Origin of the sequence: Hymenobacter negativus (assembly GCF_016056375.1) — a bacterium.
Lineage (GTDB): Bacteria > Bacteroidota > Bacteroidia > Cytophagales > Hymenobacteraceae > Hymenobacter > Hymenobacter negativus_A.
On sequence record NZ_JAEDAE010000002.1, the window covers coordinates 514,196 to 571,866 of the forward strand.

Here is a 57,671-nt window from a genome sequence, read left to right on the forward strand (position 1 = left end):
GCCGTGCGGCGGATTTTATAGTCGTTATCCAGCTCGCCTTTTGAGAGGTTTTTGGGAATGTTGATGACAAGGTCGATTTTCTTTTCCTTCAAGTACGTTAGCACGTTGGGCTCCTGCATTTCGTCGGGCCAGAAGAGCAGGCTGCTGGGCACGCTGTTTTCGGCGAAGAAGCGGTGTGTGCCTTGGGTGGCGTAAATCTGGTAGCCTTTTTTCACGAGCAGTTCCACGGCCGAGAGCAAGGCCAGTTTCGACTTGATGGGGCCGCCGGAAATGAGCACCGATTTCTGCGGGATTTTGTAGCCTACGCTCAGCATCGATTTCAGCAGGGCTTCCTCGGCGGTGTCGCCCAGGCAGCCTACTTCGCCGGTGCTCACCATGTCCACGCGCATCACCGGGTCGGCGCCGGGCAGGCGGGTGAAGGAGAACTGCGGGGCCTTCACACCCACAAAGGGCAGGTCGTATACCCGCTCGCTTTCGTCGCGCTCCACGTGCTTGCCCAGCAGGATTTGCGTGGCCTTCTGGATGAGGTTGTTGCCCGAGATTTTTGACACGAAGGGGTAGCTGCGCGAGGCGCGTACGTTGCACTCAATCACGCGGATAACGCCGTTTTTTTCCAGGAACTGGATGTTGAACGGGCCGCTGATTTCATAGCGCTTGGCAATCTTCTCGGCAATGATTTTCAGCTTGCGGATGGTACCCACGTACACCCGTTGGGGCGGGTAGTACATGGTGGCGTCGCCGGAGTGCACGCCGGCAAATTCCACGTGCTCGGAAATGGCGTAGCTCACGATTTCGCCGTGGTCGGCCACCGCGTCCAGCTCAATTTCCTTGGCTTCCTGGATGAATTCCGACACCACCACCGGGTATTCGGCGCTCACTTCCTTGGCGGCTTTCAGGAATTCTTCCAGTTCGAAGTTGTTGGAAACCACATTCATGGCCGCGCCCGACAGCACGTAGCTCGGCCGGATGAGCACCGGGAAGCCCACTTCCTGCACAAAGCCGTGCATGGCCTCAAGCGAGGTCAGCTCCTTCCAGCGCGGCTGGGCAATGCCCAGCTCGTCCATGATGCTGCTGAACTTGTGGCGGTTCTCTGCCTCGTCGATGCGGGCGGCCGAAGTGCCCAGAATGGGCGCGTTAGCTTCTTCGAGGCGGGTGGCGAGGTTGTTGGGAATCTGGCCGCCGGTGCTCAGAATCACGCCGCCGGGCTGCTCAAAATCCAGAATATCCATCACCCGCTCAAAGCTCAACTCCTCGAAATAGAGCCGGTCCGACACGTCGTAGTCGGTGCTTACGGTTTCGGGGTTGTAGTTGATAATGATGGTTTTGTAGCCCTCGGCTGCCGCCGTTTGCACGGCCTGCACGCCGCACCAGTCAAACTCCACCGACGAGCCGATGCGGTACACGCCCGAGCCCAGCACCACCACCGACTGCGCGGTTTCGCGCGTCAGGTCGTTTTCGGTGCCGTGGTAGGTGGTGTAGAGGTAGTTGGTTTTGGCCGGAAATTCGGCCGCCAGCGTGTCAATTTGCTTCACCACGGGCAGCACGCCCAGGGCCTTGCGGCGGGCGCGCACCCGCAGCTCGTCGGCCTTCACGTCGCCTTCGCCTAGCAGCTGCACGGCAATCTGCTGGTCGGAGAAACCGGCTTTCTTGGCGTCGCGCAGCAGCTTGGTTTCCAGGCCGTCCACGCCCGCGCTGCGGCCGGCGGCCAGCTGCTTGCCCAGCTCGAAAATGGTGTAGAGGCGCTGCAAAAACCAGTGGTCAATCTTGGTCAGCTCGTGCACCTGCTCCAGCGTGTAGCCGGCCTCGAAGGCGTTGTTGATGGCGAAGATGCGCTCCTCGTTCGGCTCGCTCAGGAGCTGGTCGATGGCGGTGTTTTCCAGCTCCTCGTCGGGCTTGTTGGCCACGAAGCCGCGCTTGCCAGTGTCCAGCATCCGCAGACCTTTCTGGATGGCTTCCTCGAAGGATTTGCCGATGGCCATGACCTCGCCCACGCTCTTCATGGCGCTGCCAATCTGGCGGTTAACGCCCGAGAACTTGCCCAAATCCCAGCGCGGCAGCTTCACCACCACGTAGTCAAGAGCCGGCTCGAAGAAGGCCGAAGTCGTCTGCGTCACGCTGTTTTTCAGCTCGGCCAGCGAGTAGCCCAGGCTCAGCTTGGCGGCCACGAAGGCTAGCGGGTAGCCCGTGGCCTTGGAGGCCAGCGCCGAGGAGCGCGACAGGCGCGCGTTCACCTCAATCACGCGGTAATCCTCGGAAATGGGGTCCAGCGCGTACTGAATGTTGCACTCGCCCACGATGCCCAGGTGGCGGATGGTCTTGATGCCGATGCTGCGCAGCTTGTGGTACTCGCGGTTACTCAAGGTCTGCGATGGGGCCACCACGATGCTCTCGCCGGTGTGGATGCCGATGGGGTCGAAGTTCTCCATGTTGCAGACCGTGATGCAGTTATCATAAGCATCGCGCACCACTTCATACTCCACTTCCTTCCAGCCCTTCAGCGATTCTTCCACCAGAATCTGGTCGGACGTGGTGAAGGATTTCTGGGCCAGCGCCCGCAGCTCGTCCATGTTGTTGGCGAAGCCGCTGCCCAGCCCGCCCAGCGCAAACGCCGCCCGCACGATGATGGGAAAGCCGATTTTCTCGGCCGCCGCCAGCGCGTCTTCCATCGTCGTCACGGCCACGCTGCGGGCCGAGAGCACGCCTATCTGGTCGAGCTTCTCCTTGAAAATATCCCGGTCTTCGGTGTCGATGATGCTTTGCACGGGCGTGCCCAGCACCTTCACGTTGTACTTCTCAAACACGCCGGCGCGGTACAGGGCCACGGCGCAGTTCAGCGCGGTCTGGCCGCCAAAGGCCACCAGAATGCCATCGGGCTGCTCTTTTTTGATAACTTCCTCCACGAAGTAGGGCGTCACGGGCAGGAAGTACACGTCGTCGGCAATGTTGTCCGACGTTTGCACGGTGGCAATGTTGGGGTTGATGAGGATGGTGCGGATGCCTTCCTCCTTCAGCGCCTTAAGTGCCTGCGAGCCGGAATAATCGAACTCCCCGGCCTCGCCAATTTTCAGCGCGCCGGAACCAAGGATGAGAACTTTGTTGGGTTTGTTCATTCTAAAGGGTGTGTTCTTTTTAAGCTCTGGCGGAATAGAAAGCCCGTCATGCAGTGCAGAGCATCTTGCCCGCTTCGTTGAGGACGTCAGTTAAAATATTTAGGCCAGTCCTCGCAATATGTCTAGTCGATTGCTCGGAGCATTTGGAGCGAAGAAGGCAGGAATAGTATTCGCATTTCTTCTTGGGCGGCTCAGGAATTTAACATGCCATTCGGCCAGCCTTTGTTCCTTGATGTGAACGAATACGCCAGGCTCGTCCTCGTCAATGTATTCTTCTTGCAACACAAGTGCCATTGGTTGCTCTGTCCCGACATTGTTTTCTGCAAATTCGAGAGCCTCTTCATATGTCTCGAAGACATAATAGTAGTCATTGCCATCTTCCGTATCTGGTGCTCCTTTTTCTGGAAGACACCAGACTCGGTACTCTAATACCTCGTCCCAAACGTAGCCACCGCCACCTCCAACAACTGCTGGATAAGTACCGACTAAGCTTACATCTTTAACCGTTGGGTAATCAGACATTGATGGGTCTTTAATTCGTTAGAATGCCCAAGCAAAGCGGGCAAGATGCTTCGCTGCGCTCTGCATGACATTTTGGGCTATTTCGTCTGAACCTGACCGTTCTTATACTCCACCACCGCTTGCAAAAAGTCATCAAATAGAAACTCGGTATCCTGCGGGCCGCCGGCGGCTTCGGGGTGGAACTGGGTGGAGAAGAAGGGCTTGGTTTTGTGCTTGATGCCTTCGCAGGTGCCGTCGTTCAGGTTCTCGAACAGCATGGTCCACTCGGCGGGCAGGGTGGCGGTGTCCACCGCGAAGCCGTGGTTTTGGCTGGTGATGTAGCAGTGCTGGGTGCCGGTGAGCTTCACCGGCTGGTTGTGGCTGCGGTGGCCGTATTTCAGCTTGAAGGTGTCGCCGCCGCAGGCCAGGCCCATGAGCTGGCTGCCCAAGCAGATGCCGAAAATCGGCTTGTCCTGTTGCAGGGCTTTCTGGAGGTTTTGGATGGTGGCCTCACACATTTTGGGGTCGCCGGGGCCGTTGCTCAAGAACAGGCCATCGTAGTCGAGGGTCGTGAAATCGTAGTCCCAGGGCACGCGAATAAGCTCCACGTCGCGCTCCAGGAAGCAGCGGATGATGTTGGTTTTGGTGCCGCAGTCCACGAGCACGATTTTGTGCTGGCCGCTGCCGTAGTGCTGCACGCCGGGGGGGCTCACCTGGGCCACCAGGTTGTCGAGGTTGGGGTCGTGCAGGGGCACGTCGGTTTCGGCCACAATTTTGCCCAGCATGGCGCCTTTCTCGCGCAGCTTCTTGGTGAGCATGCGGGTATCGACGCCGAAAATGCCGGGGATGTTGTACTCCTTGAGCCAGTCGCCGAGGCTTTTGGCGGCGGCCCAGTGGCTGTGCTCTTCGGAGTAATAATTGACCACCAGCCCGGCAATGTGAATCTTGTCGGATTCGAAAATCTTCGAAATCGACTCGTACAATTCTTCGCCGGGCACGCCGTAGTTGCCCACCATGGGGTAGGTGAGCACCAGAATCTGGCCGGCGAAGGACGGGTCGGTGAGGTTTTCGGGGTAGCCGGTCATGGCCGTGCTGAACACCACTTCGCCCGCGGCGGAAGTGAACGCGCCGAAGGACTGGCCCTGAATTTCGGTGCCGTCTTCGAGGATGAGTTTTACCGGTTTCGTGTTTTCCAATCTAGTAGGAGTGTTAAAAAAAACGGCTGAATGCTAAGCGCTCCAGCCGTTTCCCTATTGTTGATATTTTACTGACCGTACGCTGTCGTCACGCAGCTTTATTAGTATCCGGCTACCATCGGTATCAGGTAGCGTATAGGCCATTACCAGCAAGGAATCGTCCTTTGATTTTTCCCAATAAGAGGAATCGGGCTTTGATAAAGTCTGCAAAACCTGTTGCCGCGTCATGCCTTCTTTCGCCTGGCTCATCCGGCTTATGCGATTAAACGTGTCGTAAGCCCCAGCGAAGTATTTCAAATAAAGCCCGTATCCGACCGACAAGCAGCAGCAGATGATGATGGCGATAGTTGAGGGTTTCATCGGGGCAACTGCCTAAATCGAATTCGACTTCACGCCACAAAGATGCGGCAGCGCGGCAAAAAAATTAGTCAAGGGCCGAGGCTTGTTGGATAATTTCTACTGATTTCTCCGTCAGCGCATACAGCGCCTGCAAGAACTGGTCGACTTCTACCTTGCTGATATTCAGCGGCGGCAGCAGCCGAAGCACGGTGGGGTCGGAGGCGTTGCCCACGAAAATGTGGTACTCGCTCAGCAGCCGGTCGCGCACGTCCTTGATGGGGAAGTCGTACTTGATGCCCACCATCAGGCCGCGGCCCCGGATTTCCTCGGCGCCGGCGTGGGCCAGCAGCTCGCGGCGCAGGTAGTCGCCCATCTCGGCGGCGTGGTCCAGCAGGTGTTCATCTTCGATGACTTCGAGCACGGCCAGGGCGGCAGCGCAGGCCAGGTGGTTGCCACCGAAGGTGGTGCCCAGCAGGCCGTAGGAAGCCTGCAGGTGAGGCGCAATCAGGATGCCGCCAATGGGGAAACCGTTGCCCATGCCCTTAGCCACCGAGATGATGTCGGGCCGGATGCCGGCGTGCTGGTGGGCGAAAAACTTGCCGCTGCGGCCGTAACCGCTCTGCACCTCGTCGGCAATCAGCAACGCGCCGTATTGGCGGCACAGCGCCGCCAGGCCTTGCAGAAACTCATCCGACGGCATGATGATGCCGCCCACGCCCTGAATGGGCTCGATGATGACGGCGCACACGTCACCGCCTTGCAGCGCGGTTTCCACCGCCGCCAAGTCGTATTCCAGGAAGCTGATGGCGTGGCCCGCGTTGAATGGAGCCACGATTTTGGGGTTATCAGTGGCCGCCACCGCGCCGCTGGTGCGCCCGTGAAACGCGCCCTTGAAGGCCACCACGCGCGTTTTGCCGGTGTGGAAGGAGGCTAGCTTCAGCGCGTTCTCGTTGGCCTCGGCGCCCGAGTTGCACAGAAACAGCGCGTAGTCGTCGTAGCCTGACACTTGGCCCAGCTTCTGCGCCAGCTGCGCCTGAATCGGAATCTGCACCGAGTTGGAGTAGAAACCGATGTTTTGCAGTTGCTCGGTGAGGCGCTGCACGTAGTGAGGGTGGCTATGGCCGATGGAAATAACGGCGTGGCCGCCGTAGAAATCCAGGTATTCCTGGCCCTGGTCGTCCCACAGTTTGGCGCCCAGCGCCTTCACGGGCGTGATGTTGACGAGGGGGTAAACGTTGAAAAGCTTCATAGTTTATTTTAGGTTTCGTGCAAATAGCTTTTAACTACCTTTCCATCTTTTACTTCCAGAACCAACTCGTCAGGGTCGAGGTCCATAACAATTGTGGGCCTGTCGCCGATATCATATCGAATGGTATGGTCAATGTTATCCCATTCACGATATGGCTTGCCAAGCAGGTCAATTGCCTGAGCTCTAGTCAGACCTATTAGCCTCTGTGAATCGACTAGGTCATCTGCCATCTTATATCGTTGCTCAACGTTAGATGACCAGTCAATTTTATCAAAGCTGTAATGTGGATAATAAGATAAGAAAAGAATGAACCAAGCAAAAACGTCTGCTAGAGCAAATGGAACTAGAGTTATTAATCCTAGTATCCACAAGACTCTTTTATTATTTCTCGATTTTCGTATTCCTCTTATTGATAAAACAATCGTGTAAGCTAGCAGTGATGATAGCGCGATAAACACCAATATTATAAGGTTATATGATGTCATCATAGCTATTTGCATCATTTAAAATGTTCCTGCCTTCAAATTCAGCCCCGTCGTTTCCGGCAGCCCGAACAGCAGGTTCATATTCTGCACTGCTTGGCCTGACGCGCCTTTCACCAGATTATCAATCACCGAGGTAATTAATAGCTGTTTACCCTGCTTCTGCACGTGCAGCAGGCATTTGTTGGTGTTCACCACCTGCTTGAGGTGAATTTCCTTGTCCGAAACCGTGGTGAATGGTGCATCGGCGTAAAACTGCCGGTACAGCGCCCGCGCCTCGTCCTGCGTCAACTCCGACGGCGTGTAGACGCTGGCGAAAATGCCCCGCGAGAAATTGCCGCGGTAAGGGATGAAGTGCATCTCGGCGTCCTGTTGCGGCTGCAGCTGCGCCAGGCTCTCGCCGATTTCGCCGAGGTGCTGGTGCGTGAAGGGCTTGTAGATGGACACGTTGTTGGTACGCCACGAGAAATGCACCGTTTCCGACAAGCTCTGCCCCGCGCCGGTTGAGCCGGTGATGGCCGACACGTGGACGTCGTGGGTGAGGCGGCCGGCCTGGGCCAGTGGCAGCAGCGCCAGTTGAATGGCCGTGGCGAAGCAGCCCGGGTTGGCAATGCTCTGGGCCTGCTGGATTCGGCTTTTGTTCAGCTCCGGCAGGCCGTACACGAACTCGCGGCACTCAAACTCGGCGTCCGCGTGCAGGCGGAAGTCGTTGCTTAGGTCGATGACGTGCGTGGTGTTAGGCAGGGCATTTTTGTGCAGCCACGCCTTAGAGTTGCCGTGGCCCAGGCACAGAAATACTACATCCTCGTCGCCGGCCAATTCGGAGGCAAACACCAAATCGGTTTCGCCCACCAGGTCGTCGTGCACTTGGTACACGGGGTTGCCCGCGTTCGAAGTGCTGACAATGCCGCCCAATTCCACAAATTCGTGGTGCAGCAGAATGCGGATGAGCTCACCGGCCGTGTAGCCGGCGCCGCCCACAATGCCGGCCTTAATTTTCATCGTGCAGGCTGTTGCTAATCTTCAGTTGGTTGCCAAAAATCTTGATGAAACCCTTCGCGTCGCGTGAGTCCCAGGCGTTGTTTTCCTCCCCGTAGGTGGCCACTTTCGACTGCATCATGTCGTATTTCGACTCCACGCCGAGCAGGTCGAACTGATAGGGCTTAAGCTGCACGAAAACCTTGCCCGACACGTGGTTTTGCGACGACGTGAGGAAGGCCTCCATGTCGCGCATCACCGGGTCGAGGTACTGCGCCTCGTGCAGCAGCGTGCCGTACCAGTTGGCGATGTAGTCCTTGTGCAGCAGCTGCCAGCGGGTGCTGGTGTGCTTCTCCAGCAGGTGGTGCGCTTTGATGAGAATGAGCGGCGCGGGCGCCTCAAATCCCACCCGGCCCTTGATGCCCAGAATAGTATCGCCCACGTGAAGGTCGCGGCCCACGGCGAAGGCCGCACCCAGCTCGTTCAGCTTCTGAATCAGGGCCACCGGCTCCAGCGTTTCGCCATTCAGCGCCACGGGCTCGCCTTTTTCGAAGGTAATTTCCACGCGCTCCGAATCGTGGCGCTGCAGCTGCGAGGGGTAGGCGCTTTCGGGCAGGGCCTCGTGCGAGGTCAGCGTTTCAACGCCGCCCACGCTGGTGCCCCAGATGCCTTTATTAATCGAATATTTCGCCTTCTCCCAGCTCATCTCGAAGCCCTGTTTTTGCAGGTATTCAATCTCGGCCTGACGCGACAGTTTCAGGTCGCGGATAGGGGTGAGGATTTCCGTTTTGGGCGCAATCACCGCAAATGCCACGTCGAAGCGCACTTGGTCGTTGCCGGCGCCGGTGCTGCCGTGCACAATATAGTCGGCCTCATTGGCCCGCGCATACTCAGCAATGGCCAGCGACTGAAACATGCGCTCAGCACTCACGCTCAGCGGGTAAGTATCGTTCTTCAATACGTTGCCAAACAGCAGGTAGCGCAGGCAGTCCTGGTAGAAGCGCGTGGTCACGTCGATGACTTCGTGCTTCACTGAGCCCAGCTCGTAGGCGCGCTTCTCGATGGCAGCCAGCTCTTCGGCCGTGAAACCGCCCGAGTTGACAATGACGGTGTGTACTTCCAAATCAAGCTCGCGCGACAGATACACGGCGCAAAACGAGGTGTCGAGGCCGCCGCTATAGGCGAGAATGGCTTTTTTCTTCATTATTGTGCAGAATCGGTTTCAGAGGGAGTGGGAGCGGGGTCGGTGCCGATGGGCAGCGGCGGCGTGATGTGGCTGGCAAAGTCGGGAACCTGCACCTGCACCAGCTGCTTCTCGGGCGTGTCGTAGAGCATGCCGGTGCAGAGGCACATTTTGCGCTCGTTCTCCATCAGGATGCCGTAGTTTTTGCAGCTTTTGCAGCCCTTCCAGAAGTCTTCGCTGGTAGTCAGCTCCGAGAAGGTGACGGGCTCGTAGCCGAGGTCGGTGTTGATTTTCATCACGGCCAGGCTGGTCGTGATGCCGAAAATCTTGGCCTGCGGGTATTTGGTGCGCGACAGCTCGAACACTGCCTGCTTGATGGCCCGGCCCACGCCACCCTTGCGGATTTCGGCGTTCACAATCAGGCCCGAATTGACTACAAAGGTCTTGTCGTCAAACGTTTCGATGTAGCAAAAACCGGCCAGCTCATCGTCCACAAAGGCGATGATGCCGTCGCCGCTGGCCATCTTTTTGGCCACGTAGTCCGGCTCGCGCTTGGCGATGCCGGTACCCCGCGTTTTGGCCGACTCGACGTACCATTGGCATAATTGTTCAGCGTACTGTGCGTCCGCCTCCGTTGCAACCCGTATTGTCATTGTTGATTTAGAAGAACTTAGGGATAGATACGCGGCTTCTGCCCATTCGCTGTGTACGGATGTTAAGGGGAGAAAGCCCAAACCTGTCTGTAAGTTGAGCGGATACTGGCCCGGCTCAAAGGGCTGGCCAAGGGGCCAACATGCGGCTGCTGAAGCCGCTAGGGTCGTCGCACCAGGGCGCACGTCATTTCGCGCACGTCGGCCACCACCGGCTGGAAGGCCGGAGCGGGTAATAAAGACGTGGAAACGAGGAGGGTCATGGCGGAAATCAAAGTCGATTCGGCGCTCTAACGAAGCCGCGAACCAAGAGGTTCAATTCTGCCGCAAAGGTAGAAGTTGCTACTTTTGCCCACAACATTTCCCGCATTATTTTTGGATGAAGCGCCGCCGGCCCCCGGCTAGGTGCCAGCAGGTGAAGCCGTGATGAAGCCCGAATTACACGTATTTAAAATTGGCGGTGGCATAATTGACAACGAATCCGATTTGATGGAATTCGTGCGGCTATTTGCCGAAATAAATGGCCCGAAAATTCTCGTGCACGGCGGTGGCAAAGGCGCCAGCGAGCTGATGAAAAGCCTGGGCATTGCGCCCCGGATGGTCAACGGCCGCCGCATTACCGACGCCGCCACGCTGGATTTGGTGACCATGTTTTACGCCGGCAAAACCAACAAGCAAATTGTGGTTGCCTTGCAGGCCCGCGGCGTCAATGCGCTGGGCCTCAGTGGGGCCGATGGCAATGTGATTCGGGCCGTGAAGCGTCCGGTGCGCGAAATAGATTACGGCTTCGTGGGCGATTTAAGCGAGGCCAGCGTGAATGCCGACCTCATCCGGCAATTTCTGACGCTGGGTTTGACACCGGTATTCTGCCCGATTAACCACGACGGCCACGGTCAGTTATTAAATACCAACGCCGATACCATTGCGGCATCGGTGGCGAAGGCGTTGAGTAAGGAATACGCGGTGACATTGCATTTCTGTTTTGAAAAACGCGGCGTATTGGCTGATGTGAATGATGATGGTTCGGTAATATCCAAAATTAATTTGATGGATTACGCCGAATTAAAGGAAAGTGGAATAATTGCCGACGGTATGTTGCCTAAGTTGGAAAACGCATTTGACGCGTTGCAGTTCGGAGTTGATAAAGTAATTATTGAACACGCGCTGCACATCAACGATGTCATGAAAACAACATTATGCCTGACTTGATAAATCAATTGAGCGACGAAGCTGTTGAATTATTAATCCGGCTAATTCAAACTCCTTCTTTCTCCCGCGAAGAGGGCGGTACGGCTACGCTGATTCAGAATTTTTTCACGGCCCACGGTGTGATATCGAAGCGCCAACAGAATAACGTGTGGGCTATTTCAGCGCATTTCGACGCAAGCAAGCCAACGGTGCTGCTTAATTCGCATCACGATACGGTGAAAGCCGGCGCCGGGTGGCAATACGACCCGTTCGGGGCGGTGCTGGAAGGCGATAAATTGACCGGCTTGGGGAGCAACGATGCGGGCGCGTCGGCTGTGAGCTTGCTGGCAACGTTTCTATATTTTCAGAATAGAATAAATTCGTTCAATTTAATTTGCGCGATTACGGCGGAAGAGGAAATTTCGGGTGCGAACGGAATTCGAAGCGTGCTGCCAGAATTAGGAAAAATTGACCTGGGAATTGTGGGCGAGCCTACGGGCATGAACCTGGCTATTGCCGAAAAGGGCTTGATTGTGCTGGACTGCATTGCCCACGGCAAAACCGGCCACGCGGCGCGTGAGGAAGGTGAAAATGCGCTTTATAAGGCATTCGACGACATTCAGTGGTTGCGCAGCTTCCAGTTCCCGGAGGTTTCGCCACTATTGGGGCCGGTGAAAACGACGGTGACGCAGATTAGCGCCGGCACGCAGCACAACGTAGTGCCGGACAGATGCCAATTTGTGATTGACGTGAGGACGAATGAGCTGTATCAAAACCAGGAAATTGTTGATTTTTTGCGTTCGAAGCTGCAATCGGAAATTGTGCCGCGCTCTACCCATTTGAATTCTTCGCGTATTAGCGAAAGCCATCCACTAATTAGAAAAGGAGTGGCAATGGGCAAGACGGTTTATGGCTCGCCCACGCTGTCGGACCAGTCGATGATGCCGTTTGAGACGCTAAAAATGGGTCCGGGCGAAAGCGCCCGCTCGCATACGCCGGATGAGTTTATCCTGGTGAGTGAAATCCGGGCGGGTATTCAGGACTACATTGAGCTGCTGACTGATTTTAGATTTTAATTACCGGAATAAGCTATGAAAATTTGGGAAAAAGGATTTTCGGTCAACGATACCATCGAAAAATTTACTGTAGGCCACGACCGGGTGCTTGATATGTACCTTGCTCCGTTCGATATGCGGGCTTCGAAAGCCCAGGCCAATATGCTGGCCAAAGTGGGCCTGATTTCGGAAGTGGAACGGCAGCAACTGGTGGCCGGCCTTGATGAGTTGCTGGCGCAGGTGGCGGCGGGCACGTTTCAAATTGAGGATGACTTTGAGGACGTTCATTCCAAAATAGAGTCTTACCTGACAGAGAAATTCGGCGACGCGGGCAAGAAAATTCATACGGCCCGCTCACGGAATGACCAGGTTTTGACGGCGATTCAGCTTTTCTTAAAGGATTACACCGAGCGGATTTCGACCAGGATGCTGGCGCTGGTGGAGGTAATGCTGCAAAAGGCCGAAGCCCACAAAAACGACCTGCTACCGGGCTACACGCACTTTCAGGCGGCCATGCCGAGCAGCTTCGGGCTGTGGTTTTCGGCGTATGCCGAGCATTTGCTGCTGGATTTGGCGCTGTTTGAGGCGGCGCACCGGGTAGCCGACCAAAACCCGCTGGGCTCGGGCGCGGGCTTTGGCAGCAGCTTCCCGATTGACCGCGAAATGACGACTCAGGAAATGGGGTTTGGCAGCGTGGCGGTGAGCAGCGTGGGCGCGCAGATGCTGCGCGGCAAAACCGAGAAAACGCTGGCTTTCGCCATTGCGGGCGCGGCGGGCACGCTGGGCAAGCTGGCGTATGATTTGGTGATGTATAACAGCCAGGATTTGGGTTTTGTGACGCTGCCGAAGGAATTTACGACGGGTTCCAGCATCATGCCGCATAAGAAAAACCCCGACGTGTTTGAGCTGGTGCGTGGCCACGCCAACCGCCTGCAGGCGTTGCCCAACGACATTATTCTGGCCACCAGCAACCTGCCTAGCGGCTACCACCGCGATTTTCAGCTGCTGAAAGAATTGCTATTTGGCCCTATGATGCAGTTTGCCGATTTGCTGGATATCCTGTTGTTTGCGCTGCCCGAAATCAAGATTAAATCCGGCGTGATTGAGCAGGTAAAATATGACCCGATATTTTCGGTCGAAAATATCAATCAACTCATTATTGCCGGCGTGCCGTTTCGGGATGCCTACCAGCAGGTAGGGCGGGCCGTGGAAGACGGCAGTTACGTGCCGCACCGCGCATTTCAGACCACTCATCTAGGCAGTATTCACAACCTGGGGCTGGCCGAAATTGCGGCCAAGGTGCGGCAGTGGAAAGAGGGAAGTGAGCTGTTCAAGTAAGCCTGTAAAGATTTATGGATGAAGCACCTCCGGTATTTCCGGTATAATTGGTGAATTTCTGTGCAGCTCCGGTGCGAAGACGTGCTGGAGCTGTTGCTTTTAGGCCAGGTGACAACAGATTCTGCACAGAATTGGCATAATGGCGCACCATACTTTTGCAGATTATTGTGTTGATAATTCTGGTATGGTTGCTCGATTTATAGTGCGGGGGTTTAGTATCGGTTGGCTGGCCTTGTTGCTGCTGGCCGTGATGCCCACAACCTGCAGTGCCCAAACGCTGCGCGTGCAGGTGCGCGACTCATTGCGGCACGAGGTCCTGATTGGGGCTAGCGTGGTGGTGCCGGGCACCAGCATTGGGGCGGCTACCGATGCCACGGGCACCGCCGTATTGGCGCCGGCCCCGGCCGCCGGTACCCGGCTACGGATTACGGCTCTGGGCTACCGGCCGCGCTTGGTGGCAGCCCCGGCGGTGGGGGTAGGGCTGGCGCTGTTGCTCGCGCCGGGTGGGGTTGAAGTTGAAGAAGTGCTGGTGACGGCCACGCGCACCAACTCCCGCATCGAGGACCTACCCACGCGGGTGGAGGTGCTGGGAGCTGAGGAAATGGAGGAGGAAAGTAGCATCAAGCCGGCCAGCATTGCCAGTTTGTTTGGCGACATTGCGGGCACCCAGATTCAGCCCACTTCGCCCACCTCCGGCAACCTGGATTTGCGTTTGCAGGGCCTGCCGGGGCAGTACAGCCAGATTTTGCGTGACGGTGTGCCGCTCTATGGCGGCTTCGCGGGCTCGTTTGGGCTGCTTACGGTGCCGCCGCTCGATTTGCGGCAGGTCGAAGTTATTAAAGGCTCAAACTCGACGCTATATGGCGGTGGGGCTATTGCCGGCTTGGTGAACCTGGTGAGCAAAACGCCCACGCTGGGTACGCCGCAGTACGCCGTCAGCCTCAACCAGACTACGCTGCGCGAGACGGATTTGAACGGGTTTGCGGCCCGGCGCGGGCCGCGCTGGGGCTACTCGGCCTTTGTGGGGCTGGTTAATCAGAAGGAAAAGGACGTGGACGGCGACGGCTTTGTAGATGTGCCCCGTGTGCGTAGCCTCAACCTTCATCCGCGCCTGTTTTTCTACCCCAATGCCCACAGCCAGGTGGCGCTGGGCTACACTGGCACGCTGGAAAGCCGCCGGGCCGGCGACTTAGAAGTCCTTAAAAAGGGCTTCGACCCCGTGAGCGGACACGTTTTCTACGTCGACAACACCAGCCTGCGCAACACCGCCGACCTGCTCTACACCAACGACGAGCTGGCCGGCGGCCGCCTCACTGTCAAAGGCACCATCACGGACTTTGTGCGCGACGTGAACACCAATTCCGATGCCTTCACCGCCTACCAAACCACCTACTACACCGAGGCCAGCTACCTGCACGCGGCCGGTCCGCGCCACACTCTGGTAGTGGGCCTGAATGCGAACGGCGAACAGCTGGCGTCGTTCAACCGCAGTGCCACGCCGCTGCGCAGCCCTTACACCTACCACACGCTGGGCGCATTTGCGCAGGACGACTGGCGCCTGCTGCCGCGTCTGAGCCTGCAGGCCGGCCTGCGTCTCGACCACCACAACCAGTACGGCAATTTTCTGCTGCCGCGCCTGGCGCTGCTGTTCCGGGCCAGCGAGGCCGTGACGGCCCGCCTTAACGGCGGCCTGGGCTACCGCGCCCCGGTGCCCTACATCAACAGCCTCGACGAGCGGGACTACCCCCTCGTGAAGGCCCTGCAAGGCGTGAGTGCCGAAACCTCCTTCGGCCTGAACGGCGATGTGAACTACCAGCACACGTTTGATGGGTTCGACGAGCCGCTGGTGCTGAGCGTCAACCAATCATTCTTTTACACCCGCCTTAGCAACCCGCTGGTGCTGAATGGTCTTGGTTTCACCGGACCGTTTCAGGCCAACTATCTGACCTGGCAAAACGCGGCGGCGCCACTGTCGACACAAGGCCTCGAAACCTACGTGCGCCTGCGCGCCGACGAAACCGAGCTGTACTTGGGCTATGTTTTCACGGATGCCCGTCGGCAGTACGACGTGGCCAACCAGCACTTGCCGCTGGCTGCGCGCCACAAGTTTGCCGCCGTAGGATTGGTTGAGTTTACGGACAATTTTAGCGCGGGCCTCGAAGCCTCCTACATCGGCCGGCAGTACCGCTCCGATGGTAGCGCTACGCCCGGCTACCCGCTATTTGCTGCGCTGCTGCGCTACCGTTTAGACAACTTTACCCTGGCGCTAAACGGCGAAAATGTGCTTGATTACCGCCAGACCCGCCGGGAAAAGGTAGTGTTGGCTCCGCTGGATAATCCTGTTTTCCGCGAGCTGTGGGCGCCCGTGGAAGGCCGCGTCTTCAACGTGTCGCTGACGTGGCGCTGGGCAAAAACATAAAGGCCGCCCGCGCTCGAAAGCTCAGGCGGCCTCTTTTAACTTATTGATTGATGGCTACTGCGCGATGCGCTGGCTGAAGGAGCCGGCCGCCGTCAGCAGCCGCACAACGTACACGCCCGTGGGCAGCGAGCGCAGGTCCAGTACCCACTGGCCGGGTTGGGCCGCATCGTTAGCGCAGGGCACTTGCAACTGGCGTCCCAAGGCATCTAGTACCCGTACGGTGGCGGGGCCCTGCGCCAGGGTTTCGCTGGGCAGCGAAGTGCTGACCACCCATTCCTGGGCCGAGTGGCCAGGGTACACGGCGAACCCGCTGCCAAAACGGCCTACCTTCACGGCGCGCACCGGCGAGAAATCATACGTGCCGTCCAAATCTATCTGCCGCAGGCGGTAGTAGCTGGTTCCAGGCAGCGGTTGTTCATCTGTGGCGTGGTAGGTGGTCTGCTGCTGGGTGGTGCCGGCGGCCGCTACCGAACTCAGCTCACGGAATACTTTACCGTCCGACGAGCGTTCTACGACAAAAGCCCGGCTGTTTTTTTCCAACGCCGTCACCCAGTCCAGGCCCACTTTCTGGTCATCCAAAACCTGAACGTTAAAAAGCGTCAGCTCAACCGGGAGGGCTTTGCAGCGGATGCTGGGTGCTTCCGCATCGCAATTGGCCTCGTTGGTATTTGCCGCGGCCAGCGCCGCCCCGCACCCAGCAGAAGGAGTGCGCTGTACGCAGACCGATATGGCCGCGGCTGCGCAGTTGTTCAACAGGTGGGTAGTAGCACCATTGCCTCCGTACACGCACCCCGTCACTACCAGGGAGCCGGAGAACTGGTTGTTGCTGCCGCACAGCGTATTATTGGCGCCACCCACCGATAGGTCCAGATTGCCTCCTACGTTCAGGGAGCCGTCGGAAACAATGTTGGAACTGAGCAGCACCAGGTTGCAGCCGGTAGTGACCGAGGCCCCGGCCGCAATGCTAACAGTCGCTTTGTTAACGGTCATCTTGTCGACTCGAACGCTGCTCCCCGTGCCTACGAGTAGGTTGGTTGCTCTTAGCGAACTAGTGCCGTCGCCCAGAGTGAAAGCAGCATTCCCATCGATAGTGCCTCCATTGGACAAATTGAGCGATGCTCGGCTCGATACAATAATATTGCCGCCGGCCGCGACGGTCAGGGAGCCGCCACTGAGGATGGTTAGCACCCCATCATCTACCGAAATGCTTCCTCCGTTGCCTACCGAGTAGGCACTCGACAGCGTCACGTTATAGTTTCCAATAACGATTCTGTCGTTGCTGCCTGGGGTTGGTATTGCCGGGCAGCCAGAGCCTGTGTTTTGCGCTGCAAAGGTATTGGGGTCGGTCAGGGAGCCGTCATGAGTAACGCGGTACGTGCATTGCGCAGTTGCCTGTATCGGCATTCCCGAAAAAAACGCGCTGATAATCAATGCAATCAGTAATGACTTTTTCATGGCGCATGGGAGGAAGAGAGATGAGGTTTAAGACATTACTAAATTTAATGATATATGCGATAAATAAAAAATATAATTCGAAAAATGCAATTAAAGCGAAATTGCATATGTTTTTAGTCGGTTTATGTAATTATCATGATTGCTGTATATTTACAGACATGGCTTTGATAAGAAGATATTGATTTTCAATAAATTTTGATGATGCGGTTCAGGTAATAAGCACTTGTTATTGAGCCAAAGCTGCCAGCTCTTAATATGCCCTAAATGCACGATTAGCCCTATTGCGAGCAAATTCGAACTGGCTTATATAATGAAAATACTTTGTTTTATTATATTGCTAAATAGTTAAGCTTCATGCCGATGGCGGCGCTGCCTGCGTCGTCTGTTCGTTTTTTTCGCCTCAGCTCCATACCAGAACTACTGTTCCGGCCAGAATAAGCCCCGCGCCCAGCGCACCTTTCAGGCTGATGGTTTCGCCCAGAAACGCTACCGCCAGCAGCAATGCCAACGCCACGCTCAGCTTATCGACCGGGGCCACTTTGGCCACCGGCCCTAGCTTGAGGGCCCGGAAATAGCACAGCCACGACGCCCCCGTGGCCAGCCCCGACAGCACCAGAAAAAGCCAGGTGCGCCCCGTGAGGGCCGGCAGCCCGGCCGTGGCCCCGCGTGTGATAGCAATGCCCCAGGCCAGCAGCAAAATCACCACGGTGCGAATCGCAGTAGCTAAATCCGAGTCGACCCCCTTGATGCCGATTTTGGCAAAAATGGCGGTGAGGGCCGCAAACAGGGCCGAAAGCAGGGCGTAGGGAATCCAGGCAGCCATGAGTAGAAGAGGAGAAGGTGACGCAAATGGGGCAGAAAATAACCGCCCATTTCAGGGGTACGTAAGCCGATTTGCCCGCGCTGATGACCGGACTAAATTGCCGGCCGGTGAAGTCATTTCGCAGGTTTCGCTGTTACCTTTTCGACCCATCCCGAATCCTGTGCCTGAATCTGCCCCTGACTTCCGCCGACCCGACCTGCTGCGCCTCGACTACGACACTTACCGCGCCCTGCCGGCCATTGCCAATTCCGACCTCTCGCGCCTGCGCGATGCCCTCGACGGCCGCCCGCCCCGCCCCCAAACCAGCGCCAACGACGGCGCGCTGAGCTTCGGCACGGCCTTTCACACTGCTCTGCTGGAGCCTGCCGACTACGTGCCCGGCCAGCCCGGCCTCAACGATACCCTGGTGTGGTGGCTGGTGGAAGGCGTCAAGCTCAACACCCAACTGGCCGGGCTGCTGGAGCGTGGCACCCCCGAAGTGAGCGTGCTGTTCACCGAGCCTGCCACCGATACGCTCTGCAAGTTGCGGGCCGACCTCGTGGTGGCTCACCCGGAGGAGCCATTCACCATCATCGATTTCAAGACCACTAATGCCCGCGATGCCGACCATTTCCTCTGGCAATGCTCGGCCTATGACTACGACCGCCAAGCCGCCTTCTACACCGATGCTTTGCGCGCTGAGCGGTTCCTATTAGTAGGAGTGCAGAAAAACGAACCCTTTGGCGTGTTCACCATCGAAGTGAGCGAGCAGATGCTGGCCGAGGGCCGCCAGAAGTACCAGCGCCTGCTGCGCTTGCTAAAAGCCCCCGGCACCGCGCCCGCCTACCGCGCCGAAGCCGTGCAAGCCGCCGTGGATGCGCTGGGGCAACATTCAGACGACGAATAAAGCCTCATTAAGCCAATACAACAGAAATCCCCGCCTATACAGGCGGGGATTTTTTTATTGAAACCCGATGATTTTTAAACTTACTTACTAGTTAGTAAGTTTAAAAATTTTATATTTGTACTGCTTATGATAACACAGTCTCTGCCCACCGCCCTACCTCCCGATACGCGCACCCGCATCCTCGACCTGGCGGAAGGGCTGTTGCTAGAGCGAGGTTTCAATGCTTTCAGTTACCAGCACCTGGCCAAGGAGCTGGGGGTGAAGCCGGCCGCCATCCATTACCATTATCCGAGTAAGGACGACCTGGGGACGGCCATTGTGGCCCGGCAGCTGCGCCGCCTGCGCAAGTGGCGCGACCTGCCCCGCGTGGCCGACCTGCTGCCCGTTGCTCAGTTCGAAGCCCTGCTGGCGGTGTATGACACGCACCTCGGCCACGAGCGCCGCGTGTGCCTGTTTGGGGCGCTGGCCGCCGATTTTCGGACTCTGCCCGCGCCTATGCAGGCCGAGTTGCGCACCTTCAACCGCGAGCTGACCGAGTGGCTGGCCCAGGTGCTGGCCGTGGGCCGGGCCACAGGCACCCTGCGCTTCGTGGGCAGCCCGGCAGCCAAGGCGGCGCAGGTGCTCACTACGCTGACCGGGGCGCTGCAGGTAGCCCGCGTGCACGACGAAACGCCTTTTCAGGTGATAGTGGGCCAGTTGCGACTGGAGCTGCTGGCGTAACCGAGAGTCTTTTTTCGCGAATTGCGCACTCGCTTTTTCCATCCATCCACGGCTATTGCACAGGCCTCTGCCTGCACCAACCCAACCTGCCTCATGACCAATACCTATTCGCCCGCTTATCTTTTGTGCGCTGAAGAAACGCTTGCCGCGCCGCCGGCGGTGGCCATGCGCTACCCCGAGCCGGCCGGCCTGCGGTGGCTCCGCTGGCAGCTGGGCGCGCTGTGGGCATTGTCGCCGGCGTTGGGGTTCCGGCAGGCGTGGCGGGTATTTACCACGCCACGCAAGTTGCCCACCAAGGCCTGGGAAGCACCTGCGCTGGCCGATGCCCGCCGCCGCACCGTGGCCGCAGCAAGCGGCGCTATTGCCGTATATGAATGGGGGCCGGCCGCCGCGCCCGCCGTGTTGCTCGTGCACGGCTGGGAGCATCGGGCCAGCTTTTGGCGGGCCTGGATGGGGCCATTGCTGGCGGCGGGCTACCGCGTAGTAGCCCTGGACGGGCCCGCGCATGGGGCTTCGGCTGGCCGGCGCACCACGCTCACCGACTTTGGCGGGGCCGTGCAGGCAGTGGTGGATACCGTCGGGGAGGTGCGCGCCATTGTGGCGCACTCGTTTGGGGCGGCATCGGTGGCGGGGCTACCGGTGCGGCTGTCGGCGGGGGCGGCCTTGCCGCGCCTGGTACTCATCAGCGCGCCGGAAGGGCCGCGGCCGGTGGCCGAGCGGTTTGCCGATTTCCTGCATTTGCCCGCTGATTTGGTGCGGCGCTTTGCCGGGCACATTGAGCGCAGCACTGGCCGGACAGCCGATTCGTTTGCGGTGGCCGCGGCCGGGCCGGGCACCCGGGCCGAGCGGGTGCTGGTGCTGCACGACGAAGAAGACGAAATCATCCCCTTCGCCGAAGGCCAGCACATCGCCGTGGCTTGGCCCGGTGCCCGGCTGCACGCCACGCACGGCCTGGGCCACAACCGTATTCTGCGCGATGCCGAAGTGGTGCAGCTGGCAGTGGATTTTATCGGCTGAGTAAAGTACGGCTCAGATGGTTTCCAGCCCCTCGGCTGCCAGCTGCCGAAGCACTTCGCGCGGCCCGTCGGGGTCCAGCAGCATCCGGCCGATGTGCGCCACGTATTCGGCCTCAGCTCGCAGGTCGCGCTTTAGCTGGCGGAGCTCCAACTCCTGCTTTTTGCCTGAAGCCGTGATGAAGCCATTGGGTCCGTATTTCAACTCGTTCATTTCCTGCTTCAGCTGGGTTTGCTGCTGGAGCAGGGCGCGGGTGTAGCGGGCCAGCACGTCGTCGGCCGCCGCGTCGGCGGGGGCGGATTCGGCCAGCAGCTGGAGCAGCGTGTAGAGGTCGTCGGCCTCATAAGCCTCGGTGATGTGCTGCATCCGGGCGGTTTTGTCGGCTTGCTTTTCGGGGTCGCGCTCCAAGTCGGGGTGGTGGGTGCGGGCCAGCTGGCGGTAGATGGTTTTGGCGTTGGTTTCGAGCTGTTTCTGGTCGGCTAGCGCGGCGGCTTCCTGCTGGCGCTGGGCCTTGGTTTTGCGGCGGGCACGGGCGGCAGCGGCGGCCTGCTCGTGCGGCGGCAGGGTAGGGTCGGGGATGAACTCCGAGGCTGAATCCTTGGCTTTTTTGCGCTCGGCGGCAGTTTCAGCCGCTGTGGGGCGGTGCCCGGCCGGGGCGTATTTGCGGATAATGACCGTCTCGTCTTCTCCGAACCGGTCTTCCAGCGTGCGGGCGTTGCCCAGAATCACGTTCGTAATCTGTGTTTCTTCCAACCGGCTGAAATAGCTCAGCAGCAGGGCTTCTTCCAGCGGCGCATACAGCGCGTGCCGCGCCGCCACCACTGCCGTAGCCGCCGGCCCTACCTGCTGCCAGTAGCGCCGCCGGGCTTCGGACTGCTCGGCGCGCAGGTCGCGCAGCCGCTCACGCAGGTTTTCCACGTCGAGAATGGCCTGCCGGAAAGCTTGTTGCGCGAGCGTCCCGGCGGGCTGCACATCGGTTAGCACCGGGACGGTAATACGGTCAGGATGCGCGGAATCAGCTTTTTTCATTTGATAGCAAAGGTACGGCCCGACTCTACGGCCAAAGCTCAAACGCCACCCGAAACGTGTTGCAATGCGCGTCCACGATGTCGGCCAGCTTTTCTGAATAGCCCCCGCCCATGCTCACGGCTACTGGTAACTGGCGCGCGTGGCACAGGCCCAGCACCAATTCGTCGCGCCGCCGGCAGCCGCCGGACGTGAGCGCCAGCTTGCCCAGTTTATCGGTAGCCAGTACATCCACGCCGGCCTGGTAGAAGATAAAATCCGGCCGCACCCGCTCCACCAGCGGCTCCAAGGTGGCCGATAGCTGCGCCAGATACTCCGCATCGGCGGTGCCCAGCGCCAGCTGAATATCCAGGTCCGACTGCTCCTTACGCAGGGGGTAATTGGCCCCCGCGTGCATCGAAAACGTGAATACACGCGGCTCATTCCGAAAAATAGCCGCCGTGCCATCTCCCTGGTGCACGTCCAAATCCACAATCAGAATCTGTTTTGCCAGACCGTGCGCCAGCAGGTACGCGGCGGCAATGGCCTGGTCGTTCAGCACGCAGAAGCCTTCGCCCCGGTCGGCAAAGGCGTGGTGGGTGCCGCCGGCGAGGTTCAGGCCGATGCCATCGCGCAGCGCACTTAGGGCCGATTGCAGGGTGCCGGCGCTGCTGCTCAGCGAGCGGCGCACCAGCTGCGGGCTTTGCGGCAGGCCCAGGTTGCGCACTTCGCGGGGCGTGAGCTGCAGGTCGCGCACGCGGTGCCAATAAGAGGGCGTGTGCACCCGCAGCACGTCTTCCTCGGCGCACAGGCCGGGCTCGTAGAAATCGGCCGGCTCGGCAATGCCCTGCCACAGTAGCTGCTCCCGAATCAGGGCGTACTTGGCAATGGGGAAGCGGTGGCCGGCCGGCAGGTCGAGGGTATAATGGTCGGAAGTAGCAAGGCGGGGCATACGTCGCAGTTACTGCGAAGCAGGGCTAGATGTTTTAGGGTGTTAGAATAGGAACGTCATGCCGAGCGCAGCGAAGCATCTTTACCTCACAATGAAATTTAGTTGCTGCAGCAGTAAAGATGCTTCGCTGCGCTCGGCATGACGTTTGGCTGCTGAATTTTTATAATGAAAATTCGTATCAAAAAAATATTTATAAATTATTTTCAAAAATTATTTGCTCAATTAAAATTAATGCTCAATCTTTGTCGCACCAAAAGCAAACAACCATGTACCGCCACCTGACATTCACCAGCAATTCGGATAAGAAACAGCCAGAACGACTGTCTCCGCTCGGTATGTTTGCCTGATTTCAGCTTCGCCTGAAACCCGCTACGCCCGAGCCAACAACGCTCGGGTTTTTTGTTTTTTGCGGTTTATCAACCGCTTAGCATACTTCTCCCATGCACAGTATCCGCCCCGAATACCTGCCTAAACAGTTTCAGCTCCGCCCCGACGGCGGCGCGCTGAATCGGCGCGGTCGTGCTTTTCTTTCTGATTGGATGCGTCAATAGTTTCGGCGTACATCCCGCGAAAAAGAAAAGCCCGGCCCGCAAAAGCCGGGCTTTTTCGTGTCATTAATTCCCAAATAAAAACACGTTTTTATTTGCCGGGAAGAGGTATGTCTAATTCAGTTTACAAATTAATTACTGCGATAATAATTGCCAACGAATTAATTTCTGAAATACTCAATCTGCTCAATTCCTTCCTTTCCACTTTCCAAAATTTCCTCATCATGCGCTTCAACTTCTTCTCCCGAAACACTGCGCCCACTGTCAACCACGAAGGGGCGCCCGCCTTCACCCTCACGCCGCAATTGGAGCTGTATGCCGCCGTGGCTACAGCCGCGCTCAGCGACCAGTTCTACGAAACGGCTGATACCCGCCTGCAGCGTTTGCGTGATTTGGTGGCGAAAAACGAGCCCCGGTTCGTGGCCCAGTTGGCGGTGTATGCCCGCGAAGTGCTGAATTTGCGCTCGGTGCCGCTGGTGCTATGCGTGGAGTTGGCCCAGCTGCACCGCGGCGACAGCCTCGTGAGCCGCCTGGTGGCCCGCGTGGTGCAGCGCCCCGACGAAATCACGGAGCTGCTGGCCTTCTACGCCCAAGCCAACGGCCGGAGCGGGACCAAAGTCCTCAACCGCCTCTCCAAGCAGCTGCAAAAAGGCCTGGCCCTCAGCTTCAACCGTTTCGACGGCTACCAGCTGGCCAAGTACGACCGTGACGGCGCGGTGCGCCTGCGCGATGCCCTCTTCCTGGTGCACCCCAATGCCAAGGATGAGGCCCAGCAAGCCCTTTTCGACCAATTGGTGCGCGGCGAATTGCCCACGCCCTACACCTGGGAAACCGAGCTGTCGGCGGTAGGGCAGGGGACTTACGCCACCGATGCGGACCGGCAAACGGCTGTCCGCCAGACCTGGGAAACGCTGATTGGTAGCGGCAAGCTGGGCTACATGGCCCTGCTGCGCAACCTGCGCAACATCCTCGAAGCCAACGTTTCGGCTCAGGCAATGGAGCGGGTGTGCGACACGCTGGCCGACCGGTTTGCGGTGGCGCGCAGCAAGCAGCTGCCATTCCGCTTCCTGGCTGCTTACCGCGAGGTAAAAGCCTTGCCCGGCGGCTACGTGGCCGGCGTGCTGGCCGCTTTGGAAACGGCCATCGCGCACAGCGCCGTGAACCTGCGCGGTTTCGGGCACGACACCCGCGTGGTGCTGGCCTGCGACGTGTCGGGCTCTATGCAGCAGCCCATTTCGGCGCGCAGCAAGGTGCTGCTATACGACGTGGGCCTGGTGCTGAGCATGTTGCTGCAGAGCCGTTGCCAGAACGTGGTGACCGGCATGTTCGGCAACGTCTGGAAGCGCATCAGCCTGCCCCGGGGCCCGGTGCTGCGCAACGTGGACGAGCTCTACCAGCGCGAAGGCGAAGTGGGCTACTCCACCAACGGCCACCTGGTAGTGCAGGAGCTGTTGCTGCGCCGCGAGGTGGTAGACAAGGTGATGATTTTCAACGACTGCCAGCTCTGGAACAGTACCGGCGACGGGGGCGTATTTGGCCGAATCTGGGCCGACTACCGCCGCACCGTGGCCCCCAATGCCCGCCTCTACCTCTTCGACCTGGCCGGGCACGGCACCGCCCCGCTGGAGGTGCGCCCCGAAACGGGCGTGGCCCTCATCGCCGGCTGGTCTGATAAGGTATTCGACGTGCTGAGTGCGCTGGACAATGGCGGCTCGGCCCTCACCGAAATCGAGAAAATTGATTTGTAAAAATTCAGCGACCCGGCCGGGCAATAAAGCGGAACCCCCGGCCGCCATTCACCTAAACCGGTGCCGTAGTTGCGCCCTACTTCGTACTGAAAAAACGCTAGAAGCTTAAGTGCTTCGCTGTGCCTTTGGCACAGTATCGTGGTTCAGCGATTGTTGCCCGGTTTTAATTGCCTGAGTTGGGTGCCGTAGGCAGGCGCTACTTCGTGGTAAAGTTTTCGGATGAACTACGGTTCGTCTCGCGGGTTCGAATCCCGTTTCCGCTTCGGGCGGAGGACGAAAACACTGCGCCAGCCGCTTGTCGCCCCAATTCCAAGCTTTCCTAAAATAAAAACGACATGACTCACGTTTAAAAACTGCCGACTTGAGGAAGACGGCTGCCCACCTGGGGCAGTCGCCGACCGGGACGCCGCCACCGCCACGGTGGCGCGTTCCACCTCGGCCAGCTCCGCCTGGTTCGGGTGCCGTAGGCGGGCGTTACTTCGCTGGTGAAAATCTGACTGTTAATCAGAGTTTAGGGTTCGACTCCCCTTCCGTGGCCTCGGCTGCGGTTGATGCGCCTGCCGCATGTTGCCCCGAATTTTCGGAGAAAGCCGAATGAAATATGTTTCCGGATGGGTGCCGTAGCCGGGCCTGACTTCGTCCCTAATAGGTGCGGTTGCGGGTTCGACTCCCGAAGTGCTGCCGTGAGGCAGGGCGAATACGAATTGGTAGAGCCGTACCAGTTGGCCAAGTGCCTGTTGCCCCAGCCGGAAACAATCTTTCAAGCCCTGTCTGGGTGTCGTAGCCCGGCCATACTTCGCACTTTTAATGCCCAGGTCGCGGGTTCGAGCCCCGCCGAAATAGCCGTGAGGCCGTTTTCGTAGCTCAGTTGGTTAGAGCAGGACTAGAAGGCCGGGCGCTTGTTGCCCCGGACAGGTTTTGGATTGAAAAGGTGTCGTGGTGCAGCCTTACTTCGTTCTGTTAAATCAAGCGGCGGCACGAGTTTTACCCTTTTCAATCAAACTTTATAAGTTGCCGGATGCCGTAGTCTCGCGCTACTTCGACCTGTCACGTCGGCCCCCTGGGCCAATACGCGGGACGCCTGTTGCTCCGGTTTTTTGTTGATAAAACGGGCTGGTGCCGTAGCACTGCCATACTTCGATTCGTTGGGTCGCGGGTTCGAATCCCGCCTGTCGGCTTGCCAGCAGTAGCTCAGTCTGGTAGAGCAAATGACCACGGCGATGCGCCTTTTTGCCCGGTCCGTTTTATTTTTCTTTTCATCAACGATGGAGACGCGAATTGTCGCGCCTTTACACCGTACAACAACCATTCTCATGGCCAATATATTACGCGGCAACGACCTTCGCGCTCTCGGGTTCCCTGAAGGTCGGGCCATTGGGCTGGCGCTGGCTCAATTGCAGCGCAAGCACCTCAAAAAACTCTCTCAAACCGACCAGCTTGCTTTGCTGGGTCAACTCGTTGCCAACCCCACCGACTTCCTCACGCACCTCGACTGGAGCCATACGGCCGCTGCCTTGCTGCCCCCGCCCAACCGGCACATCAGCCTGGTGGAGCGCAAGGACTACACCGTGTTCGGGGCTGAGCACATCGAGCCGGGCGCGATTCATCAGATGGAAACGGCCATGAAACTTCCCGTGACTGTGGCCGGTGCGCTCATGCCCGATGCCCACCACGGCTACGGCCTGCCCATCGGTGGCGTGCTGGCGACGGATAACGCGGTGATTCCCTACGCCGTGGGTGTCGACATTGGCTGCCGCATGGCTTTGTCGGTGTTCGACTTACCGCCCAAGTACCTCACGCAGCGCACCCAGGAGCTGCGCAGCCTGCTGCTCGAAAACACTCGTTTCGGCAGCGGCCGGGGCTTCGAGCGGGGCCAGCGCATGGACCACGCGGTGCTCGACCGGCCCGAGTTTCAGGAAATTCCCTTCCTGAAAAACAAGCTCGACAAAGCCGCCGAGCAGGTGGGCACATCCGGCTCCGGCAACCACTTCGTGGAGTTCGGCATTGTCGAAATCACCGACGTGGCAAACGAACTGGGCGTGCCCGTGGGCCAGTACCTGGGCGTGCTCTCGCACTCCGGCTCGCGGGGCCTGGGCGCGGGCATTGCCGAGCGCTACACCAAGCTCGCCAAAGATGTGTGCCAGCTGCCCGGCGAAGCCCAGCACCTCGCCTGGCTCGGCCTCGACACCGAAGCCGGCCAGGAATACTGGGCGGCCATGACGCTGGCCGGCGACTACGCCTCGGCCTGCCACGAGCAGATTCACCGCCGCCTAGCCCGCGCCCTCGGCGAGAAGCCCCTGGCGAAAGTGGAAAACCACCACAACTTCGCCTGGAAGGAGCGGCTGGCCGATGGCCGCGAGGTCATCACGCACCGCAAGGGGGCCACACCGGCCGGCGCGGGCGTGCTCGGCATCATCCCCGGCTCGATGACGGCCCCCGGCTTCATCGTGCGCGGGCGGGGCGTGGCCGAGTCGCTGGCTTCGGCCTCGCACGGCGCGGGCCGGCTCATGTCGCGCACCCGCGCCAAGGCCGAGCTGGGCGAAGGCCAGGTGCGCAAATACCTCGCCGACCACGGCATCGAACTCATCGGTGGCGGGCTGGATGAAGCCCCGATGGCCTACAAGGACATCCGCACCGTGATGGCCAGCCAGCGCGAGCTAGTGGACGTACTGGGCTCTTTCACCCCCAAAATCGTGCGGATGGACGGGGCTTAATTACGGCCGGAAATCAATCCAAATGCCCGGTGCCGTTCGTACATAACTACGTGTCTCTTACAGGGGACAGTTGTTTTCATAGCTTGGAAAGCCTCTCGCCTTTGGCGGGAGGTTTTTTAAATTTGGGGTAGAAGGGTGCCCCGCAACACAAAGCCCCGGCCATTGCGGCCGGGGCTTTGTGTTTTTTATCCCGGAACAGGTTGCGGCCCTATTGCACCACCAGGCGCTTGGCTACGAGGCCGGCCGCCGTGCGGGCCTGCACCGAATACACGCCGGGAGCCAGGCCGGCCAGCGGCAGGTCTAGGGTTTCGTCAGTACCGGCGGCTAGCGTGCGCGAGAGCACCGGGCGGCCCAGGTTGTCGACTACGGTAACGGCCGTGGCGACGGTGCCGCGCAGGGCCACCGGCAGCAGCAGTGTGGCCGAGCCGTGGGCCGGGTTGGGGTACACGCTGGCCAGGCGGGCCAGGGCGGCGGGCGCGGTGGCTAGCACGCGGGCCTGCGTGGTGAAGAGCACGGCGTAGCGGCCGGCAGCGGCGGCATTGGCCGCCAGCGTCAGGCTGATGGTGGGCGTGGTGGCCAGGTCGGTGTAGGCGCCGGTGAGGGCGTCGCGCAGGTAGGTGTGGTAGCCGGCGGGCAGGTTGGCCAAGTTGTCAACGGCCAGCGAGTAGGTGCCGGCGGTGGCCGCGCTCAAATACAGCGGCAGCACCACATCGGCAGCACCAGCCAGGGTGGGCAGGCCATTGATGGAGGCCGTCTGGCCGTCGGCATCGGTGGCGAGGGTCAGGCCGTTGGAGGAAGGCAGCGCCACGGCATCGAAGGCGGCATCAAACCCGGCCGTCGCGCCCTGGTCGAAATAAATGGCCGTTTGGGTGGCGGCCGTGGCATTGCGCAGGCTCAGCGTGAGCTGGGTGCGGGTGTCGGCGGTGCCACGCTGGAAGGGCGTGTTGTTGTACGTGCTCAGGCGCTCGGCATTGGTGAAGGCAACGCTGCCCACCTGTCCGGCCGCAATGGTGCGCACGCAAAAACCCTGCGACGACGGGATAATATTGGTGCCGCCATTAGCACCCACCCCGTTGATGTAGCTGGCATACGTGCCGGTGTAGAGGCCATTGCTTTTGAAGACATAGAGGGCATTTTCCATGTTCGTCAGGCGGCCGGCGTTAATCATGGCCTGCCAGTCGAGCGGGGCGGGGTAGGGGTTGCCGCGGAAGTGCCAGCCAGCATCGGTGAATGGGCCGCGGGTGAGGTTGCCGGCCGTGTAATTGCCGTTGTTGAGCGTGCCCACAAAGTCCACGTTGGCCGCCGCCGAGATGTTCACGGTGTAGCCCTGCGTGGGGTTGAGCGCATCCGAGAGCGAGTTGGGCGACAGGTAGCCCTTGTCGAAATCGATGGTGCCGGCGCTGCCGCTGCTGTTCACGCGCCGCTCGTCGTAGCTATATACCGTGGGGAAGGGCCGCACCGATTTGCCCACGGTGTTGAAGCTCGGGTTGATAACCGGCGTGTAACCGGCCGTGGTCAGGTCGTTCACCGTGCTGCCGCTCACGGGCGGCGAGTAGTGGCGGTAGCCCGTCCCGTTGAAGGTAGGCGTGATGTAGCGCTGCACCGTGGCCGCGCCCACCACCATGCCGCCGGTGTTCACCACCTGGGCCGTGGCCGTGGCATCCGAGAGCAGCGTGAACGTCTGGCCGGTCACCGTCAAATCGCCGAATAGCGTGAGCAGCCGCCGCACCGAAGCCGGCGCGTTGAGGGTGGCCGCCGTGCCCAGCGCCGCCGTGCCCGTCCCAATAGTCAGGTTCGGGAAAACGGTGGGCGAGGTGCCGCCGATGGTTTGCGGCGTGTTCAGGTCGAGCACCACGGTGCCGGTGCCCGCGCCGTTTTCGGCAAGTGAGCCGCCGTTGTTGGTGAAATTGCCACCCGTTACCAGGAAGCTGCCGTCGGCCAGGGTCACCACTGCGCCGTTGCCTAGCGTGAGGGCGTGAGTCTGCTGGGCCTGGCTCACCGTGGGCTGAAAGGGCGTGCTGCCGGGAATGATGACATCATTCGGCGGGCCGGGCACAATGTTGGGGGTCCAGTTGAGGGCGTTGCGCCAGTCGGTACTCAGCAGGCCGTTCCAGGTAATGGTGGGGATGGTGGCAATGGCCACGGCCAGGTCGCGGATTTCAAAATTGAACCGCACGGGAAAGGTGGTCGAAGGCACCGTGTTGCCCAACTGGGTGGCCAGGCCGGTGGCCAGGTCGAGGCGGTAGGTATTGCTGGCCCGGGAGCCCGAGCTACGCACCTCCGTCACCTCCGTGAGGTAGCCCACGTTCTGGTTGGTATTCGGGTTGTAATAAATATCCAGTCCCAGCGCATCGGGGTTGCCAATGGGGTAAGTGCCCGGTGAACTCCCCCCCGTAATCACAAACTGAATGGTGCTCCGGGTGGTGAGGGCGCCGGTAGCCGGGTCCTGTGTGGAAAGCAGGCCATTGTTAAGATAGTCAACGTCATACAGTGTGGTACTGGCCGGCGGCGCGCCCACGTAGGAGTTGGTGTAGGCTACCGCACCCACGCCCGGGTCGGCGGGCGTGCCGCCCACGTAGGCCACGTTGGGGTCGGTAGCGGCAACGCCGCCGGTGATGGGGTTGAGGCGGTAGTTGGCGTTGTTGGAGCTCACCACCCGGATGCGGTCCACGGTGGGGTTAAAATCGAAGCCAATGCGCTCCGCCGTGCCCCCGAGGTTGAGCCGGATGGCGCCGCCTACGGCCGTCACGGCGCTGGTGCCGGGGTCCAGGGTGTAAAGCTGGGCGTTGTTGCCGGCCGCGTTGCCGTCGTAACCCAGGGCATACAGCACGTTGGTGGCGGGCCTGAAATCGATGCCCACCAGTGTCTGGCCCGCCGTCACGCCCGAAATAGCCACCGGCGCCAGGTTGGTAGACGCCCCGGTGTTGGGGTCGATAATAATGAGGCCCTGCGAGCCCACCGGGGCGTTGCGGAAGTTGGGCCCCGTGATGGTGCCTAGGCCATAAATCGTTTGCGCCTGCGTGATGGCCGGTACGGCCATGAGCATCAGGCCCAACGAGCCCAGAAAGCCCCAGCGGCCCAGGCGGGTGGGCGCGGCGGCCAGGAGTTGTAGGAATTTTTGCATAATGCTGACAGGTAAGGTGGTTGCCGGTTATGTCTGTTACTAAAGCCTATTCAAGGTACTTAGAAAAAATCAGGACATCAATATGCGGGCGTGTACGGCTCCGGCGGCCATTGGATTAACTTTTGAGAAATAAAAAAAACGGGTCAGGTAACACGGGGACGTAATCAATTTGCCATGCTTATGCCCTCATTTTCTGTTTGTTATCAAGCCTGTTTAGCGCCAATGGCCCGCTGCTGCTAAGCAGCGGCGGGCCATTGGCCGGTTTACAGGGGTGGGTGTGGTGCTATTCTACCGCCAGGCGCCGGGCCACGCGGCCGGCAGCAGCGTTGGCCAGGACGGTATAAACCCCGGGAGCCAGGCCTGCCAGGGGCAACTCCACGGTTTCGGCGGGGCCGGCGGGTAGGGTACGGGTCAGCACCGGGCGGCCCAGATTGTCGGCCACGGTTACCAGAGTGGGCTGGTTGCCGCGCAGGGCGGCGGTCAGGAGCAGGGTGGCCGTGCCCCGGGCCGGATTGGGGTACACCGCCGCCAGTTGCGCCAGCGCGGCCGGGGCCGTCGCCAACGGCGCACCGATGCTCACCGCAATGTCGCGGATAACGAACGGCAGCGCCGCCGGCACCGTGTTGCCTACCAGCGTAGCCAGGCCGGTACTCAGGTTGAAGCGGTAGAAGTTGCTGCTGCCGCCGGCCGTCACTTCCATCAGGAAGCCCTCGTTGCGGTTGAGGCTGGCGTTGGAATAAATATCGAAATCAATGGCCTGCGGCGAGCCAATGCCATACGTGCCCGAAGGCACCTGAAGCATGACCGTGACCGGAGCCGTGAGCACCCCGCCGTTGGGCGGATTCACCACGGAAAGCAGGCCGTTATTTAGCTCATCGAAGGCGTAGAGTGTGGTGCTGGTTGCGCCGGGAAAGGCGTTGGTGTAGGCCACCGCGCCAATGCCGGGCGTGGCCGGCGTGCCGCTGGCGTAGGCCAGGTTGGTATCGGTGCCGGCCAGCGCGCCGGTAACAGGGCTGAGGCGATAATTGGCGCGGGTGGTGCTCACCACCCGAATCAGGTCAGCCACGGGGTTGAAGTCGAAGCCGATGCGGGCTGTGCGGCGGCCCAGCTCCAGGCGCACGGCCGCGCCCACCGGCGTGGCGGCCCCGCTGCTCAGGTTCAGGGTGTAGAGCTGGGTGTTGGGGGTGGGGGCCACGGCGGCAGTATCATAGCCCAGGGCGTAAAGCTGGGCATTGGCCGGCCGGAAATCCATGCCCAAGAGGCTCTGGCCCGCCGCTACGCCGGCCACCGTAGCGGGCGTGCCCACAGCCACGCCATTGGCCACATTGATGGTGACCAACCCCTGCGACCCGGCCGGCGAGCCCATGTAGGCAGCCGTGAGCGTGCCAAGCGCATACACCGTCTGGGCCTCAGCCGCCGGGCCGGTCAGCAGCGCCAGGCCCAGCGAAATGCCCACCAAGCCACGAGCCTGCATAAAAATCGAACGTAAGATTGGAGCCATAAAAACCGGGGAAAGCATCAGTGAAAAGCCTGTGCTGCAAACGGCTACCCGCCCCCGAAAGTTATCGGCCCCAGCCTGCGCTGGCTACGCCACTACCCGCACCACGTCGCCCACACGGATGATGCCGCCCTGCGCAATGTGCGCCGTGAGGCCGCCGTGGCCGCGCATAGCGTTGTAGCCGCCAGGGCCCAGCTCCTCCTCCATACGCGAGCAGGGGTGGCACTCACCGGTGATGTCGAGAATGACATCGTCACCGATGCGAATCTGGCGGTTTTTCAGGGCCAGCAGGTTCAGGCCGCGCACCACCAGGTTGCGGCGCAGGCGGGCCGGGTCCAGCGGCGCGTCCAGGCCCAGGTAGCCGGCCACCGCCGCCAGGTGCTCCTGCTGAATGAGCGTGACCTGCCGCTTGCCGCCGGCTTTGGGCCGGGCGTGGTCACCGAGCAGGTGGGAGTCGGTTTTCAGCTCTGCCTCGGGCACTGATACCAGCGGCTCGCGGCGCACCGGGCGCTGGCCAATCCATTCCAGGGTGCCGGTTTGGGGCAGAGTGGCCAGCAGGCGCGCCACGGTCGATTTATCGTCGCCAAAGAAGGGAAAGGGCATGATGGTAAGGAATAGAGGCTTGTTTTTGGGAAAGCGTAGTCGTTTGTCATCCTGAGCGGAGCGCAGGACTTTATCACGTTTGAACGGCTTATTCTGGCGTGGTAAGGTCCTTTGCTCCGCTCAGGATGAAAAATTTTTAAACTTGTTAACCGGCTCATTTACAGTTCGTCGGCCGTGCCAAAGCCCTCGCGGATTTCAGTGTGCCGAATCTGCCCGCCCAGGTTGCCGGCCCGGGCCAGCAGGCCGAAGCTGAGCACGGTGGCAGCCAGTGCCAGCAGGGCTACTAGGCGGGCTTTGGGCGAAGCATTTTTCAGCAGCAACAACCCGAATAGCGCCAGCGAGGCCGCCGCCTCCAGCACCCAGAAACCCAGCTCGGCCGCTTCTTCGTGGTTGTGAATGAGGGCGCGGCTCACGCGGGGCAGGTTTTGGGCAATGGCCGCCGCGCCTTCGCCCGTGAGCTGGGCCGGCAGGCACAGCAGGCCGGCGGCCAGCACGGCTATCAGGCCGGCTTTGGTCAGGTCGAGATTATGCCTGAGCACGCCCGCCCCCAGCAGCACGGCGGCAAAAAGGCTGCCCACAATAGGCACATGATTGACAATGAGGTGCAGGTGGGCTTGATTCATCAACGCGAAACGGAAAACCGGCGGGGCTAAGGCGGCCGAGGCGCAAAGCTACTTCGGGTCGGAATCACGCAACCCTTTTTGCCGGTCTCCGACTCTCGTTTAGTGAACTGCCAACAGGGCAAAATCGTTGTTTCAATGGCCCGGCACCCCGCTCGCGGATGGGCTGGCGGTGGCGGCCAAGCAATAAAAACGCGCCCTGCCGTTGCTTGAGTATCAGTTTGATTGTTGCTGCGCTAAACGCCGGACTGCTGCCGGTGGCAGGTGGTTACAAACGCTGAGTGTTTGCCCCAAAAGCTGGCATTACGCTTGCCAATGGGGTTGAATTAGTAGTCATTTCCTTTCTCCTTCTTCGATATGGCTTTCCTTCCCCGTTTTATCAGCCGCTTGGCGGCCCCGCTGCTGCTCGCGCTGCCGCTGGCCCTGGCTGCTCCCGCGCAGGCCCAAACCGTTCCCGCGCCCACCGATGTTATCCGCGAAATCACCGATGCCGTGGGCCTCAAGGCCCGCTTCCAACTGCGGGCCACGCGCGAGGTCGACAACGCCGCCGCAGTGGTTTACGACGGTCAGCGCTACCTGCTCTACAACCCCGATTTTCTGAATGCTGTGAACCGCGCCGGCCACACCGACTGGGCCGGCATCAGCATCCTGGCCCACGAGATGGGCCACCACCTCAACGGCCACACCCTGCGCGCCGGCGGCTCGCAGCCCGCCGATGAACTGGAGGCCGACGAGTTTTCCGGCTTTGTACTGCGCAAGCTGGGGGCTAGTCTGGCCCAGGCCCAGGCCGCCATGGCCACCGTGGCCGATGATGAGGGCTCGAGTACGCACCCCGGCCGCACGCCGCGCCTCACGGCCATCAGCCAGGGCTGGCAGCGCGCCAATGGCCAGATTGTGGCCAGTGCCCGTACTGCCGCGCCCTCGGCCGCCCCGGCCGTGATTGCCGCCGCACCCATGGCTCAGCCGACCCGCGAACTTCCTGCCCGCCAGGCCCGTCAATATCCCTCGGTGCCGGCCGATGACGCCGGCGAAATGGTGGCGGTGAGCCAGAACACCGGCGACGCCGTGCGCCTGGTGGGCCAGCTCACTTTCCGCAACGACCCCAGCCAGCGCTACTACCTCACCAACGCCCTGAAAGTGGTACGTGTGGATGACGATGACAACGCCGAAGTGGTGGGCCGCGTGACGCGCACCACCAGCGAAACCTTCCCCTTCGTGCTCACCGACGGCCAGCAGCGCCGCCTGTTCATCACCGCCCGCGGCGATGTGTACGACAAGGCCGGCCAGCGCGTAGCCAAGCTGCACGACACGATGTAAAGCGCCATTTGCAGTCAATGGAAAGCCGGTTCGCACGTTAGCGGGCCGGCTTTTTTGTGGGCTGGCGGGGCGGGTGCTGATGAGTTGTTGTTCCTTCGTGGCCGGTTTCCCATTACACCATTTCATTGCTTATGTCTTCGCTGCCATTTCTGCTGATTGATGCTTTCACTACCGAGCCCCTGCGCGGCAACCCCTGCGCCGTGGTGCTCGATGCCGACGACCTTGACCCCAAGTTGCGCCAACGCCTGGCCCGCGAGTTCAACCAGTCGGAAACGGCGTTTGTGAATCGCGCCGCGCTTGGCAGCACCGAATTCACGGTGCGCTTCTTCACACCGGCCGAGGAAATTCCGCTGGCCGGGCATCCCACCATTGCCACCGTCACGGCGCTGCTGCATGCCGGCCGGGTGGTCCTGCCCGCCTCCGGCGAAGCCCTTACGCTCACGCTGCACCTATTGCACGGCCCCATTCGGGTGGATGTGCTGCCGGGGGCGGCCGGGGCGCCGGCCATGGTCTGGATGACGCAGCGCCAACCCATTTTTGGAGCCACGCACGCGCCGGAAGCAGTGCTGCCGCTCTTCGGCCTCATGCCCGACGACCTGCTGCCCGGCGCACCCATCCAGACGGTGAGCACCGGCACGCCGCAGCTCATGATATTGCTGCGCGACCACGCCGCCCTGCGCCGCGCCCACGTGGCCGATGCCACCGCCCTGGGCCGCTACCGTGCCGAAAGTGACTTTTTCAGCCCGCACCTGTTTTGCCTGGGCGGCGCGACGGCGGCCGGCCACACCTTCGCCCGCCATTTCGGCACCCCGCCCGATGTGTCGGAAGACCCCGTCACGGGTTCGGCCACGGGCGGCATGGCGGCCTACCTCTGGCACCACAGCTATATCGATTCGCCCGAGTTTATCGCCGAGCAAGGGCACGACATGGGCCGCGCCGGCGCGGTGCAGGTGCGCATCAGCGGTTCGCGCGAGGCCATTGAATCGGTGCAGATTGGCGGCACCGGCGTGGTGGTGCTGGAAGGCGGGCTGCGCGGGGATTTGTAGCCGGAAAGGCAACCGGAGTTGGATTTGAAGTGTTAGGCCGTCATGCAGAGCGTAGCATCTTGCCCGCACTCAACGCAATCCACTCGATTGAATTAGCGAGTGCGGGCAAGATGCTACGCTCTGCATGACGTACTTTCTTCAAAGAAACTTTTCGCTCCAACGCAGTGCCCGAATTACCCGAAGTTGAAACCTACCGCCGCTTTATTGATGAAATTTCTGTAGGCCAAACCATCGCCGCCGTGCAGGTGAACGATGCCCACGTGCTGGCCACGCCCGAAGACCAACTCCGCGCTGGCCTCGTGGGCCGCACCATCACTGGCACCAGCCGATTGGGCAAAAACTGCTTCCTGGAGCTTGATAACGGCAAAGTTCTCGTCCTGCATTTCGGCATGACCGGCGACATCGGAGCCTACCGCGACGAGCCCGATGCTCCGCGCTTTACTCGTGTGGCCCTGCACCTGGAAGATTCCGGCCTTCGCCTCGCCTTCATCGACCCGCGCAAATTCGGCCGCATCCGGCTGGCCGACAGTGCCGCCGCCCACCAGGCCGCCAAGAAAATCGGCCCCGATGCCCTCGCCATCACCGCCGCCGAATTGCAGCAGAAGCTCAGCCGCCGCAAGACGCTGCTCAAGCCGCTGCTGCTCGACCAAGGCATCACCGCCGGCCTCGGCAACTGGATTGTGGACGAGGTGTTGTTTCAGGCCAAAATCAACCCCGAGCGGTTGGGCTCGTCGCTCACCGAGAAGGAGTTCAGGGCCCTGCACGCCGCCATTCAGTTGGTGCTCACCACGGCCATCGACCACGAGGCCAACTACAAATATTTCCCCAAGTCCTTCCTCATCCACGCCCGCGAGTGGGACGATTCGGCCACGCCCGGCTCCGATGCGCACACCTTTTGCCCGCGCCACGCCAAGGTGAAAATCGATAAGTACTATGTGGGCGGCCGGGCCACTTATACTTGCTCCAAGTGCCAGCCCGCGCCCGAATCAGTGCATATTGCCGAGACTGCCCGCCATGATAAAAATGCCTGAGCACGCCCCAAAGCCGATGATGAGCACCAGCAGCATACTCAGAAAATAAGGCGCGGCGCCAACCTCGCCAGGCTTGCTGCCCAAGTGCGTAAAGCCTAAAATCAGGTTAACCAGCGCCTGCCCGAGATAGAAAATCCCAAATAGAAAAATAGCGCCTTGACTGAGAAACTTCTCGACCAGACCCAGCACGACGGCTGCCCCCAGCACGATTAGCAAGTTGTTTCGGATAATGTGTTGAGCAGGTTTTTCCATGAGCGAAAATAGATTTCAAGATTTAGGTGCTGGGACTGCATTCTCTTCTCTCCGCTCATGGTTTTTGGCTTCCTTCGAGCACATGCCAAAGCCAATAAGCAGCAATAACAGGAACGATAAAAAGAATCCTCCGGCATAGCCCGTATCGCGCCGTCGCTCAAACAGCAGGAATACAAAGCCGAGTAAGCCATTAGGCAAAGTCAGCAACAGTATCAGCCAGCCAAGGCCATACACATCCGGCCAGCTGAACCCCACCAATATTAGCAGAATGGCCAGGTTAATGCCCAACGGCCAGGCATAAAGGTGTTGGCCATCGTCGGATGGTTCGGTCGCCATAAGTCATCAGATAATCCCAGTTCGCTCGGCCCGCAGTTCTTCCAGTCGCGCCAGTTTCTCCTGGTCACGGTAGAAAATATTCATCGTCTCAAACGGAATAATTTTCAAATCCTTGCTCACGATGTGCACGCAGGATTTCTTCACGGCCCGCACATCGAAATTGTGCGCGTCCATGAATTGCAGAATGATGATGCGGAACAGGTTTTCGTAGCCTAGGTTGGGGGCCGAAACCTGCGGCAGGCAGCACAGCAACTGGTTGATTTCGGGCACCACCGTATCCACGGTATTGGCGGTGCTGAACAGCTTGAGCATGTGCTGACGCAGGCGCGGGTCGCGCTCGTACACAATGGTATTGCCGCCGCTCTGGAGCAGCTCGGCGGGGTCCACATAGCGGGTGAGGGGGAAGACTTCGCCGTCCAGCTTCAGCGCGTAAGCCATGGCCAGCGCGTCGGGGTTGCAGGGCACGGGCAGCAGGTCTTCGGCCGAGAAAACCGGGCTTTGGGCTATGATGCCCTGACGCACTTCGGTGAGCGAAAACGAGTCGGTTTCGGGGTTGAAATTATCGAGCCGTCCGGCCGCCTGCGTGGGCTGAAACGTGACGCCGCGAATGCAGCGCTGCTTCAGCGCGTAGTCGATGATGTCGCCCATTTCGTCATCGTTCAGGCCTTTTTGCAGCGTCACCACCAGCGTGGTGCTGAGGTTGTATTTGTTCAGATTCTCGATGGCTTTTTGGCGCACCTCGCGCAGGTCACGGCCGCGCATGGTCAGCAGCACATTTTCGCGGAAGGAATCAAACTGCAGATACACCTCGAACGCGCACGCATACGTGGCCAGCCGCGCCACAAAAGCCTCGTCTTTGGCCAGGCGCACGCCGTTGGTGTTCACCATCAGGTGCTTGATGGGCTTGCGCTTGCACATGTCCAGAATTTCCCAGAATTGCGGGTGCAGCGTGGGCTCACCGCCGGAGATTTGCACCACGTCGGGCTCACCTTCGTTGGCCACCACCAGGTCCACCATGGCTTCCACTTCTTCCAGGGTACGGTGCCGGCCGTGGGTGGGGCTGCTTTCAGCGTAGCAGGTGGGGCAGGTGAGGTTGCAGCGGTCGGTTATCTCGATGACGGTGAGGCAGCTGTGCTGCTCGTGGTCGGTGCAAAGGCCGCAGTCATACGGGCAGCCAAAATGCGTGGCTGCGTTGAAGCGGCGCGGCGTTTCGCTTGGCTTCACGTAGTTGCGAATGCTCTTGTAATACTCAATATCAGTGGCGATGCGCACCTTCTGCCGCCCGTGCTCAGGGCAGCGCTTGAGCATGAATACGTTCCCGTCCTCGAAGACGATTTTGGCCTCGATGCGGCGCAGGCACTGCGGGCACAGGCTCAGCGTGAAATCGTAGTAGGTGTAGGGACGTTCGGGCATGGGACAACTAAAGTTAGATTAAGGCTTTGATTTTTGCAGTCATATCTCGCGCATTCTCTAATTCATGTTTGAAAATTTCAACATATTCTGTAAAATTCATTTCATAGAATTGAGATGAAGTCCGCTTTGAAACAGAAATCCATGCTTTAGTATCAGGTAGATTTAATTTTGTATATCCATTAACTTTGGTTTCTTTGAAATATTTAAATGCCTTTACAAATGGTGTAATCCATTCTTTCTTTGATTTTTCGTAGTCACTGCAAGTAGTTATGGCGAATTTAAATGTGCCGCCTTGAAATTGAATTCCTGTTTTGAAGCATACGCCGTCTAAAACGATATATTCATCAAAAAAAGCATTTATAAACGCTGTTCCATGAGTGTCTCCTACTTCATATAGTAGCTCAGGTGTACTTATTTCATCAAGGACTTTTATATAAAAAGATTTTTGAAGTATTGTTTCCAATTGATTTTCGGAAATAAATTTTTGAGTGTAATTTGAATATTTCTTATGATTCTTTGCTTGTTTGCTTAGCTTTCCTTCATTGAAAACATTAGGAAATAGTGAGGGGTTTAAAATGAATTCATAAGCGACACTGGTGATTGATTGAATACTTTTCAAATATTCTTGCAACGCCATTTGGTCAAAATTTGACTTATCGGATAGTTCGAAATTATTCAAGCATTCAGCAAATTGTTTATATGAATAGTTTGTCCAATTTTTATTTTGAGGCTTTTCTGGTATCAGTGTCATGAATATAAAATAATTTATTTTTGTTGAATCCTTATTAAATTCTTCTACATACCTGCTGAGTTGATTTGAGTGCTGGGAGCTTTTGATTTTATTTTCGATAACTATCCTGGTTTTCAGGCATTCTATTACAATGTCTGCTCCATTTATTTCGGCTGTTGAGGTAATTATGGTGTCGTTTAATTCATGTCCTAATATGTTATTTATTATCTGTGATTTCATTGGTTCATTTAGAGCCTCGCAGTGTTTTGACATCAACCAAGCTATAATTTGAGAATGAACCTTCTCTACGTCAGCCAAAGCCAAAAATTCAAAGAAACTTTTTTTCATTTTCAATGATGAATTAGGTGTGTAAAAGATTACAGGCTTAAAAGAATTTTCTGTCAGGTTTTATTGTGACGGTGCTTGTTAATTGTTTTATCCACGCCCAAACATAATACCCCAGCCCCGCCACGCACGCCCACTGTATCGCCGTGAGGCCCAGTCCCGTCAGTGCCGCCGTGGGCTTGATAAACTCCACCAGCAGCCGGAACAGCAGATAGCCGCTCAGAAACAGCTGGAACCGCCGGCCATCGGCCAAACGCCCGCGCCGTTCCAACAGCCACAGCAGCAATCCCAGGGCTGCCAGAAACAGGATTTCGTAGAGGTTGGTGGGATGACGGCGCACGCCATCGCCGAAGTTGATGCCCCAGGGCAGGGCGGTGGCAATGCCATAGGTGCCGTCTTCGAGCCCGCTGAAAAAGCAGCCGAGCCGGCCGATGGCCAGGCCGAGCAGGATGGGAAACACCATGAGGTCGCCGCTGCTGGCCGTCACGCCGAGGCGCTTTTTGGTGAGCTCCACGCCGATGAGGCCGCCTAGAAAGCCGCCCACAATGGTTTTGTTGGTGAAATAGTAGAGCCAGCCGCCAGGAGGGTGTGCCAGTAGCTCGGGGTGCTCCAGCAGGCCCAGCAGGCGCGAGCCGAGCAGGGCCCCGGCGGCCGCGCCCACAAAAATCCACTGCCGGTGCGCGTCGCTGATGCGGTCGGCGTGGCCGGTGCGCAGGCGCTGGTAGAGGCGGAAGCCGAGGGTATAGGCCAGCACCTCGCACAACAGGTGCACGGGCAGGCGGGCGGGGCCCAGGGCTAGCTCAACGGGGAAATGCATGGCGCAAGATGCGCCGACTTTGTTAAAAAGCGTCATGCTGAGCGCAGCCGAAGCATTTCTACCGCAGAAGTAAATAATTACTCTCGGAGTAGAGATGCTTCGGCTGCGCTCAGCATGACGTTCTATTTATTCTTATAGCTCGTTATTCTTCGCGGCAGCTTTGCGGGTGAGGGCCGTGAGCGGCGAGCGGGTGATGTCCGACTCGCTCTCGAAGCCGGTGCGGCGCACGTTGGCGGCAGCGCTTTCGCCGGTGGCGGGCAGGGCGCGGTTCATCCAGCTCAGAATATCGGTGGTGGTGCCGGGAAGCAGGCCGTGGAAAGCGGCCAGAAACTTGGCAGGAAGAGAGAGAATCACCTCGCCGTCGCCGCGGCGGCAGGCGTTCCAGATTTGGCGGCCGGCCTGCTCGGCGCTAAGCGTGAAGCCGGGCAGCGAATCGGCAATGCTGAACCAGGCGAATTCCTTTTGCTGCTGCCCCTTGAATTCGGCGTGGTCGGGGCTGCCGGTGCGCAGCAGGCCGGGGCACACGGTGGTTACCGAAATACCGTGCTGGTGCAATTCCGCCCGAAAGCCTTCGGAAAGGCCCACCAGCGCAAACTTACTGGCGCTGTACGGGGCCATGTGCGGCAGTGCCACCTTGCCACCCAGCGACGAAATATTCACGATGCGGCCCGCGCTCCGCCGCCGCATGCTGGGCAGTACGGCCTGCATGGCGTGCAGCGGGGCCCAGAAATGCACGGCCATCGAATCCTCGAAATCGCGCGCGTCCATGTTGTCCAGCGGGCCAGCCGTGATGATGCCTGCGTTGTTGATGAGCACGTCGACCGGGCCGAGGCGGCTTTCGACTTCGGCCACCATGGTGCGCACTTCCACCTCGTTGGTGATGTCGCGGGCCAGGGTCAGCACGTCGGCTTCGGCCGCGCCGGCCATGAGCAGGTCCTGGCGGGCGCGGGCCAGCTCGGCTTCGTCGCGGGCGCAGATGGCCACGCGGGCGCCCTCGGCCACGGCTTGGCGGGCCAGCACGAGGCCCAGCCCCCGCGAGCCGCCGGTGATGAGCACCACGCGGCCGCTCAGGTCGTAGGAGCCGCGCCGGTTGCCCCACATGGTGAGGGCCAGGGTGGCCGCGCCGAGGCCGGCGGCCAGCAGCCAGTTGGATTTGGTGCGTTTGGCGTGTTTCATGGTCAATAGTATGGAAAAATTGGCCGAAAGGTTGCAAGGCCGAAAGCGGAGGCCCGAATTTTAAACCCAGGCTGGCACGAAAGGTGGTTAACACCGCGTTCGGGAGGAAATGAGCCGGCTTTTTGGCCGATATTTACTCCGTCATAGCGCTATGTTTCCGGGCGCTGTTTTTTGATTTTTCGCTTTTCTATGAAACTCTTGTTGCTCTCGCCGCTGCTGGCCCTGGCCGTGTTATCGGCGGCTCCGGCCGCCCACGCACAGGCCACCGTCAAAACCAAGGTGAAGCCCGCCGGCCAGCCCAGCGTGAAAACCAAAACCACTATAGCTGACGAGCCCCCCGTGGTGGCCCCGCCCGATGCCGTTGTTGATGCAAAGGCCAACGCCCTTACCACCAACATGCAGCAGAATCTGGGCCTCACCCCCCAGCAAACCGAGAAGGTGCGTGTTATCAACCGTCGCGCCGTGGAGCAAGTCGAAACCGGTCGTCTGCGCTACAAAGCCGACCCCCGCAAGCTGGCTGGCGTGGTAGAAAGTGCCGGTCGCTCGCGCCTCGAAGCCCTGAAAGACGTGCTCAATCCCGCTCAGTTTGGCAAATACCAGCGCAAACGCGAGGAGAAAATGGGCGTGCCCAATGTGCAGGGCGTGCAGGGCAACGCCGCCCCCGGCCTGGGTAGCGGCGTGCCCAGCGAGTAGTAATTCATCCGAATTGTAGAGACGCAATACTTTGCGTCTCGTCGTTGGACGATTTGCCGCAGCACCGTAAGCTAACTCTGTTCAACGACAAGACGCGAAGTGTCGCGTCTCTACCTCTCTCACTTCGAAAAGCGTCAGGCTCTCAGGAGGCTGGCGCTTTTTCGTTGCCTCTCCCGCATCACAACCGCCGCCCCCGGCGTATTCCTGCCCATGACTCCAGCCCCGCCGCCTGCTCCAAACCGTCTCGTTGCCCTTCTCGCCCGCGCTGGGCTCGACTGGTTTCTGCTGGCGCTGCTGGGCGTGGTGGCACTGGCCTACTTCGCGCCCGGCCTGGGCAGCAAGGCCAGCCCCGTGCCCTGGCACAGCATTACCACGGTGGGCGTGGCGCTGGTTTTCTTCTTTTACGGCCTCAAGCTGAGCTTTGAAAAGCTGCGCGATGGCATGCGCAACTGGCAGCTGCATACCTTGACGCAGCTTAGCACATTCGTGCTGTTTCCGGCGCTGGCGCTGCTGGTACGGCCGTTTTTTGGGGCCGAGGGCGGCGAGATGCTCTGGCAGAGTATCTTCTTCCTGTGTGCGCTGCCCAGCACGGTGTCCACGTCGGTGGTGATGGTGAGTATTGCGGGCGGCAACCTGCCGGCGGCCATCTTCAACGCCAGCATTTCCAGCCTGTTGGGCATTCTGCTCACGCCGTTGCTGTGCAGCCTGTTTCTGCACACCGGCACGGGCGGCGGGCAGCTCTGGAGCCTGGCGGTGCAGCTGCTGTGGCAGGTGGTGCTGCCAGTAGGGGCGGGGGTGCTGCTCAATTCGCGCTTCCACGCCTTTGCTGACCGCCATAAATCTGCCCTGCGCATCTTCGACCAGGTCACCATCCTGCTCATCGTTTTCACCGCCTTCTGTGATTCCTTTGCCGATGGCATTTTCAGCCGCTACCGTCCGGCCGATGTCTTCAAGCTGGGCGCGGGCATGGTGGTGCTGTATCTGGTGGTATTCGCCATCATCTGGGGCCTGAGCTGTGCCCTGAGCTTCCCCCGCGCCGACCAGGTAGTGGCCGTGTTCTGCGGCTCAAAAAAGTCATTGGTACACGGGAGCGTCATGGCCAGCCTATTGTTTCCGGCCAGCGCTGCCACCGGGCTTATTTTATTGCCGCTGATGCTCTATCATGCCTTGCAGATTATTCTGGCCAGCAGCATGGCGCAGTACCTGGGCCGGCAGGCGGTGGTTATTGAGCCTGCGGCGGTTGGAGTTTAGCAGAACCAAAAAGGCCGTCATGCTGAGCGCAGTCGAAGCATCTCTACCGCGAGAGTAATCCAATCGACAGGATTCAGTACTACAGTAGAAATGCTTCGACTGCGCTCAGCATGACGGCCTTCCTTGTACTTTACAGAAACTACTCCCCCAGCTTCTCGCCAAAAAACGCCAGCGTCAGCGCCCAGGCTTCCTTAGCGGCTTCGGGGTGGTAGCTGGGCCGCTCATCGCAGTTGAAGCCGTGGTCGGCATAGGAGATGACGGTGTTGATGTAGGGCTTCTTGGCTGCTTCCACGGCCTCGATAACCTGGGTAATCTGCTCTTTGCCGATGTGCGCATCGAGCCCGCCCCAAAAGAAGAGGTGCGTGCCGTGCAGGTCTTTGGCGCGGTCAGCAATGGTGTGGGTGCCGCCGCCGTAGTACGACACGCCCGCCGCCAGCGGCAGCACCGCATTGGCCAGAAACGACACCCGACCGCCCAGGCAGAAGCCGATGCTGCCAATTTTATCGGCCTTCACCAGCGGCTGCGTGGCCAGCCAGTCGTAGGCTGCCCGCAGGTCGGCGGTCAGGTCCGTGTTGTTGATGGCGCTGTAGTGCGGCATGGCCACGCTATTGAATTCGGAATAGGCAATTTCCAGGCCTGGCGCGGCGGTGCGGTGAAACAGCTCGGGCGCTACCACGGCGTAGCCGGCCGCCGCCAGCCGGTCGGCCACGCTGCGGATGTGGCGGTTCACGCCGAAGGCTTCCTGCAGCAAAATGATGCCTGGCACGGGGCCGGTGCTGCTGGGAAAAGCGGTGTAGGCACGCATTTCGGTGCCGTCGGCCACGGCGAGGGTGACGAAGTTCTGGTCGCTCATTATAAAAGGGAAAAGAATTGTTTCGGGCCTTAACAGCTGAGCGGGCAATTGTTCATCGCGCCGGTCTATCCAGTACGCCGTTCCAAACCGTATGAGCCTGGGAGCGGTTTACCTCCCTGTTCTAATATCCTGGTTATGAAATCCACTTCCAAAATCCGCCTCAACGTACTCGACCAGTCGCCCATCCGGCCCGGCAGCACCGCCCGCGAGGCCCTGCTCGAAACCGTGCAGCTGGCCCAACTGGCCGACCGCCTCGGCTACACCCGTTTCTGGGTGAGCGAGCACCACAACACCAACACGCTGGCCGGCTCCACGCCCGAAGTCCTCATTGCCCACCTCGGCAGCCAGACGCAGCACCTGCGCCTGGGCTCGGGCGGCGTGATGCTGCCCCACTACTCGGCCCTGAAAGTGGCCGAGAACTTCCGCCTGCTCGAAAACCTGTTTCCCGGCCGCATCGACCTGGGCATGGGCCGCGCCCCCGGCGGCGACCGCCTCACCGCCCACGCCCTCAACCCCAGCAACACGTTCAGCGAGCAGGACTTCGTGGAGCAGCTCATGGACCTGCAAGCCTACCTGCGCGACGAGAAGGTGCTCGACACCATTCACGAACGCGTGATGGCCATTCCCCAGGCCCCTGCTGCCCCGGAGCTGTGGTTGCTGAGCTCCAGCGGCCAGAGCGGCCTATTTGCCGCGCACCTGGGCATGGCGTTTTCCTTCGCCCAGTTCATCAACGGGGCGGGCGGCCCGGCGGCCGTGCGCCAGTACCGCGAGCGGTTCCGGCCCAGCCGCGAGCTGGCCGCGCCGTTGGCCAACGTGGCCGTGTTCACCTTCTGCGCCGATACCGAGGAGAAGGCTGACGAACTGCGCAAAGCCATGGACATGCAGCTTATTCGCTTCAATAAAGGCGAATTCCGCACCTTCCCTTCCACCGAGGAGGTGCGCAGCCACCGCTTCTCAACCGAAGACCAGGCCCACCTCGCCTTCAACCGCAACCGCGTGGTGAGCGGCACCCCCGAGCAGGTGCACGCCCAGTTCACCCAAATGGCGGCCGAATACGGCGTGGACGAAATCACGGCTGTCACCATCACCGCCGATTTCCAAGACCGTCTGCGCTCCTACGAACTGCTGGCCGAAGCCTTCGAACTGCCCGCGCCGGTGGCGACGGAGCGGGAAACCGCTATGGCTTAGTCAGCATTAGCATCGGTTTTTGGTTATAAAACACCCAGCTAATCAGCCGGGTGTTTTTGTTATTAGGTAGTTGATTTTCAAAATATTCAAAAATGGTATTGATGAAATCAACAGATGTGCCGCGAAAAGCTCAATGTTATTATTTAGAATGACTCTAAATAGAGTTTGGAATGATTCTAAATAGGCCGCACCTTTGTACTCTATTTTGAATCTGTCTAAATAACCTCATGAGGTACTTCGTCCCGCTCCTGTCGCTCTCCATTACTTTGTTGCCTGCCACTGGGTTTGCCCAGAACATGCCGATGCGGCATCATAAACAGCATGGTAGTGAGAGCAATGGCACCGTGACGGGCCGCGTGCTCCTGGCCGATGGCCAACCGGCCGAGCAGGTATCGGTACGCCTCAAAGGCAGCGAGCGCGGCACCGTGACTGCCGCCGACGGCAGCTTCGCCCTGAAAGTGCCAGCCGGCTGGCAGTCGTTGGTGGTGAGCTGCCTGGGTTGCCAGGCGCAGGAAGTGGCCGTGGAAGTACAGCCCGGCCAGACGGCCACGCTGCCGCCCTTCACACTGGCTCGCGGCGAGCAGCAGCTCCAGGAAGTGACCGTGACCGGCGCCAAAAGCCTGAACCAGCGCACGCCCAGCGTGGGCAAGATGCCCATCGCGCCCCTCGACAACCCGCAGGCCACGCTCACCATCGAGCGGCCGGTGCTGGAGCAGCAGCAGGCCCTGCGCCTGAGCGACGTGCTGGCCAACGTGGCCGGCGTATATGTAATGGGCGCCACCGGCGGCACCCAGGAGGAAATTGCCAGCCGCGGCTTTGCCTACACCAGCGCCAATACCTTCAAAAACGGGGTGCGCTATAATAATGGCATCATGCCGGAAGTAAGCTCCCTGGAGCGCATGGAGGTGCTGAAGGGCAGCGCGGCCATCCTCTATGGCAACGTGGCAGCGGGCGGCATCCTGAACCTGGTGACCAAGAAGCCTCAGTTTGAGCGCGGCGGCTCGGTGGGGCTGCGGGTGGGCAGTTTCGGTTTTGTGAAGCCGCAGTTTGACGTGTACGGCGCGGTGGGGGAAAGCCAGAAAGTGGCTTTTCGCCTGAACGGCACCTGGGAGCGCGCCGACAGCTACCGCGACGGCGTGAAAAGCAACCGCGTGTACGTCAACCCTTCGCTGCTGTTCCGCCTCAGCCCCAAAACCGATTTGGTGATTGAAGGCGACTACCTGCGCGACAACCGCACGCCGGATTTCGGCATCGGCACCGTCGATTACCAGATTTCGGACTCGCGCAGCCGTTTCCTGAACACGGCCGACGCTACCAACGCCACCAACCAAACCAGCGCCACCGCCACCCTCACCACCCGCCTCAACAGCACTTGGCAGGTGCGGGCCGTAGGCGCGTTCCAGCGCTACGCCAACGAGCTGAAAAGCGCCAGCCGGCCCACTGCCAACGTTATCAAGCCTGGCCAGAGCTACGGCAACTGGCTCCGCAGCCTGCAACGCACGCAAACCGGCGAAAACTACTACCTCGCCCAAGTGGACCTGACGGGGAATTTCCGCACCGGGCGCATTGGCCACACGCTGCTGGTGGGGGCCGATGCCGACCAGTATAACACCAACACGCTGGCCTACACCACTCAGGCGTTTGACTCGGTCAACATTTTGAACCCCAGCCGCCGCCTGGGCCAGCCCAAAGGCACCACCACCGGCTACGACGCTCTGCGCTACAACACCCGCACACTGGGCAACACCCGCCGCGCCGGCTTCTACGCCCAGGACCTCATCAGCCTGACCGACAACGTGAAGCTGCTGGCCGGCCTGCGCTGGAGTTACCAGGAAACCCCCAGCGACGTGTACACTTATCCCGCCCTCACGGCTCCCGCCACCAACCCGGCCACGGTGAAGGAAAACCGCCGCTACGACAACGCCTTCTCGCCGCGTCTGGGCCTGGTGTATCAGCCCGTTAAAACCACGGCCATCTTCGCTTCCTACTCCAATTCCTTCGCGCCCCAGGCCAATACTGTGACTGATAACCAGGGCGGCAGCCTGCCTCCCTCGATGATTGACCAGTTTGAGGCCGGCATCAAAAACGACCTGTTCAAAGGCGCGCTGTCGGCCAACGTAACGGCCTACTACATTGTGAATAACAACCAGGCCCAGACCATTCAGCAATACCTGGGCAACGGTCTGAACCCGAATTACAATGCCAACTTCCCCAGCGCCCAGGAACTGGCCGGCGAGGTCACGAGCAAGGGCGTGGAAGTAGACGTGCAGAGCCGCCCCGTGAACGGCATCTCGCTCATTGCCGGCTATAGCTACAATAACACCGCCTACACCCACAGCACGCTTTACGTGGACGGCAGCCGCCTGCGCTACAACCCCGCCCACACCGCCAACCTGAGCCTGTTCTATTCCTTCGGGAAGGTGTTTGGAGACAATGTGCTGCTGCGTGGCCTGAGCGCCGGAGCCACCGGCTACTACGTGGGCGACCGCCTGGCCGGCCGCAACCCGCGCCTCATTTACGACGCCAAAGGCAACCCCGTGACGGACACCAACAAGTACCTGGCCCTGCCTAACTACTTCCTGTTCGATGCCTCAGTGGGCTACGCCTACGAGCGGTTCTCGGTGCGCTTCAAAATGGCCAACCTGCTCAACCAGCTGAGCTACAACCTGCACGACGACAACAGCGCCAACCCCATCGCGCCCCGCACCTTCTCTACCACGCTCACCTACAAACTGTAGGCAGTACCGCCCTCGGAACGGCTCAACTATCCGGATGAATAGCCGCCCGCTATCCAGCCGGGCAGTTGAGCCGTTCCGCCTAAGCTTCCAAAAGCCTTCATCTGCATCAAATTATGACCCCGGTTAAATCTGCTTTCCGCACCATTCACCTCTGGCTTGGCCTGGCCTCGGGGCTCATCATCGTGTTTGTGTGCCTCACAGGCAGCGTGCTGGCTTTCGAGCAGGAAATTGAGCACGCCTGGCACCGGGAGCGCTACTTTGTGGCCCCCGCCACCACGCCGCGCCTGCCGCTGGCGCAGCTGGCCGAAGCCGTGAAAGCCCACAAGCCCAAAGCCAGAATCGGCGGCTTCAAGCTCTACGCCGACCCCGCCCGCACCGTGGAAGTGAGCTTGGCCGGCGGCGATGCTGGGGGCAAGAACGGGAAAGGTGGCCCGCGTGGCAGCGAGAGCCGGATGCCCGGCAAAGGCCCTGAGAAAGGCGGCAAGGGCGGCAAAGGCGACGGCGGTGGCCCCCGCATCTTCATAAACCCCTACACGGCCGCCATCACCGGCGAGCTGAATCCCCGCGACAACTTCTTCAAAACCGTGGAGCAGCTGCACCGCGGCCTGGTGGCCGGTAAAATCGGCAAGCTCGTGATGGGGGTAAGCGCCACGGTGTTTTTGTTCATTCTCGGCACCGGGCTGGTGCTGTGGTGGCCCATCGCGCGCAAAGCCCTCACGCCCCGCCTGAAAGTGAAATGGGGCAGCGGCTGGAAGCGCCTGAACCACGATTTCCACATCTCGCTGGGCTTTTATGCCTCGGTGTTCCTGTTCATCATGGCCCTCACGGGCGTGGGCATGTCGTTCGATTGGGTAGGCGCGGGCATCAACCGGCTCACCCATTCGCCCCTAAAGCGCCCCGAGCCGCCTACCTCGGCTGCGCCGGCCGTGGCGGGCACCGCCCCCTTCGCGGCCGATGCCGTGCTGGCTCTGGCCCGCCAGCAAGCCCCGGATGCCGAGTTATTCTCTGTGCAGATGCCCAAAGAGCCGACCGGCAGCATCCGCGTAGCCATTCTGCGCCCCAACGCCATCACCGAAAACGCCACCGATGAAGTGTACCTCGACCAGTATTCCGGCCGCGTCATCAGCAGCCAGAACTATGCCCAGCGGCCGGTGGGCCAGCGCATTCGCGGTCTGTTCAAGCCTGTGCACACCGGGGCCATCTTTGGCTTGCCTACCAAGATTCTGGCTTTCGTTATTGGCCTGCTGGGTGCCACGTTTCCCATCACCGGCACCATCATGTGGCTGAACCGGCGGCGCAAAAGCCGCCGCAACATGCGGCCTCAGCTGCAAGCCGTTTAGGTCGGGGCGCTATAGCACAAGTAGCCTGAGTTTCTATTTCGGTCCGTTAGAACGTCATCTTTCAGGCGGGCCGAAGTAGAAATTCAGGTTACTCGTTTTTCAGGCCAGCGTCTCCCAGCCCAGTTTCAGGATAAAGACGCTGACCACCACCAAAAACAGCACGCGCACAAAGCCTGTGCCGCGCTGCATGGCCATCCGCGTGCCCAGCATAGAGCCCAGCACGTTGCACACCGCCATGGGCAGCGCCACCTGGTACAGCACCTGCCCGGTCGAGACAAAGTAGGCCAGCCCGGCAATGTTGGTGGCCACATTTACAACTTTGGCCGAGGCGGAGGCCGCCAGAAAGTCGTAGCCAAATAGCCCCACGAAGGCGAACAGCAGCAAACTGCCCGTGCCCGGCCCAAAAAAACCGTCGTAAAACCCGATACCTGCCCCCAGGGCCACGCCCGTCCATAGCTCGCGGCGGCCGTGCAGGCGCGGCGCGTGCAGACTGCCAAAATCCTTGCGCCAGAAGGTGTAGGCGGCCATGAGCACCAGCAGGGCCAGCACCAGCGGCTTCACCAGTTCCTTGTTGAGGCCGCTCACGGCGCGGGCGCCCAGCAGTGCAAAGCAGCCCGCCACCACAGCCGCCACCGCCACCGTGCGCCAGCGAATGGGCACGTCCGTAAGGCCTTTTAAATAGCGAAATGCCGAGGCCGACGTGCCCGCCAAGCTGGCCACTTTGCCGGTGCCCAGCACCGTAGGAATTGGCACGTTGGGGAGCAGCAATAGCAGGGCCGGCAGCTGAATCAACCCGCCGCCGCCCACCATCGAGTCGATAAAGCCGGCCAGAAAAGCGAAAAAGCTTAACAGTGCCAACGCGGGCACGGTAATGCTATCGGTCATAAAAGGGTAAGTAAACTAATGCGCATGTTGCGGTGTCGCAACAAAAGCCAGCCCAAATAGCAGCCCGGATACAAGCAAGCAAATAACTATTGGCTTAAAGTTGCTTTTCACTGGAAGTAAGTGCCAATCAGCGATAAACCGCTTGGCGTAAGCCTCCAGCGCCAGCCCAGCCAGTATGCTGGTGAACCAAGAAAGCCACGGAATAAACGGCAATGGCAAAAAGCGGGCAAGTAGATACATTGTGAGTACCGTGTAAAGGATGCCGCATACCAAGGCCACGCGGGCAGCTCCCGGCTGCTGCACATCTTTCAGGTTACGTGCGGTCATTGCTCCACCCACTATGGGGTTGAACAGCAGTGACAAAAGCCGAATACCCCCCGCCGAATAAAGAGGGCGGCGGATATGCGCCGTTACTGCGCTGCCAAACTGCATAACTTAGAACGGCGGCTCCTCGCCGAAGCTGTTGCTCTTCGGGAAAGGCACCGGCGACTCGTTAATCTTCGAGCCCAGGCGAATGGTGGTCGGGGCGAAGGGACTCGGCTCGTTGTCGAAGTTGCTGGCAGGCAGGCCCATGGGCTGGTAGTTACCGGGGTCGAAGCCGCCGCCCATGCCGTCGAGGTCAGCGAACTTGGTGAATTTGCCAATGAACTTGAGCTGCACGGTTTCGAGCGAACCGTTCCGGTGCTTGGCAATGATGACTTCGCCCACGCCCTGAGTCGAGTTGCCCTCGGCATCCTGGTCGAGGCCGTAGTATTCGGGGCGGTAGAGGAAGATTACCATGTCGGCATCCTGCTCGATGGAGCCCGATTCACGAAGGTCACTCAGCTGCGGCTTCTTGTCGCCACCCCGCGTTTCTACTGAGCGCGAGAGCTGCGACAGGGCCAGTACGGGCACATTTAGCTCCTTGGCAATGCCCTTGAGCGCCCGCGAGATGCTGGCAATTTCCTGCTCACGGTTGCCGCCGCGGCCGTCGGTGTTGCCGCTCATCAGCTGCAGGTAGTCGACGATAATCATTTGCACGTCCTTCTGCGAGCGCAGGCGACGGCACTTGGTGCGCAGCTCGCGAATGCTCAGGCCCGGCGTGTCGTCAATGTAGATGGGCGCGGCCGAGAGGGCTGTGATTTTATGGTTGAGCTGCTGCCACTCGTGGTCAGCGAGGCTGCCCTTCTTGATTTTCTCAGAATCCAGTTCCGCCTCTGCCGAAATCAGACGATTTACAAGCTGCAGTGAGGACATTTCGAGCGAGAAAATAGCCACCGCTTTCTTGAAATCGACCGCCGCATTGCGCATGGCCGATACCACGAAGGCTGTTTTGCCCATCCCTGGGCGAGCCGCAATAATCACAAGGTCAGATGGTTGCCAGCCGCTCGTGACGCGGTCCAGCGCTGAGAAGCCGGTGGGTACACCCGTCAAGCCATCCGATTGGTTTTTCTTTTCCTCAAGCTCCTTGATGGCCTTGCCCATCAGGCTCCGCATGTCGTCGAAGTTCTTGCGGATGTTTGATTCCGACACCTCAAACAGGGCCGACTCGGTATCGTCGAGCAGCTTGAATACGTCCGTCGTATCCTCGAAGGCATCGCGCTGAATTTCGCTCGAAATCCGAATCAGCTCGCGCTTGATGGCGGTTTCGGTGATGATGCGGGCGTGGTATTCGACGTTGGCCGCCGAGTTCACTTTCAGCGTCAGGTTGGCCACGTAGAAGGGGCCTCCGGCGGCTTCGAGCTCGCCCATCTCGCGCAGCTCGTGCACGACGGTGAGCTGGTCGATGGGCTCCGACTTATCAAACAGCCGGATAACGGCGCGGTAAATGCGCTGGTGCGCGTCCTTATAAAAACTCTCGGGCTTGAGCAGGTCGATGACCGAGGTGAGGGCATCTTTTTCCAGCATCAGGGCGCCGAGCACGGCCATTTCGAGCTCGGGGGCCTGGGGCGGCAGCTTGCCGGCCGCACTGGCGTTCTGGGGGACCACCATGCCGCCCCGATTGGTCCAGGCCGCCTTGGCACGGGCGGCGGATTGCTTCAGGCGGTCATCCATTTGGTCGGGCATAGGGAAAGGTGGCTAGCTAAGGTAACGAAATAGCGGGGACAACGAGGCCGGTCCGGGAAATAAAACCGGGCCGGCCACGATATACACAAAGTTAACCCCGACGATACGGAAAAGATTGGCCCGCGCCTGCTATTCTTTCGGGCCGGGAATGGCGGCGGCGGCCCGGCCTTTGTACTTTCGCGCCCTTGCTTTCTGATTGTCAGGGGCTCGTTGGCGGTGGCGGTTTTGTGCGTTGGCCCGCGCCGCGCCGGAATATTGTTCCCCGCCAAACCCTGACTAACAACCGACAACGAGCAAAAGACAACTAACGACACCCCTGATTTGGAATCCTCCTCCAGCCCCGCCACGTCCCCCGAAGCTATTCACCTCATTGCGGTGGGCGGCAGCATCATGCACAACCTGGCCCTGGCACTACACCGCCGGGGCGCCCGCGTCACGGGCTCCGACGACGAAATTTTTGAGCCTGCCAAAGGCCGCCTCGCGGCCGCTGGCCTGCTGCCGGCCCAGGAAGGCTGGGACCCGGCCCGCATCACGCCCGACCTCACGGCCGTCATCGTGGGCATGCACGCCCGGCCCGACAACCCCGAGCTGCTCCGTGCCCAGGAGCTGGGCCTGAAAATCTACTCCTTCCCTGAATACATCTACGAGGCCAGCCGCGACAAGCAGCGCATCGTCATTGGCGGCTCGCACGGCAAAACCAGCATTACGGCCTGCATTCTGCACGTGCTGCGCTTCCATGGGCGCAAGTTCGACTACGCGGTGGGGGCGCAACTGGCGGGCTTCGATTTGATGGTGCAGCTGACCGACGACGCACCCATTATCATCATCGAGGGGGATGAATACCTGTCGTCGCCGGTGGACCGGCGGCCCAAGTTTCACCTCTACCAGCACCACATCGGGGTAATTTCCGGCATCAGCTGGGACCACATCAACGTGTTTCCGACCGAGGAAATCTACCGCGAGCAGTTCCGCATCTTCGCCGACATGACGCCCAAGGCCGGCGTGCTCATCTACGACCGCGACGACGAGCAGGTGCAGCTCGTGAGCGTGCCCACCAACCCCGATGTGACCTACATCGGCTACGGCCCGCACGAGCACGTCATCCGCGACGGCCGCACGTTTCTCATCACCAAAAAGGACGAGGAAGTGCCCGTGCAGGTATTCGGCGAGCATAACCTGCGCAACATCTCGGCGGCCAAGGAAGTGTGCAAGCAGCTGGGCATTAAGGGCAAGGATTTCTTCCGGGCGGTGGCCACGTTCCCCGGCGCGGCCCGGCGGCTGGAGCTGGTACGCGAAGGCGCTACCTCTGTGGTGTACAAGGATTTTGCCCACGCGCCCAGCAAGCTTAAAGCCACCGCCACGGCCCTGAAAAAGCAGTTTCCGCAGCGTCGGCTGGTGGCATGCCTGGAACTGCACACCTTCAGCAGCCTAAATCCGGCGTTTCTGCCGCAATACGCGCACTGCTTCGATGCTCCCGACGTGGCGGTGGTGTACTTCAACCCCCACGTGCTGGAACACAAGCGCCTGCCGCCGCTGGCCGCCGCTACCGTGGCTGAGGCCTTCCAGCGGCCTGATATCAAAGTCATTACCGACAGCGCCGAGCTGGCCGCGTTTTTGAAAAGTCAGTCCTGGGACAATGCCAACCTGCTGCTCATGTCCTCGGGCACATTCGACGGGCTGGATTTGGCCGGGCTGGCGGCCGAAATCACGGGCTAAGCATGAAACCGACGCTGCTACTGCTGCACGGGGCGCTGGGCAGCCCAGACACCCTGAAGCCATTGGCCGGGCTGTTGGCGGCCGATTTCGACGTGAAGATGCTGGCGTTTGCGGGCCACGGTGGGAAGGAGGTCCAGCTCGATACGTTCACGCTGCCGCACTTTGCCGGCGAAGTGCTGACGTTTTTAGCGGAGCACGAAGTCGGTCCGGCGCACGTATTCGGCTACAGCATGGGCGGCTACGCGGCCCTGCTGGCCGCCACGCAGGAGCCCGCCCGGTTTGCCAGCATCAGCACGCTGGGCACCAAGCTGGACTGGTCCCCGGAATCGGCCGCTGCCGAAACCCGTTTCCTCGACCCCGAAAAGATACTAGCCAAGGTCCCGGCCTTTGCCGAAACCCTGCGTCAGCGCCATGCTCCCGCCGACTGGGCCGCCGTGCTCCGTGCCACCGCCGCCCTGATGACGGCCGCCGGGGCCCGCCCGCCACTCACCACCGAGGCGCTGGCGGCGCTACCCGTGCCGGTGCAGCTGCTGGTGGGTGATGCCGACCACACGGCCGGCAGCCCGACGGGCCGGGCATTGGCAGCGAGGCTACCCCGGGCCCGCTTCGAGCTGCTGCCCGCCACTGGGCATCCGCTGGAGCAGGCTAATCCGGAGCTGCTAGCGGCTCGCATCCGGAATTTTGCCTTGGGAAATCCGGGGAAGAAAGGATAAAAAAAGCCCGCTATTCAGCGGGCTTTTTTGGTTCGATGGGTGCACGCGGCCGTTTCTTATCGGTGGTGATGAGCAACGCCAGCGCCGTGAGGGCGGCCCGTAGCAGCCATTTATTGCGCGTGTTCATTTTGTAGGGGCCGAAGAGATAGGAACCGAGGAGAAGAGGGCGTTATTGGCGTCCACTTTCAGGTCGCAGGTGCTGCCGCCCACTTTCTCGCCGCAGGTGCTGCCCACGATGCGTCCGTTTTCAAAATTGAAAAAGCACATGGGGCAACCCTGGCCGGTGATGGTGTAGCGCTCGGCGGTGGGCCGCAGGTAGTAAGTGTTATCGCCGCCGGCGGTGAGGGGCAGGGCCATGGCCCGATACATGCCATTGCGCAGGCCCATGCCGATGAGGTAGTAACTCACCGGCTCGTCGGGGCCGGCGGGAGCTTTGCGCACCTGGATTTTGTCGATAACAGTGCCGTCGGCAAACTGCCGGATGAAGGCCTTGGCCAGCTCGCTGCGGGGCGTAGTGTACTCCGTGGAACTGTCGGTGAAATGCACAATTTGTCGGCTTTCGGGCTTGGCAATGGCCTCGCCCTTGATGCGGTTGGGGCTGCCGAACTCGGCCGGCTTGGTGCTTTCGCACGACATGGCCAGCAGCATTACCAGAATGCTCAACAGGCCCAAACCGAGTAGACGAGGCAGGTATTTCATAAAGTCAATGAGAAATGAGAAATGAGGAATGAAGAATTAATTGAACGGTAATTCCTCATTCCCCATTGCTAATCGAGCGCAGCGTTCTAGCGGGGTTTGTAGTACTTACGGGCTTCCGGCAGTTCGCGCTGGATATCCGCGATGCGAGTGCCATTGGAAGGGTGCGTAGAAAGAAACTCGGGCGGCGAAGCCTGGTTCTCGCGGGCATCCATGCGCTGCCAGAACGTGATGGCGCCGTCGGGATTGTATCCGGCCATAGCCATGAAAATCAGGCCCAAATGGTCGGCTTCCGATTCTTGGTTGCGGCCGTATTTCAGCAAGCCCACCTGCGAGCCTACACCGAAGGCTTGCAGCGCCAGCTGCTGCGTAGCCGCGCTGTTGGTGGAGAGCGCAGCCGATAGCGCCTGCCCGCCCAACTGCTGCACGAGGCCCTGGCTCATGCGCTCGGAGCCGTGCTTGGCCACGGCGTGCGCAATTTCATGCGACATCACCACGGCCAGGCCATTCTCGTCCTGCGTGATGGGCAGGATGCCGGTGTACACGGCCACCTTGCCGCCGGGCATGCACCAGGCATTCTGCTGGGCATCGTCTTGAATTACATTGAATTCCCACTGATAGCCGGCCAGCTGGTCGGAGGCGTTTTGCTGGCGGAAATAGTTTTCAACGGCCGCCTGAATGCGCTGCCCCACGGTGCGAACCATGGCTACCTGCTGCGAGTTGGTGGAGAGCGGTCCTTTGGCAATAACGTCGCGGTACTGCGTGGCGGCCAGGGAGTTGATTTCGCTGTCGCTCACGAGGCTAAGCTGGCGGCGGCCCGTGATGGGCACCGTGGAGCAGGCGGCCAAAAAGGCCAGGCTGGCTACGAGGGTGAGTTTTCTAAGCATGGGAGTGAGGGAGAAAGAGTGGATGGCAGCGCCAGGCCTGGGCGCGGGTTTTGGGCCAAAGCAGGAGCTGCCATTGCCGCCTATACGGCAGCAGGGCAGGGTAAAGTTTTGGCTTTATCCGGCTGCCGGGGCCGAAAACGAACCGCCCGATTGCCGTAAGCCAACGGGGAGCCGTAGTTTTGACATATCTACGACCCGCCTTTCCCGTCGCCATGAAAATCATCTGCATCGGCCGCAACTACGCCGACCACATTGCCGAGCTGCACAACGAGGTGCCCAGCGCGCCGGTTATCTTTATGAAGCCCGAAACGGCGCTGCTGCAACGCGGCCAGCCGTTTTTCATCCCCGAATTCTCGCAGGACATCCACCACGAGCTGGAGCTGGTGCTGCGCGTGAGCAAGAACGGCCGCCACATCGACGAGGCATTTGCCCACACGTATTTCGACGCTATTGGCCTGGGCATCGACTTCACGGCCCGCGACTTGCAGGCCGAACTCAAGAAGAAAGGCCTGCCCTGGGAGCTGGCCAAAGCCTTCGACGGCTCCGCTCCGATTTCGCCCACCTTCCGGCCCGTGGCCGAGTTTGCCGACCTGGCCAACATCAACTTCCACCTCACGGTGAACGGCGAAACCCGCCAGACCGGCAACTCCGCCCTGATGCTGCACCCCTTCGCCAAAATCATCAGTTTCGTGTCGAAATACATCTCCCTGAAAATGGGCGACCTGATATTTACCGGCACGCCCGCCGGCGTGGGGCCGGTAAAAATGGGCGACCAGCTGGAAGGCTTCCTGGAAGGGGAGAAGC

49 protein-coding genes (2 of these 49 running past the window's edge) are annotated in these 57,671 nt (G+C 60.0%); 20 read left to right on the forward strand and 29 right to left on the reverse strand.

Translation table 11 applies throughout. The annotated features are described in order from the left end of the window. From carB to I7X13_RS07130, 9 genes are all read right to left on the reverse strand, one after another. Positions 1-3,110, reverse strand: partial view of a carbamoyl-phosphate synthase (glutamine-hydrolyzing) large subunit gene (gene carB, locus I7X13_RS07090; RefSeq protein ID WP_198074922.1) — the 5' portion only. Its footprint begins 124 nt before the window's first position; 3,110 of the gene's 3,234 nt are visible here — the first part of the coding sequence; it begins with the start codon at positions 3,108-3,110; its stop codon lies beyond the left edge, outside the window. Between the two features lie 99 nt (positions 3,111-3,209). Continuing rightward, positions 3,210-3,632, reverse strand: a complete 423-nt coding sequence (locus tag I7X13_RS07095; protein WP_198074923.1) for a hypothetical protein — start codon at positions 3,630-3,632, stop codon at positions 3,210-3,212. 77 nt (positions 3,633-3,709) lie between these two features. Beyond that, the gene (carA, locus tag I7X13_RS07100; RefSeq protein ID WP_198074924.1) at positions 3,710-4,807 is read right to left on the reverse strand and encodes a glutamine-hydrolyzing carbamoyl-phosphate synthase small subunit; all 1,098 of its coding nucleotides are present in this window, start codon (positions 4,805-4,807) and stop codon (positions 3,710-3,712) included. Between the two features lie 54 nt (positions 4,808-4,861). Beyond that, on the reverse strand, positions 4,862-5,167 hold the full coding sequence (locus I7X13_RS07105) for a hypothetical protein (RefSeq protein WP_198074925.1): 306 nt from the start codon (positions 5,165-5,167) through the stop codon (positions 4,862-4,864). A gap of 64 nt (positions 5,168-5,231) precedes the next feature. After that, on the reverse strand, positions 5,232-6,395 hold the full coding sequence (locus I7X13_RS07110) for an aspartate aminotransferase family protein (RefSeq protein ID WP_198074926.1): 1,164 nt from the start codon (positions 6,393-6,395) through the stop codon (positions 5,232-5,234). An 8-nt stretch (positions 6,396-6,403) separates the two neighbouring features. Continuing rightward, the gene (locus tag I7X13_RS07115; RefSeq protein ID WP_198074927.1) at positions 6,404-6,898 is read right to left on the reverse strand and encodes a hypothetical protein; all 495 of its coding nucleotides are present in this window, start codon (positions 6,896-6,898) and stop codon (positions 6,404-6,406) included. After that, entirely contained in the window at positions 6,899-7,879 is a 981-nt protein-coding gene (argC, locus tag I7X13_RS07120) for an N-acetyl-gamma-glutamyl-phosphate reductase (protein ID WP_198074928.1), read from the reverse strand. Beyond that, entirely contained in the window at positions 7,869-9,059 is a 1,191-nt protein-coding gene (argG, locus tag I7X13_RS07125; protein WP_198074929.1) for an argininosuccinate synthase, read from the reverse strand. Before argG ends, argC begins: the two co-directional genes overlap by 11 nt. Beyond that, positions 9,059-9,691, reverse strand: coding sequence for a GNAT family N-acetyltransferase (locus I7X13_RS07130; RefSeq protein ID WP_198074930.1), 633 nt, complete (start codon positions 9,689-9,691; stop codon positions 9,059-9,061). Before I7X13_RS07130 ends, argG begins: the two co-directional genes overlap by 1 nt. A gap of 423 nt (positions 9,692-10,114) precedes the next feature. Here I7X13_RS07130 and argB point away from each other — a divergent pair, with 423 nt between their 5' ends. The 4 genes from argB to I7X13_RS07150 all read left to right on the forward strand — a co-directional run bounded on the left by argB (position 10,115) and on the right by I7X13_RS07150 (position 15,688). Further along, a complete protein-coding gene (gene argB / locus I7X13_RS07135) occupies positions 10,115-10,897 on the forward strand; it encodes an acetylglutamate kinase (RefSeq protein ID WP_198074931.1) in 783 nt (260 codons plus the stop codon). Further along, positions 10,885-11,952, forward strand: a complete 1,068-nt coding sequence (locus I7X13_RS07140) for a M20 family metallo-hydrolase (RefSeq protein ID WP_198074932.1) — start codon at positions 10,885-10,887, stop codon at positions 11,950-11,952. The genes argB and I7X13_RS07140 overlap by 13 nt, the downstream gene beginning before the upstream one ends. Before the next feature lie 15 nt (positions 11,953-11,967). Continuing rightward, positions 11,968-13,269 carry an argininosuccinate lyase gene (gene argH, locus I7X13_RS07145; protein ID WP_198074933.1) on the forward strand — a complete coding sequence of 434 codons (1,302 nt, stop codon included), beginning with the start codon at positions 11,968-11,970 and terminating at the stop codon, positions 13,267-13,269. A gap of 184 nt (positions 13,270-13,453) precedes the next feature. Next, on the forward strand, positions 13,454-15,688 hold the full coding sequence (locus I7X13_RS07150) for a TonB-dependent receptor (protein WP_198074934.1): 2,235 nt from the start codon (positions 13,454-13,456) through the stop codon (positions 15,686-15,688). A 54-nt stretch (positions 15,689-15,742) separates the two neighbouring features. On the opposite strand, the gene I7X13_RS07155 is transcribed toward I7X13_RS07150, so the two are convergent. Together I7X13_RS07155 and I7X13_RS07160 are read right to left on the reverse strand one after the other, a co-directional pair. Then, positions 15,743-16,936, reverse strand: a complete 1,194-nt coding sequence (locus tag I7X13_RS07155) for a T9SS type A sorting domain-containing protein (protein WP_198074935.1) — start codon at positions 16,934-16,936, stop codon at positions 15,743-15,745. Positions 16,937-17,543: 607 nt separating this feature from the next. Beyond that, on the reverse strand, positions 17,544-17,966 hold the full coding sequence (locus I7X13_RS07160) for an EamA family transporter (RefSeq protein ID WP_198074936.1): 423 nt from the start codon (positions 17,964-17,966) through the stop codon (positions 17,544-17,546). A gap of 160 nt (positions 17,967-18,126) precedes the next feature. Here I7X13_RS07160 and I7X13_RS07165 point away from each other — a divergent pair, with 160 nt between their 5' ends. From I7X13_RS07165 to I7X13_RS07175, 3 genes are all read left to right on the forward strand, one after another. Further along, a complete protein-coding gene (locus I7X13_RS07165; protein WP_317191548.1) occupies positions 18,127-18,852 on the forward strand; it encodes a PD-(D/E)XK nuclease-like domain-containing protein in 726 nt (241 codons plus the stop codon). Positions 18,853-18,978: 126 nt separating this feature from the next. Next, entirely contained in the window at positions 18,979-19,572 is a 594-nt protein-coding gene (locus I7X13_RS07170) for a TetR/AcrR family transcriptional regulator (protein WP_198074938.1), read from the forward strand. Between the two features lie 93 nt (positions 19,573-19,665). Continuing rightward, positions 19,666-20,589 (forward strand): alpha/beta fold hydrolase, encoded by a 924-nt coding sequence (locus I7X13_RS07175; RefSeq protein WP_198074939.1) that lies wholly within the window; start codon positions 19,666-19,668, stop codon positions 20,587-20,589. Positions 20,590-20,601: 12 nt separating this feature from the next. Here I7X13_RS07175 and I7X13_RS07180 read toward each other — a convergent pair whose 3' ends face one another. Together I7X13_RS07180 and I7X13_RS07185 are read right to left on the reverse strand one after the other, a co-directional pair. Next, entirely contained in the window at positions 20,602-21,615 is a 1,014-nt protein-coding gene (locus I7X13_RS07180; protein WP_198074940.1) for a J domain-containing protein, read from the reverse strand. 25 nt (positions 21,616-21,640) lie between these two features. Then, positions 21,641-22,543 (reverse strand): histone deacetylase family protein, encoded by a 903-nt coding sequence (locus I7X13_RS07185; protein ID WP_198074941.1) that lies wholly within the window; start codon positions 22,541-22,543, stop codon positions 21,641-21,643. A 772-nt stretch (positions 22,544-23,315) separates the two neighbouring features. On the opposite strand from I7X13_RS07185, the gene I7X13_RS07190 reads away from it, so the two are divergent. Together I7X13_RS07190 and I7X13_RS07195 are read left to right on the forward strand one after the other, a co-directional pair. Continuing rightward, positions 23,316-24,839, forward strand: coding sequence for a TROVE domain-containing protein (locus tag I7X13_RS07190; protein WP_198074942.1), 1,524 nt, complete (start codon positions 23,316-23,318; stop codon positions 24,837-24,839). Positions 24,840-26,152: 1,313 nt separating this feature from the next. Then, positions 26,153-27,553: an RtcB family protein gene (locus I7X13_RS07195; protein ID WP_198074943.1), complete on the forward strand. Its 1,401-nt coding sequence runs from the start codon at positions 26,153-26,155 to the stop codon at positions 27,551-27,553. A 208-nt stretch (positions 27,554-27,761) separates the two neighbouring features. Here I7X13_RS07195 and I7X13_RS07200 read toward each other — a convergent pair whose 3' ends face one another. The 4 genes from I7X13_RS07200 to I7X13_RS07215 form a co-directional block, all read right to left on the reverse strand. After that, on the reverse strand, positions 27,762-30,677 hold the full coding sequence (locus tag I7X13_RS07200) for a DUF4394 domain-containing protein (protein ID WP_198074944.1): 2,916 nt from the start codon (positions 30,675-30,677) through the stop codon (positions 27,762-27,764). Positions 30,678-30,960: 283 nt separating this feature from the next. Beyond that, complete coding sequence (locus tag I7X13_RS07205; RefSeq protein ID WP_198074945.1) at positions 30,961-32,178, reverse strand: DUF4394 domain-containing protein; 1,218 nt, start codon at positions 32,176-32,178, stop codon at positions 30,961-30,963. A gap of 84 nt (positions 32,179-32,262) precedes the next feature. After that, positions 32,263-32,778, reverse strand: coding sequence for an MOSC domain-containing protein (locus I7X13_RS07210; RefSeq protein WP_198074946.1), 516 nt, complete (start codon positions 32,776-32,778; stop codon positions 32,263-32,265). 158 nt (positions 32,779-32,936) lie between these two features. Further along, on the reverse strand, positions 32,937-33,401 hold the full coding sequence (locus tag I7X13_RS07215; RefSeq protein WP_198074947.1) for a hypothetical protein: 465 nt from the start codon (positions 33,399-33,401) through the stop codon (positions 32,937-32,939). Between the two features lie 354 nt (positions 33,402-33,755). Here I7X13_RS07215 and I7X13_RS07220 point away from each other — a divergent pair, with 354 nt between their 5' ends. The 3 genes from I7X13_RS07220 to mutM all read left to right on the forward strand — a co-directional run bounded on the left by I7X13_RS07220 (position 33,756) and on the right by mutM (position 36,792). Continuing rightward, positions 33,756-34,715, forward strand: coding sequence for a M48 family metalloprotease (locus I7X13_RS07220; RefSeq protein WP_198074948.1), 960 nt, complete (start codon positions 33,756-33,758; stop codon positions 34,713-34,715). Positions 34,716-34,846: 131 nt separating this feature from the next. Beyond that, a complete protein-coding gene (locus I7X13_RS07225) occupies positions 34,847-35,761 on the forward strand; it encodes a PhzF family phenazine biosynthesis protein (RefSeq protein WP_198074949.1) in 915 nt (304 codons plus the stop codon). A 164-nt stretch (positions 35,762-35,925) separates the two neighbouring features. Further along, positions 35,926-36,792, forward strand: coding sequence for a DNA-formamidopyrimidine glycosylase (mutM, locus tag I7X13_RS07230; RefSeq protein ID WP_198074950.1), 867 nt, complete (start codon positions 35,926-35,928; stop codon positions 36,790-36,792). On the opposite strand, the gene I7X13_RS07235 is transcribed toward mutM, so the two are convergent. The 6 genes from I7X13_RS07235 to I7X13_RS07260 all read right to left on the reverse strand — a co-directional run bounded on the left by I7X13_RS07235 (position 36,748) and on the right by I7X13_RS07260 (position 41,861). Beyond that, positions 36,748-37,044, reverse strand: coding sequence for a hypothetical protein (locus tag I7X13_RS07235; RefSeq protein ID WP_198074951.1), 297 nt, complete (start codon positions 37,042-37,044; stop codon positions 36,748-36,750). The two genes, mutM and I7X13_RS07235, sit on opposite strands and share 45 nt — an antisense overlap. 15 nt (positions 37,045-37,059) lie before the next feature. Further along, complete coding sequence (locus I7X13_RS07240; RefSeq protein WP_198074952.1) at positions 37,060-37,380, reverse strand: hypothetical protein; 321 nt, start codon at positions 37,378-37,380, stop codon at positions 37,060-37,062. A gap of 6 nt (positions 37,381-37,386) precedes the next feature. Further along, positions 37,387-38,793 (reverse strand): radical SAM protein, encoded by a 1,407-nt coding sequence (locus I7X13_RS07245; protein ID WP_198074953.1) that lies wholly within the window; start codon positions 38,791-38,793, stop codon positions 37,387-37,389. A 13-nt stretch (positions 38,794-38,806) separates the two neighbouring features. After that, the gene (locus tag I7X13_RS07250; RefSeq protein ID WP_198074954.1) at positions 38,807-39,871 is read right to left on the reverse strand and encodes a PD-(D/E)XK nuclease family protein; all 1,065 of its coding nucleotides are present in this window, start codon (positions 39,869-39,871) and stop codon (positions 38,807-38,809) included. Between the two features lie 37 nt (positions 39,872-39,908). Then, positions 39,909-40,685: a prolipoprotein diacylglyceryl transferase gene (locus I7X13_RS07255; RefSeq protein ID WP_198074955.1), complete on the reverse strand. Its 777-nt coding sequence runs from the start codon at positions 40,683-40,685 to the stop codon at positions 39,909-39,911. Between the two features lie 132 nt (positions 40,686-40,817). Beyond that, on the reverse strand, positions 40,818-41,861 hold the full coding sequence (locus I7X13_RS07260; protein ID WP_198074956.1) for an SDR family NAD(P)-dependent oxidoreductase: 1,044 nt from the start codon (positions 41,859-41,861) through the stop codon (positions 40,818-40,820). A gap of 189 nt (positions 41,862-42,050) precedes the next feature. Between I7X13_RS07260 and I7X13_RS07265 the strand changes: the two genes are divergently transcribed. Both I7X13_RS07265 and I7X13_RS07270 read left to right on the forward strand, forming a co-directional pair. Continuing rightward, entirely contained in the window at positions 42,051-42,554 is a 504-nt protein-coding gene (locus tag I7X13_RS07265; protein ID WP_198074957.1) for a hypothetical protein, read from the forward strand. 210 nt (positions 42,555-42,764) lie between these two features. Then, positions 42,765-43,805, forward strand: a complete 1,041-nt coding sequence (locus I7X13_RS07270; RefSeq protein ID WP_198074958.1) for a bile acid:sodium symporter family protein — start codon at positions 42,765-42,767, stop codon at positions 43,803-43,805. A gap of 139 nt (positions 43,806-43,944) precedes the next feature. Here the strand turns inward: I7X13_RS07270 and I7X13_RS07275 are convergent, their stop codons facing one another. Beyond that, positions 43,945-44,658, reverse strand: a complete 714-nt coding sequence (locus I7X13_RS07275) for a dienelactone hydrolase family protein (RefSeq protein ID WP_198074959.1) — start codon at positions 44,656-44,658, stop codon at positions 43,945-43,947. Positions 44,659-44,793: 135 nt separating this feature from the next. Between I7X13_RS07275 and I7X13_RS07280 the strand changes: the two genes are divergently transcribed. From I7X13_RS07280 to I7X13_RS07290, 3 genes are all read left to right on the forward strand, one after another. Beyond that, a complete protein-coding gene (locus I7X13_RS07280) occupies positions 44,794-45,846 on the forward strand; it encodes an LLM class flavin-dependent oxidoreductase (protein ID WP_198074960.1) in 1,053 nt (350 codons plus the stop codon). A 227-nt stretch (positions 45,847-46,073) separates the two neighbouring features. Continuing rightward, positions 46,074-48,584 (forward strand): TonB-dependent receptor, encoded by a 2,511-nt coding sequence (locus tag I7X13_RS07285; protein ID WP_198074961.1) that lies wholly within the window; start codon positions 46,074-46,076, stop codon positions 48,582-48,584. A 113-nt stretch (positions 48,585-48,697) separates the two neighbouring features. Then, complete coding sequence (locus I7X13_RS07290; protein WP_198074962.1) at positions 48,698-49,924, forward strand: PepSY-associated TM helix domain-containing protein; 1,227 nt, start codon at positions 48,698-48,700, stop codon at positions 49,922-49,924. A gap of 99 nt (positions 49,925-50,023) precedes the next feature. Here the strand turns inward: I7X13_RS07290 and I7X13_RS07295 are convergent, their stop codons facing one another. From I7X13_RS07295 to dnaB, 3 genes are all read right to left on the reverse strand, one after another. Continuing rightward, positions 50,024-50,809: a sulfite exporter TauE/SafE family protein gene (locus I7X13_RS07295; protein WP_198074963.1), complete on the reverse strand. Its 786-nt coding sequence runs from the start codon at positions 50,807-50,809 to the stop codon at positions 50,024-50,026. A gap of 15 nt (positions 50,810-50,824) precedes the next feature. Beyond that, a complete protein-coding gene (locus I7X13_RS07300) occupies positions 50,825-51,172 on the reverse strand; it encodes a hypothetical protein (protein ID WP_198074964.1) in 348 nt (115 codons plus the stop codon). 72 nt (positions 51,173-51,244) lie between these two features. Further along, a complete protein-coding gene (gene dnaB, locus I7X13_RS07305; protein WP_232342247.1) occupies positions 51,245-52,780 on the reverse strand; it encodes a replicative DNA helicase in 1,536 nt (511 codons plus the stop codon). 396 nt (positions 52,781-53,176) lie between these two features. Here dnaB and I7X13_RS07310 point away from each other — a divergent pair, with 396 nt between their 5' ends. Further along, positions 53,177-54,571: a UDP-N-acetylmuramate--L-alanine ligase gene (locus tag I7X13_RS07310; RefSeq protein WP_198074965.1), complete on the forward strand. Its 1,395-nt coding sequence runs from the start codon at positions 53,177-53,179 to the stop codon at positions 54,569-54,571. Between the two features lie 2 nt (positions 54,572-54,573). Then, positions 54,574-55,284, forward strand: a complete 711-nt coding sequence (locus tag I7X13_RS07315; protein ID WP_198074966.1) for an alpha/beta fold hydrolase — start codon at positions 54,574-54,576, stop codon at positions 55,282-55,284. A gap of 123 nt (positions 55,285-55,407) precedes the next feature. Here the strand turns inward: I7X13_RS07315 and I7X13_RS07320 are convergent, their stop codons facing one another. Both I7X13_RS07320 and I7X13_RS07325 read right to left on the reverse strand, forming a co-directional pair. Beyond that, complete coding sequence (locus I7X13_RS07320) at positions 55,408-55,983, reverse strand: hypothetical protein (RefSeq protein WP_198066693.1); 576 nt, start codon at positions 55,981-55,983, stop codon at positions 55,408-55,410. Positions 55,984-56,069: 86 nt separating this feature from the next. Then, positions 56,070-56,867: a M48 family metallopeptidase gene (locus I7X13_RS07325; RefSeq protein ID WP_198066692.1), complete on the reverse strand. Its 798-nt coding sequence runs from the start codon at positions 56,865-56,867 to the stop codon at positions 56,070-56,072. Positions 56,868-57,079: 212 nt separating this feature from the next. Between I7X13_RS07325 and I7X13_RS07330 the strand changes: the two genes are divergently transcribed. Then, positions 57,080-57,671: the 5' portion of a fumarylacetoacetate hydrolase family protein gene (locus I7X13_RS07330; RefSeq protein WP_198066691.1), read on the forward strand. The gene runs 23 nt beyond the window's last position; only the first 592 of its 615 coding nucleotides appear in the window; its start codon is at positions 57,080-57,082; its stop codon lies off the right edge, out of view.

Coding starts and splice junctions, on each gene's coding strand:
- I7X13_RS07095 (WP_198074923.1), bottom strand. CDS start 3,632: ATGTCTGATTACCCAACGGTTAAAGATGTAAGCTTAGTCGGTACTTAT.
- I7X13_RS07105 (WP_198074925.1), bottom strand. CDS start 5,167: ATGAAACCCTCAACTATCGCCATCATCATCTGCTGCTGCTTGTCGGTC.
- I7X13_RS07110 (WP_198074926.1), bottom strand. CDS start 6,395: ATGAAGCTTTTCAACGTTTACCCCCTCGTCAACATCACGCCCGTGAAG.
- I7X13_RS07115 (WP_198074927.1), bottom strand. CDS start 6,898: ATGATGCAAATAGCTATGATGACATCATATAACCTTATAATATTGGTG.
- argC (WP_198074928.1), bottom strand. CDS start 7,879: ATGAAAATTAAGGCCGGCATTGTGGGCGGCGCCGGCTACACGGCCGGT.
- argG (WP_198074929.1), bottom strand. CDS start 9,059: ATGAAGAAAAAAGCCATTCTCGCCTATAGCGGCGGCCTCGACACCTCG.
- I7X13_RS07130 (WP_198074930.1), bottom strand. CDS start 9,691: ATGACAATACGGGTTGCAACGGAGGCGGACGCACAGTACGCTGAACAA.
- argB (WP_198074931.1), top strand. CDS start 10,115: ATGAAGCCCGAATTACACGTATTTAAAATTGGCGGTGGCATAATTGAC.
- I7X13_RS07140 (WP_198074932.1), top strand. CDS start 10,885: ATGCCTGACTTGATAAATCAATTGAGCGACGAAGCTGTTGAATTATTA.
- argH (WP_198074933.1), top strand. CDS start 11,968: ATGAAAATTTGGGAAAAAGGATTTTCGGTCAACGATACCATCGAAAAA.
- I7X13_RS07150 (WP_198074934.1), top strand. CDS start 13,454: ATGGTTGCTCGATTTATAGTGCGGGGGTTTAGTATCGGTTGGCTGGCC.
- I7X13_RS07160 (WP_198074936.1), bottom strand. CDS start 17,966: ATGGCTGCCTGGATTCCCTACGCCCTGCTTTCGGCCCTGTTTGCGGCC.
- I7X13_RS07170 (WP_198074938.1), top strand. CDS start 18,979: ATGATAACACAGTCTCTGCCCACCGCCCTACCTCCCGATACGCGCACC.
- I7X13_RS07175 (WP_198074939.1), top strand. CDS start 19,666: ATGACCAATACCTATTCGCCCGCTTATCTTTTGTGCGCTGAAGAAACG.
- I7X13_RS07180 (WP_198074940.1), bottom strand. CDS start 21,615: ATGAAAAAAGCTGATTCCGCGCATCCTGACCGTATTACCGTCCCGGTG.
- I7X13_RS07185 (WP_198074941.1), bottom strand. CDS start 22,543: ATGCCCCGCCTTGCTACTTCCGACCATTATACCCTCGACCTGCCGGCC.
- I7X13_RS07190 (WP_198074942.1), top strand. CDS start 23,316: ATGCGCTTCAACTTCTTCTCCCGAAACACTGCGCCCACTGTCAACCAC.
- I7X13_RS07195 (WP_198074943.1), top strand. CDS start 26,153: ATGGCCAATATATTACGCGGCAACGACCTTCGCGCTCTCGGGTTCCCT.
- I7X13_RS07200 (WP_198074944.1), bottom strand. CDS start 30,677: ATGCAAAAATTCCTACAACTCCTGGCCGCCGCGCCCACCCGCCTGGGC.
- I7X13_RS07205 (WP_198074945.1), bottom strand. CDS start 32,178: ATGGCTCCAATCTTACGTTCGATTTTTATGCAGGCTCGTGGCTTGGTG.
- I7X13_RS07210 (WP_198074946.1), bottom strand. CDS start 32,778: ATGCCCTTTCCCTTCTTTGGCGACGATAAATCGACCGTGGCGCGCCTG.
- I7X13_RS07215 (WP_198074947.1), bottom strand. CDS start 33,401: ATGAATCAAGCCCACCTGCACCTCATTGTCAATCATGTGCCTATTGTG.
- I7X13_RS07220 (WP_198074948.1), top strand. CDS start 33,756: ATGGCTTTCCTTCCCCGTTTTATCAGCCGCTTGGCGGCCCCGCTGCTG.
- I7X13_RS07225 (WP_198074949.1), top strand. CDS start 34,847: ATGTCTTCGCTGCCATTTCTGCTGATTGATGCTTTCACTACCGAGCCC.
- I7X13_RS07235 (WP_198074951.1), bottom strand. CDS start 37,044: ATGGAAAAACCTGCTCAACACATTATCCGAAACAACTTGCTAATCGTG.
- I7X13_RS07240 (WP_198074952.1), bottom strand. CDS start 37,380: ATGGCGACCGAACCATCCGACGATGGCCAACACCTTTATGCCTGGCCG.
- I7X13_RS07245 (WP_198074953.1), bottom strand. CDS start 38,793: ATGCCCGAACGTCCCTACACCTACTACGATTTCACGCTGAGCCTGTGC.
- I7X13_RS07250 (WP_198074954.1), bottom strand. CDS start 39,871: ATGAAAAAAAGTTTCTTTGAATTTTTGGCTTTGGCTGACGTAGAGAAG.
- I7X13_RS07255 (WP_198074955.1), bottom strand. CDS start 40,685: ATGCATTTCCCCGTTGAGCTAGCCCTGGGCCCCGCCCGCCTGCCCGTG.
- I7X13_RS07260 (WP_198074956.1), bottom strand. CDS start 41,861: ATGAAACACGCCAAACGCACCAAATCCAACTGGCTGCTGGCCGCCGGC.
- I7X13_RS07265 (WP_198074957.1), top strand. CDS start 42,051: ATGAAACTCTTGTTGCTCTCGCCGCTGCTGGCCCTGGCCGTGTTATCG.
- I7X13_RS07270 (WP_198074958.1), top strand. CDS start 42,765: ATGACTCCAGCCCCGCCGCCTGCTCCAAACCGTCTCGTTGCCCTTCTC.
- I7X13_RS07275 (WP_198074959.1), bottom strand. CDS start 44,658: ATGAGCGACCAGAACTTCGTCACCCTCGCCGTGGCCGACGGCACCGAA.
- I7X13_RS07280 (WP_198074960.1), top strand. CDS start 44,794: ATGAAATCCACTTCCAAAATCCGCCTCAACGTACTCGACCAGTCGCCC.
- I7X13_RS07285 (WP_198074961.1), top strand. CDS start 46,074: ATGAGGTACTTCGTCCCGCTCCTGTCGCTCTCCATTACTTTGTTGCCT.
- I7X13_RS07290 (WP_198074962.1), top strand. CDS start 48,698: ATGACCCCGGTTAAATCTGCTTTCCGCACCATTCACCTCTGGCTTGGC.
- I7X13_RS07295 (WP_198074963.1), bottom strand. CDS start 50,809: ATGACCGATAGCATTACCGTGCCCGCGTTGGCACTGTTAAGCTTTTTC.
- dnaB (WP_232342247.1), bottom strand. CDS start 52,780: ATGGTGGTCCCCCAGAACGCCAGTGCGGCCGGCAAGCTGCCGCCCCAG.
- I7X13_RS07315 (WP_198074966.1), top strand. CDS start 54,574: ATGAAACCGACGCTGCTACTGCTGCACGGGGCGCTGGGCAGCCCAGAC.
- I7X13_RS07320 (WP_198066693.1), bottom strand. CDS start 55,983: ATGAAATACCTGCCTCGTCTACTCGGTTTGGGCCTGTTGAGCATTCTG.
- I7X13_RS07325 (WP_198066692.1), bottom strand. CDS start 56,867: ATGCTTAGAAAACTCACCCTCGTAGCCAGCCTGGCCTTTTTGGCCGCC.